Below are 56156 nucleotides of genomic sequence, written 5' to 3'. Positions count from 1 at the left end.
CGGGCAGGTCCGCGAACCGCGACGCGCCGGTGATCAGCGCGTCGAAGGCCGGATCGTCGAGCAGGTCCAGGGCGAGCGCAAGCCGGTCGGAGTAGCTGCGCCGCCCCCGTCGCGCGGGCGCCACCATGCCGACCTGACTGCTGCGTACGGTGAGTCGTCCGGAGTGGAACGACCCGCCCAGCGACACCTGCACCTGGCGGTCGCCGTACCAGCTCAGCTCGATCACCGTGCCCTCGGGCGCGAGCAGGTCCAGTGACTGTTGCAGCCCGGCGGCGGTGGCGCTGGCGTGTACGACGAGGTCCCGGTCGCCTGTCGCGTCGGTGGGCCTGGCGAAGCCGACACCCAACGCCCCGGCGACCCCGGCGCGGCGCACGTCGGTGTCGACCAGCTCGACCTGCACGCCGGGGAACCGGGCGAGCAGCGCCGCCACGCAGCAGCCCACCATGCCGGCGCCGACGACGCTGACCCGGTCGCCGACCAGCGGCGCGGCGTCCCACAGCGCGTTCACTGCGGTCTCCACGGTGCCGGCGAGTACGGCCCGGGCGGGCGGCACGTCGTCCGGCACCGGCACCACGGCGCTTGCCGGCACGACGTACGCGCTCTGGTGCGGGTGCAGGCAGAAGACCGTGCGCCCGAGCAGCTCCGCCGGCCCCTGCTCGACCACGCCGACGCTGAGGTAGCCGTACTTCACCGGCCCGGGAAAGTCGCCCTCCTGGAAGGGCGCGCGCATCGCCGCGTACTGGTCGGGGGGCACCCGACCGGCGAAGACGAGCGTCTCGGTGCCCCTGCTGACGCCTGAGTAGCGCGCCCGTACCAGCACCTCGTCGGGGCCCGGCGTGGGCAGCGACACCTGCCGGATCTCGGCCACGCCGGGTTCGCGCACCCAGCAGGCGTACGCCTCGCGGATCACCGTCGCGCACCTCACCTTTTTGTCCCTGTCGAACCGAACGGACCTGGTTTCCGTGTTCCCTGTCGGGGTCGTCGATCATAAACACGGAGGTACGGTGCCCACAGTTCGAAGTGGTCCGGTGATCGGGCTGAGCGCTCAACTGGCCGTGCTGGCGGCGCTGGCCGCCACGGTGGGGCTGGGTGGTGCCGGCTGGCTGGTCGGGTCGGCCTACGCGGTGGTCACCTGCCTCGCGTTGAGTCGGGGGCTGGGCCGCGCCGGCGCGTCGCGACTCGGCCCCGCCGACCGGGTCACGCTGACCCGGGGCATCCTGGTGGGCGCGGTCACCGCCCTGGTGGCGGACTCGTTCGGTCGACCCACGCCGGTGCCGCTGCTGGTGGCGGTGAGCGCCGTGGCGCTGCTCCTGGACGCGGTCGACGGCCGGGTGGCCAGGCGCACGGGCACGGTGAGCGCGCTCGGCGCCCGCTTCGACATGGAGGTCGACGCGTTCCTCATCCTGGTGCTCAGCGGGTACGTCGCGTCCTCGCAGGGCGGGTGGGTGCTGGCCATCGGCGCGATGCGGTACGCGTTCGTCGCCGCGATGCCTGTGCTGCAGTGGTTGGACGGTCCGCTGCCGCCGCGTTTCTGGCGCAAGGTGGTGGCCGCCGCGCAGGGCGTCCTGCTGACCGTGGCGGCGGCCCGGGTGCTGCCGGAGCCGTGGACGACGCTGGTGCTGGTGGTGGCGTTGGCGCTGCTCGTCGAGTCGTTCGGCCGGGACGTGGCGTGGCGGTGGCGGCACCGTCCGGCGGCCCGGCGGCTTCGCCAGGCGTCGGTCTCCGTCGCGGCCCCCACGACCGTCGTCGCGCCGCTGGCCATTGCTCCGGTGGCGTTGCCGCTGCTGCCCTCGGGTGGGCACACGCCTGTCGTCGTGCCGCCGCTGCTGCCGGTGCGCGCGATGGCGGTCCGCTCGGGCGGTACGGTCCACTCCGACTGGAGGCCGTGATGACCCTTCCCGCCCGGCTGCGCCGGATGGCCGGCCGGCTGCGCTCCGCCGTGGTCGGCGACGCGTCCCCGCGTACCCCAGGGGTGTCGCAGGTGGGGCGCGGCCGTGCGCGGCGCGCGGTGGGCGCGGTGCTGGCGGTGGGGTTGGTGTACGCCGTGCTTGCCGGTCCGGACCGGCTCGGCGAGCTGACGCCCGGCGCGTTGCTGCGCATCCCCCTGGAGGGGTTGCTGGTCGCCGCGCTGCTGCTGGCGCTGCCGGCGCGACCCCGGCGGGTGGTGGTGGCCGTGGTCGGGCCGCTGCTGGGCCTGCTGGCCATCGTCAAGCTCGCCGACCTGGGCTTCCGCACGGCCCTGGACCGGCCGTTCGACCTGGTGCTGGACTGGCTGCTGCTGGACGACGCGTTCGGCTTCGTCAGGGACTCGGCCGGCCGGGCCGGCGCGGTGGGCGCTGCCGTCGGCGCGTTGTTGCTGATCGGCGTGCTGCTGCTGGTGACGACAGTGGCGCTGCGGCGGGTGGCGGCCCTGCTGGTCCAGCACGAGCGGGCCGCGACCCGGGTGGTGGCGGCGCTTACCGTCGGCTGGGTGGTCTGCGCCCTGGTGGGCGTGCGGATCGTTCCGGGCGTGCCGGTGGCCGACACCGGGGTCACCGCGCTTGTCGGCGCGCACGCCGAGCAGGTGGACGCGCGACTGCGGGACCGCGAACGGTTCACCGCCCAGATCGCCGCCGACCCGTTCCAGGACGTCCCCGGTGACCGCCTGCTCACCGGGCTGCGCGGCAAGGACGTCGTCCTGGCGTTCGTGGAGAGCTACGGCCGCGACGCGATCGAGGATCCGGAGCTGGCACCGCAGGTCAACCCGGTGCTCGACGGTGGGACCGAGCGGCTGCGCGCCGCCGGATACCAGGCCCGCAGCGGCTTTCTCACCTCGCCCACCTTCGGCGGCGGCAGTTGGCTGGCGCACGACACGCTGCTGTCGGGGTTGTGGACGGACAACGAGCAACGGCACCGCAGCCTGCTGGCCAGCGACCGGCTCACCCTCAACGGCGCGTTCCGCCGGGCCGGCTGGCAGACCGTCGGGGTGCTGCCGGCCGCCACCCAGCCCTGGCCGGAGCAGGGCTTCTTCTCGTACGACCGCTACTACGACGCCGAGGCGATGGGCTACCGCGGGCCGAAGTTCAGCTACGCGCCGATGCCCGACCAGTACACGTTGTCGTTCTTCCAGCGGACGGTACGCGCCCAGGCGGACCGACCGGTCATGGCGGAGATCCCGCTGATCTCCAGCCACTCGCCGTGGACGGCGGTGCCCCGGATGATCGGCTGGGACCAGGTGGGTGACGGCTCGGTGTACCGCGACCAGGCGGCCCAGGACGGCGGCGACGCCGACGACACCGGCCGGGCACGGGCCGGCTACCGCCAGGCCATCGCGTACTCCCTGGAGACGTTGATCTCCTACGTGCGGACCTACGGGGACGACGACCTGGTGCTCGTCTTCCTCGGTGACCACCAGCCCGCGCCTGTGGTCACCGGCGAGGGGGCCAGCCGGGACGTGCCGATCACCATCGTCGCGCGCGACCCGGCAGTGCTGGACCGGGTGTCGGGCTGGGGCTGGCAGCCCGGGTTGCGCCCGGGACCGGACGCCCCGGTGTGGCCGATGGACACCTTCCGGGACCGGTTCCTGACCACCTTCGGACCGTCGACGCCACCGATCGCCGCCCCTCGCTGACCCCGACAGGCGCCACTACCAGCGGTTGCGGGCCTCCTCGGCCCAGCCGACGAGCCCGTCGAGGCTCACAGTCGTCCCGTCGTCGGTCGTCGCCCAGCCGGAGAAGTGCCCGAAACACTGGTGCGTCTCGTTCGCCACCACACCCAGGTGGGTGCGGGCCACCTTCTCGTGGAACGGCTGGAACTCGACCTGGACCCGTTCCCCGCTGATCCGCCAGGGGCGCAGCCAGTCCGACCGGTCGTAGGTCCAGCGCAGCTCCTCACCGATCTTGTGCAGGCGGCCGTCGACGAACAGGCCGTTCTCGGTGACGCCGGTGCCGTCGGTCCACTTGCCGCCGAGCTGGATCGCCCGTCCCGGCGCCGCGCCGGCGGCCCAGTTCCATGTGATCGTGTACGGCCACCTGCCGCGACCGTGGTCCAGCACGGCGAACGCGTGAGGTCCACCGATCTCGTACGTCTGGCCGTGCAGCTCCAGCGTGCCGAGGACCGGACGGCCGAGGTCCTTCACCGTGTACTGGAATCGCGTGGGGCTCCACGGCACGACCACGCCGAGCGACTCGTGGCCGGCCGGCAGCGGCACGTCCACCTCCAGTCGTACGCCGGGGGCGCTCGCCGAGATGGCGGTGCCGTCCGGCCGTTGGGTGATCCGGATCGCCAGGTCACCGCCCCGCGCGCCCGCCTCGCCCACGCCGCACCGTGGCGGTAGCACCGCTGCGCGTGCCAGCGGCACCACCGCCTCGGCCTTGGTCTCGGTGCCGCTGTCCCGGTCGAGCACGTAGACGCTGTGCACACCTGCGTAGTCGAGCGACGAGGCGACCAGCCCGACGATGTGCCGTGGGGTCACGATGCCCCAGTACTCCCACCGCTTGGTCCGGCCCCAGCCGCGCAGGTTCGCGGTGTGCAGCGGGCGGCGGCTCCAGCCCACCGCTGCCGGGTTGAGCCGCCCGTCCGGTTGGCACAGGTCGACAGGTGAGACCAGCTCACGTTCGTGTGTCACGCCGTGCACGATAGCCGCCGCCGCTCTCGGCGAGCACTTGACGCAGATATTGACGCCCCCTACGGTCATACGACATCAGACATTGGATGTCCGGATAGCTGGCACCTGATCTGGCTGACCTCCCCTGCCACTCCACGATGGACATCCAGGCGAAACGGCACTGTCACGGACACCGGCGTCCCTGACCGCCGACATCCCCCTTGAAGGAACAGGACCCCATGAAGCTGTCTGCCCTCGGCCGCATCGCTCTGGCCACAGGCATCGCCGTGCTGGCCACCGCCACGCTCCCCGGCACCCCGGCGGTCGCCGCACCGGTGACGAGGAAGATCCTCCCCGTCCTGGTGGAGTTCAGCGACGCGTCCTTCCAGTTCCCGGAGAAGGTGAAGGCGTCCACGCCGGACACCTACTTCGGGGCGAAGAGCGACTCGGCCGCGTCGTTCCTGTCGGAGGTGTCGCGCGGGCAGTACACGCTCGTGCCCGCCGTCAAGGAGCAGTTCCTCGGCCCGATCAAGCTGAACCTGAGCGCCGCCGGCTGCCCGCAGAGCAAGATCAACCAGTTGACCAGGGAGGAGCTCACCAAGCGGGGTCTGGTCGCGGGCAAGGACTACGAGAGCCTCTCCATCGTCTTCCCGGCGCAGAAGACGAACTGCCCCTGGGCCGGCCTCGCCACCCTGCCCGGCCCCACCACCTGGATCAACCTGTACGGCACCGCCAGTGGCATCGACGTCGTCGGCCACGAACTGGGGCACAACCTGGGCTTCGGACACCAGGGTCGCCTCCTGTGCACCGGCGGCAACCTGGGCGCCTGCAAGTCGGAAGGCTCCAGCTACAAGAGCATCATGGGCGCCGGCTACCGGGCATCCGGCTTCTCCGCGCCCGAACTGATCCGCGCCGGATGGCTCTCCGGCGGGGCGTCTCTCAAGGTCACCAAGTCAGGCACCTACACGCTGCGCTCCCTGCACGGCAAGGGCAGCGGAACCCGCGCCCTGGACATCGCGCTGGGCGGCGACCGGCTCGTCATCGAGTACCGCCACGCGGCCGGCAACTTCGACGCGAAGATCGAGGGCGTACACGCCTACCGCGTTCCCAAGGGCTCCTACGGCGCCTCGTCGCTCATCGACACCACGGTGGAGAACAAGACAGCCTCGAACAACGCAGCGGCCAACGCGGACGCCATCACGAAACTGACGGACAAGGCGAGCAAGGTGGCCGTCGCCGTCGTCTCCTCCGGCGGCGGCCAGGCCAAGGTCAAGGTCGCGCTCAACGGCGATTCGCTCTCCGCCATCGACGCGGCCCCCTCGAAGTCCGCGACCCCCACCCCCAGCGCCGCCACCCCCACGCCCAGCGCGAGCGCCAGCGCCGACACCGAAGCCGTGACCGACGAATCCACGCCGGTCTCCGCTGTCGACTCCGGGGACCTCGCCGCCGTCGACGGACGCTCGACCACCCTGCCGCTCGCCGCCGGGGGCGGTGCCGCCCTCCTGGCGGCCGGCGTGGGATTCCTCCTGCTGAAGCGTCGCCGCAGGCGCACCTGACCGACCTGTCGGGCCCCGGACGCACCGCCCCCACGGCGGGGCGACCGGGGCCCGGTCATCGTCGTTCGCCACCCCTGTCCGGCGAACCCTCAGTCCGGCGGGTGTCGTGCGCCTAAGGTAGGTCCCGGCGACACCGTGGCGCAGAGCCGAGCGAGCAATCGCGCCACGGACGGCGCCGTACCAGCCTCTCCCGTGCTAGCCGGAAGGCGTGCGATGTCCGGGGTCAGTTGGCCTTGCCGCGTACGGGCGGGCGGCGCCACGCTCGTTCGACAGGTGCCGGCAGGCTCACCTGCACGCGCCTGTCACACGCGGCCGGCCGACGACGCCGACTCCCGCTGAGATGGACTGGGCGGGATGGGCGCTGTTCGGGATCGTCGCCACCGCGGCGCTGACCGCGACGATGATCAGCGCTCAGATGGCCGGGCTCACCCGTCTCGATCTTCCCCTGGTGCTCGGGACCATCATCACCGAGGATCCCGACCGGGCTCGGGTCGTCGGGTTCTTCATCCACCTCACCGCCGGTCAGGGCTTCGCTCTCGGGTACGCCGCCGTGTTCGCCTTGTTGCGTCGCGCCGACTGGTGGATCGGTGGGCTGCTCGGCGCGCTGCACGTGGCGATAGCGCTGACCGTGCTCCTGCCCCTGCTGCCAGGTGTCCATCCGCGCATGGCGTCGCACCGGGCCGGGCCCGCCAGCACGGCCACACTGGAGCCGCCCGGCCTGTTCGCGCTCAACTACGGCGTGCAGACTCCGGCTGTCACGGTTGTCGTCCACGTCATCTACGGGGTGGTCCTCGGGCTGCTTCTCCAGGCTCGTTGACCCGCGGCGGCCGAGGTTCGCGATGACCACCGTCCCGGAGACCCCGCAGCGGCCTCCGACGCCGATCGCCGACTACGGACTGCTGAGTGACACCCGTACCGCTGCCCTCGTCGCCAGTGACGGCGGGATCGACTGGCTCTGCGTACCCCGTTTCGACGGCGACCCCCTGTTCGGCCGGCTGGTCGGGGGCCCGGAGGCGGGGACCTTCCGGGTCGGCCCCGCCGCGCCCACCCCGGTCGTCGAACGGCGCTACCGGCGGCACAGCGCCACGCTGGAGACGACGTGGGCGGTGGGCGGCACCCGCCTCACCCTCACCGAGGGCATGGTGGCCGAACTCGCCGGACGGCTGCTGCCCACGACTGTGCTCGTGCGACGCCTGACGGCCGAGGGAGGCCCGGTCGACGCCGTCGTGGATTTCGATCCCCGGCTCGGCGACCGGCATCGCCGACCCCGGGTCCAGCACCGGGGCCGGGATCTCGTGTGTGAGTGGGGGTCCCTCGCGGTGTCCCTGGGCTGCGCGCCCGACATCACCATCGAGCCGGGTACGCCCACCGGACTCACCGTCACGCCGGGCAACCCGGTCACCCTGGTGCTGGCCATCGCCCATCGGGAACCGCTGGTCCACGTCGAGCCGGCCGCGGCCTGGGAGCTTCTCGTCGCCGACGAGGACAGGTGGCGACGCTGGGCGGCGGGCATCGACGCCTCACTGCCGTTCCGGGAGAGCGTCGTGCGCAGCCTGCTGACCCTGCGGCTGTTGACCTACTCGCCGTCGCAGGCACCTGTGGCCGCGCCGACGACCTCATTGCCGGAGGATCCCGGCGGGGCGCGCAACTGGGACTACCGCTACGTCTGGCCGCGGGACGCCAGCATCGGTGTCAACGCGTTCCTCGGCGTCGGCAAACTCGACGAGGCCAACGGTTTCCTCGCCTGGTTGCTGCATGCCAGCCGGCTACAGCGACCACGCCTGCCGGCGCTGTTCACACTTGACGGCCGCCACGTGCCGCGGGAGCGGGAGCTGCCCGGCTGGCGCGGTTACCTCGACAGCGTGCCGGTGCGCGTCGGCAACGGCGCCGCCGAGCAGCACCAACTCGACGGCTACGGCTGGGTGGTCGATGCCGCGTGGGTGCTCGTGCAGGCGGGACACCGACTGAACTCGGAGACGTGGCGGGCGGTACGCGGCTTCGCCGATCTGGTCGCCCGACGGTGGCCGGAGCCCGATGCCGGCATCTGGGAGGTGCGCGAACCCGTTCAGCATGTGCACTCCAAGCTCATGGGCTGGCTTGCCGTCGACCGTGCCCTGCGCATCGCCGACACCCACCGGCTCTCCGAGCGGCGGCGCCGCCGGTGGCAGCGGGCCCGCGATGCCATCGTCGCCGATGTCCGGCTCCGGGCGTTCGACCCGTCGCAGGCGAGCTACGTGCGCAGCTACGGCTCGCCAGAGCTGGACGCGGCTCTGCTCGTCCTGCCGTTGCTGGGCGTCGACGACATCGGGTCGGATCGGGTACGCGGCACTGTCGACGCCATTCGCGACCGGCTCTCCGCCGGTGGCCCGCTGCTCTACCGCTATCCGCCGGGGCGCGACGGCCTCCCCGGCTCCGAGGGCGCGTTCCTGCCCTGCTCGTTCTGGCTCGTGCAGGCCCTCGCGCACACCGGACGACGCGCCGAGGCTGTCGAGTTGTTCCGGGAACTGCTCGGACGCGCCAACCCGCTCGGCCTCTACGGCGAAGAGGTGAACCCGGAGACCGGGGCGTTCCTCGGCAACTACCCCCAGACGCTTACCCACGCCGCGCTGATCCAGGCCGCGCTCGCGATCCGGGACGCCCCGGCCGCCGAGAAGGGGGCCGGGGAATGACCACGCCCCGAGGCACGGCGGGCGGATCCGGTGCCGCGACCGGGCTGAACGCGCGGCACCGTACGCCCGCCTGTGCGTCAGTCGAACTCCTCGACGTACTCCTCGGTGGGGCCCAACTCGGGCCGGTCGCGCAGCTCCAGGACGGAGCCGAGTCGGTCGGTCTCCAGGACGACCACCGTGTTCTCGCCGCTGCGCAGCAGTGGCGCCGGGCAGTACAGGGTGACCTGCGGACCGATGTCCCAGTAGCGGCCGAGCAGGAACCCGTTGACCCAGACCAGGCCGTGCGCGGAGCCGGGCAGGGCCAGGAAGGTGTCGGCGGGCTCGTCGAGGCGCACCGTCGCGACGGCGAAACCGGCGCCGGTGCTGGCCGGTCCGGCGCCTGTCGCACGGCGCAGGTCGTCAGGTGTCCACTCGGTCAGGGCGATCGGCGAGCTGGTCCAACCGTGCACTATCCGGCGATCGACGAGCACCGGACCGAGCAGGCCCTTGTGCTGTCCGACAAGGGGGCCGTAGTTGATGCGGCCCAGGTTCTCCACCAGGATCTCCAGGCGCACCGTCGCCCCGGTGCCGTGGATCGGTAGCTCCGGATGCGCACCGTCTGCCACTCCGATCGGTACACCGTCGGCGAGGACGACGGCCCGGTCGCGGACGTCGGTCAGGACGATCGTGTGCGCGCCCGGCGGGATCTTCGGGTGGGCGGTGAGCAGCACCATCCCGGCGTCCAGGCCGAGCTGTTCGAAGGTGGCCGGCCGCGGCCCTGTCGACTCCGGTGCCGGTACGGCGCGCAGGCCGGCGATCAGGTCGGCGTGGTGGGTCAACGGCACCCGCGCCGGCGCGAGGACAGGCATCCGCTCGGGCACCCGCAGTGGCCCGGTGGCGCCAAGCGCCCGGCGCATGGCGTGGAACTTCGCGGTGAGTGTCCCGTCCTCGGCGATCGGCGCGTCGGAGTCGTAGCTGGTGATTGTGGGTTGCAGCAGGCCTCCTTCGGCGTTCGCGCCGGCCCACAGCCCGAAGTTGGTGCCGCCGTGCGCCATGTAGAGGCTGACGCTTCCGCTCTCTGCGATGATGGCGTCGAGAGTGCGGACGGCGCTGTCCACGGCGCGGACGTGGTGCCGCTCGCCCCAGTGGTCGAACCAGCCGTTCCAGTACTCGGCGACCACGAACGGTTCGTCGGGCCGGCGCTGGGTGAACAGGGCACGGGCGGCCTCGGGCTTCGAGCCGAGGGTGGCGGCGGCGAGCGTTCCGGGCACCGTACCCGCGTCGTGCATCAGCTCGGTGGGGCCGTCGGCGGTGAACAGCAGCTCGGTGATGCCGCGGTCGAGCAGGGCGGCGCGGTTCCAGCGCAGGTACGCCTCGTCGTCGCCGTAGCTGCCGTACTCGTTCTCGACCTGCACCGCCACGACCGGTCCGCCGGCGTGGGTCTGCTGGCGCGCGATGCGGGGGATGAGGTGGTCGAACCACCGCTCGACCGGCTCGGTGAACGCCGGGTCGGAGGTGCGCAGGGCCACGTCGCGGGCGGTGAGCCAGGCCGGCAGTCCACCATTCGACCATTCCGCGCAGATGTACGGACCGGGCCGCAGGACGACGTCGAGGCCCTCCTCGCCGGCGAGCGCGACGAACGCCTCCAGATCCCGCCACCCGTCGAAGCGGGGTGCGCGGTCCGCGTGCGGCTGGTGGAAGTTCCAGGGCACGTACGTGTCGAGGGTGTTCAGACCCAGGTCGGCCAGCCGCCGGATCCGGTCGCGCCACAACTCGGGGTGGACCCGGAAGTAGTGCAGGGCGCCGGACAGGATGCGGTGCGGAACCCCGTGTCGGTAGAGCTGGCGGTCGTGCCAGCCGAGCGCGGGAGAGGGTCTCGTCGGCGGCGCTGTCGCGCTGCCCCGCCGGGTCGTCTCGATCATGGCGGCAGCTTATGTTACCCGTGCCATTCCTAACAATGCCGATAGGATGCGCCAGTACAGGTTTCCAGGAGGGCGGCACGGATGACCGAGGCGACAATGCGTGGCAAGCAGCCGAGCATGGCTGACGTGGCACGCGCCGCCGGCGTGTCGGCGCAGACGGTGTCCCGCACCCTGCGCGACTCGCCGAACGTCAATGCCGAGACCCGCCGGCGCGTGCTGACCGCCGTCGAGCAGCTCCGGTACCGGTACAACGGCGCCCCCCGACTGCTGTCGTCCGGCCGCAGCTTCACGCTCGGCCTGGTCCTGCTCCAGTCCGGCGGCTACTACTCGCGCTCGGCGGTGACCGCCGGGGTGGAGGCGGCGGCCGGGCAGGCGGGGTACTCGGTGAGCATCGCGACGATCGCCGAGCTGGACACCGCCATGATGGAGAAGTCCCTGCTCAAGCTGTCCGACCAGGGCGTCGACGGCATCATCATCGCGGTCCCGCTGATCTCCGTGACCCAGCGGATGGAGGACATCACCAGGGACATCCCCACGGTCACGGTGGACGGCTCACGCACGACAGGCGCCCGGGTGCTGGGCATCGACCAGCACGAGGCCGGGCGCATGGCCACCCAGCACCTGCTCGACTCCGGGCACCGCCAGGTGTGGCACGTGGCCGGGCCGGACGAGTGGATCGAGGCCCGTCAGCGCCGGCAGGGCTGGCAGGAGTGCCTGACCGCCGCCGGGATCGACGCGCCGCCGCCGCTGGAGGGCGACTGGTCGCCCGAGTCCGGTTACCGTCAGGGGCAGATCCTCGCGATGATTCCCGAGGTCACGGCCATCTTCGTGGCCAGCGACGAGATGGCGTTCGGGCTGATCAGGGCGCTGCGGGAGCGTGGGCGGTCGGTGCCCGCGGACGTGTCGATCGTGAGCGTGGACGACATCGAGCTGGCGGCGTACTGCCACCCGCCGCTCACCACCGTCCGCCAGGACTTCTACAGCTCCGGGGCCGCCGCCGTCGCGCTCCTGCTGGGCACCGAGGACGCCGGGGAATCGGTGGCGCAGCCGAGCCTCATCGTCCGGGAGTCGACCGCCGCGCCGCGGTCCCGCTGACCCCCCGACCCCTCGGCGCTGTCGGCGCTGTCGGCACATCGTTCTTGACGGCTCATGTTACGGGTGCCACAGTAACAACGCATTGGCCCCGCCCGCGATCTTGTGGGCCTATGCCATGCCCCCGTCCAGCCGCTCAATCCCGCACCGCCGTGCGTACCGCCCATGGAGGACCCCCCATGTTGAGAAGACCAATCGTCCTAGCGGTCGCCGCGGCGACAGCGCTGAGCCTGCTCGCCGGCTGTTCCGGAGGCGGCGACGACGCCGACGGCAAGAAGACGCTGAAGATCGCGGCCTTCGAGGGTGGTTACGGCCGAGACATGTACGTCCAGGTCGTCGACGCCTACAAGGCGAAGCACCCCGACGTGGATGTGCAGCTGCAGCTCTCGAAGACCCTCGAGGACGAGATCAGCCCCAACATGAAGGCCGGCAAGTTCCCCGACGTCGTGGTGCTGCCCCAGGGCCGCAAGGCCGCGCTCGCCGAGACGCTGGTCAAGGACAGGGCGCTGGAGGACCTCACAGGCGTCCTGGACATGACCGTCCCGGGCGAACAGTCCACAGTGCGGTCCAAGCTCGCCGACGGGATCGTCGGCAACCTGAGCACCAACCCGTACAACGACGACAAGACCTACCTGATGCCGATGTACTACGCGCCGACCGGCCTGGTCTACAACAAGGGCCTCTTCGCGCAGAAGGGTTGGCAGGTCCCGACCAGCTGGGACGACATGTTCAAGCTCGGCGACACCGCCAAGGCCGAGGGCATCGCGCTGTTCACGTACCCGACCGCGGGCTACCTGGACTCGTTCTTCTTCGCGCTGCTCGCGGACGTCGGCGGTGAGCAGTTCTACAAGGACGCCATGACGTACTCCGAGGGTGTCTGGAAGACCGCCCAGGCGCGCCAGGTCCTGGACATCACCGCCAAGCTGCTGAGCTACGCGGCGAAGACCACAGTCGGGTACGCGAACGAGCAGGACTTCACCAAGAACCAGCAGTCTCTGCTCGACAACAAGACCCTCTTCATGCCGAACGGCACGTGGGTCGTCGGCGAGATGAAGGACGCGCCGCGCGCCACGGGCTTCGAGTGGGCGATGGCCCCGCTGCCGGCGGTCTCCGCCGGTGGCAAGCGCTACCTGACCACAATCGTCGAGTCGGTCTGGGTGCCGAGCGACGCGAAGAACAAGGACGCCGCGAAGGACTTCGTCGCCTACCTCTACTCCGACGAGGCCGCCGGCATCTTCGCCAAGGCCAACGCGATCCAGCCGATCAAGGGCATCGCCGCGACGCTGCCCGCCGAGATCGCCCCGTTCTACCAGCTCTACGAGGACCCGAGCATCACCGCCCTGGTCGGTGGCTTCGCCAGCACCGCGCCGGTCGAGGGCGTGAACATCAAGGGCACGCTCTTCGACACCGCGAACAGCATCATCAGCGGCGACAAGACCGTCGACCAGTGGCAGACCGCGCTGAACGACGCCAGCGAGAAGTTGCGGCAGGCGGGCAAGTGACGCCCGGCGGCAGCCCGGGAACCGGGCTGCCGCCGTTCCCTCCCCCTGCGAGAGCCAAGGACTGGTCACGGTGACGACGACCCTCACTCCACCAACCCCGGGCGCCAGCAAGCGGGCGTCCGGTCGATCCCCGGCGTCGACGCGCGGTACCGCCGCGCGCGGCCGGCGCGGCGACGGCCGGTTCGTCGCCGTCTGTCTGCTACCGGCGCTGGCGCTGTTCGCCCTGTTCATGATCTGGCCGACGGTGAACGTGTTCCGGATGTCGCTCTACACCTGGAGCGGCTTCTCCACGCAGATGCGGTTCGTCGGCCTGGACAACTTCAGCAAGCTGCTCGACGACGAGCAGTTCCTGCGCGCGTTCCAGAACACCGTCGCGCTGCTCGTGGTCGTGACAGTGGTGACGATGGGGATGGGCCTGTTCCTCGCGGCCGTCATGACCCGGCAGAAGCTGCGCGGCCACACCCTCTACCGGTTCGTGCTCTACGTCCCGAACGTGCTCTCGGTAGTGGTCATCGTGGCCATCTTCTCAGCCGTCTACGACCAGGAGAACGGCCTGCTCAACGGCACACTCCGGCTGCTGTCGCTGGACGGCCTGCAACGGGTGTGGCTGGGGGACCAGAAGCTGGTGCTCTACTCGGTCGCGATCGCGATGCTGTGGCAGTCGTTGGGCTACTACATGGTCATCTACATGTCGAGCATGGCGAGCATCCCGGAGGAGCTGTACGAGGCCTCGGCCCTCGACGGCGCGTCGGCCATTCGGCAGTTCTTCGCCGTCACACTGCCGCTGATCTGGCAGAACCTGCGCACGACGCTGACGTTCTTCATCCTCAGCGCGGTCAATCTCAGTTTCGTGCTGGTCCGGGCGATGACAGGTGGCGGTCCGGACGGCGCCTCCGAGGTGCTGCTCAGCTACATGTACAAGCAGGCCTACACGAACTCGGCCTACGGCTACGGCATGGCCATCGGCGTGGTGATCTTCGCTTTCTCGTTCCTCGTGTCGCTCCTGGTGAGCCGCGCGACCCGGCGTGAGCCCCTCCAGTTCTAGAGGACACTCCCATGACCACGATCAACAAATCCGGTCCGCGGCCCGGCCGGGGCCTCACCCACCTGCTCGTCGGCGGGATCACAGTGCTCATCGTGATCCCCGTCGCCTGGGTGCTGGTGGCCTCGCTGAAGCGCAAGAGCGAGTTCTTCGGCAGCCCCTGGACCCTGCCCGACGGCCTGCACCTGCAGAACTACGTCGACGCGTTCGGCGGCGCGAACATGGGCCGCTACTTCGCCACGTCGGTGCTTGTCACAGTCCTCGGCCTGGTCTTCGTGCTGGCCGTCTCGGTGCCGGCGGCGTACGTCGTCGCCAGGTACGAGTTCCGTGGCAAGAGCATCGTCGAGCTGGCGTTGCTTGCCGGGCTCTTCGTCAACGTGAACTACATCGTGGTGCCGATCTTCCTGATGCTCGTCGACTGGGACCGCGCGCTTGTCGACGTGTTCCCGGACGGGTTCTTCCTCGACAACCCGGCGATGCTCTCGCTTGTCTACGCGGCGACCTCGATCCCGTTCACGATCTACCTGTTGAGCGCGTACTTCAGGTCGATCCCGGGGGACTTCGAGGAGGCGGCGCTGCTGGACGGGGCGTCCCGCTTCCGGATCATGACGCGGGTGATGCTGCCGATGGCCCGCCCGGCGGTCACCACGGTGATCCTGTTCAACTTCCTGGCGTACTGGAACGACTTCATCATCGCGCTGACGCTGCTGCCCGGTGAGGGCAAGACGTTGCAGGTCGGCCTGCTCAACCTGATGGCCGCGCAGAAGGCGGCCGCGGACCCCGGGCGGCTCTACGCCGGCATGGTCATCGTCATCGTGCCGGTGCTGCTCCTGTACGCGCTGATCCAGCGCCGCCTGATCCAGGGCATGGCCGCCGGCGGCGTCAAGGGCTGAGGCCCGAGAAAGGGATGTCATGAAGGAACCGACGCGTGTCGTAGTGCTCGTCGTCGCCCGGATTCTGGTCGCGCTCGCCTGCGTCGTCACGGTGGTGGTCGTCCGGCCCACGGTCGGCTGGGGAAGCCTCGCGATCATGCTCGTGGCGCTCGCCGTCCTGATCGGTCTTCTCGCGGACTACAACCGAAAGTTCCGGTGAACCGGGCCGGCGCCGGCCGACGAGCCCGCGGTCCCCCGGGTCCGTCGCTGGCGACACCTCCCGGTCGTACGCGCAGGACAGCTACACGCACGTGAACCGCTCCCCCGACCACCCCCACGGTTAGGACTCTCGATGCGCTTGTTCAGGTCCTCGTTTGTGGCTCTGACCACGCTAGCCACCGCCATACTGGTCGCCGCGCCCCCCGCCGCGGCAGCCGCGACGAACTACTACGTCGACTGCTCCGCGAGCACGTCGGGCAGCGGCACCCAGGCCAGCCCCTGGAACAGCTTCACGCCGGTGAACGCCAGGACGTTCGCCGCCGGAGATCAGATCCTGATCCGGCGGGGTACGACGTGCGCCAACCAGCAGCTCTTCCCCAAGGGCTCGGGCGCTTCCGGCGCACCGATCGTCATCGACGCCTACGGCAGCGGCGCCAAGCCGGCGCTGGCCGGCAACGGCGCGGTCGTCGACGTCGTGAAGCTCTACAACCAGCAGTACTGGGAGATCCGCAACCTGGACATCTCCAACAAGGGGTCGGCGATTGCCACCCGCCGCGGCGTGCACATCATCCGCGAGAACTCCGGCACCGGCACCTACTACCGGGTCACCGGCCTGAGCGTGCACGACGTCAACGGCAACCAGACCAAGAAGGATGACGACGCCAGCGCCGGCATCTTCTTCGAGGTTCTGGGCTACACCACGCAGACGAAGTTCGACGACGTGCTGATCAACAACAACACGATCGCCACCGTCGACCGCTACGGCATCCACTTCTGGACCCGCTGGATGGTCCGGCCCGAGCTGGCCAACCCCAACTGCGGCTCGACCTGCGGCAACTGGCTGCCGCAGACCCGCGTCGTCGTACGCGGCAACACGGTCACCGACATCGGCGGCGACGCCATCGACGTGCACCACACGCAGAGCGCCCTTGCCGAGAACAACCGGGTCGACGGCTTCCGGGTCCGCGAGCCCGCGCAGTGCGCCGCAGGCATCTGGGGCTGGAACATCAACGACGCCCTGTTCCAGTTCAACGAGGTCAGCGGCGGCCGGAGCACCTGCGACGGGCAGGGCTTCGACCTGGACGAGGGCAACATCCGCACCATCTACCAGTACAACTACAGCCACGACAACGAGGGCGGCTTCATCCTGCTGTGCAACGGCGGGGGTTCCACCACCAAAGACAACATCGTGCGCTACAACATCAGCCAGAACGACCGCGGCCAGATCTTCGACCTCGTGTGCGGCAAGCTCACCAACACGAAGATCTACAACAACGTCTTCTACGTCGGCCAGGCAGCCCAGATCATCAACAACAGCAACGGCTCGACCGGCGCCAACGCGGAGTTCTACAACAACATCTTCTACGTGAGCACGACCCAGGCCACCTACAACGCCGGCGGGTTGTTGTTCGACTCCAACGTGTTCTACGGCCAGCACCCGGCCGGTGAGCCCACCGACCCGAACAAGATCACGGCCGATCCGCTGTTCGTCGCGCCGGGCACCGCCACCTCGATCAGTGACGCCGGCGGCTACCGGCTCCGCACCGGCTCCCCGGCACTGGCCAGTGGCCAGGTCATGACCAACCCGGGCAGCCGGGACTACTTCGGCGGCGCCGTCACCCAGGGGTGCCGTCCCGACCGGGGCGCACACCAGCTGAGCACCGTCTGCGTGCCCAGCGCCGGCGTCATTCCGCGTACCGCATGGTCCCTGAAGTACGTGGACAGCCAGGAGACGGCCGCCGAGAACGGGGCCGCGACCAACGCCTTCGACGGCAACCTCAGCACCATCTGGCACACGAAGTACACAGGCGGCAACGCCCCGATGCCCCACGAGATCCAGATCAATCTCGGTGCCAGCTACTCCGTCTCCGGAATTCGCTACCTGCCCCGGCAGGACGGCGGCTCCGGCGCGGCCAACGGACGCATCGGCCAGTACGAGGTCTACGTCAGCACCGACGGCGTCAACTGGGGAACGGCGGTGGCCACCGGCACCTTCGCCAACAACGCCAGCCAGAAGGAGGTCCGGTTCACCGCGAAGGCCGGGCAGTACCTGCGGCTGCGCGCCCTGAGCGAGGTCAACGGCAACCCGTGGACCACCGCCGCGGAGATCTACGCCCTCAACTGACCGGGCACAACGGGGAGCCTCCGGCATCGCGCCGGAGGCTCCCCGCGTACCCGTGGAAGGAGATCACGAGTACATCAGGTGCAGGGTCATCCCGGCTTCGGCGTGCGCAAGGTTGTGGCAGTGGTTGGCCCACACTCCGGGGTTGTCCGCCCGGAACGCCACCTGCCACACGTCGCCGGGCCGTACGTCGAAGGAGTCCCACCACAACGGACTGCCGGTCGCCGGCCTGCCGTTGCGGGACAGCACGAGGACGTGATGGCCGTGCAGGTGCCACGGGTGCACGGTCTGGGACCGGTTGACGATAGTGAACGTCACGGCCTCACCGAGGCGTACGACCTGGGGCGGGATGTCCGGGTCGGCCGCGCCGTTGACGGTGTGGGCGTAGCGCGGAAGCAACCCGTGCAGGTCCAGGCCGCGGTCGAGGACGAGGGTGAACCGTCTGTCGAACCGGGACCACGGCTGCGCGGAAGCGCCGCCGTAGGTGAGCGGGTCCAGCACCGGCCAGGCGGCGGTCGTCGCCGACACCGGCCCGGTCGAGTGGACGGCCCGTCCGTCGACGAACAACGCCACGGGCGTGGCGGGCGCGGTGAACACCAGGTCGTAGCGACCCCCGGCCGGGATCAGCACGGCGGTGTCCACGAGCGGGGTCGGGCCCCGCAGGTCGGATCCGTCGATCGCGGCGACCCGGAACGGGGTCCCGGCCAGGGCGTACTTGTGGGTCCTGCTGTCGGTGTTGACCAGTCGCAGCCGCACGGGCACGCCCGCCTCGACCGGCTCGGTTCTCGGCTCGGGTAGCGCCACACCGGCAAGGGTGTGCACCGGCACCGTGACGTCGACGCCTGTCACAGGCGCCTGGCGTACCACCAGGACACCGTAGAGGCCCATCCGCACGCCGACGTCGGAGGCCGAGTGCGTGTGGTACCAGTACGTGCCGACCTGATCGGCACGGAACCGGTAGACGAACTCCTGCCCGGGCCGGACCGCCGGCTGGGTCACGCCGGGCACCCCGTCCTGGCTGTTCGGCACGTCGTACCCGTGCCAGTGCAGCGTGACGCCCCGGGCGATGTCCCGGTTGCGCAGGGTCACCTCGATGACGTCGCCGACGGTGGCCGTCAGCTCCGGACCGGGGACCTGCGCGTTGAACGCCCACGCCGCGACGTCCCGGCCGTCGGCCCGCACGGTGGCTGTCCCGGCCGTCAGGGTGAACCGCCTGGTCGGTTCGCCGACGGTCCGCGCATCCCCATATCCGTGATCGTGGGGTACGCCTGGCGCGGCGGCCGGGGCGACCACCAGACCGGTTCCGGTGACCAGCGCCGCGACCGCCATCCCGAGGCCCACCCGGGACACCGTCCGGGACGGGCGCGCGCCCAGGGCGAGCCGGGAGAGCGCCGTTGCCGCCAGCACACCGGCGAGGGCCAGCAGTCCCACCCCCGCCGACGCGGGAAAGCCGTGCAGGAGCGTCACGAGCAGGGCGCTGCTCTGGGCGTACCCGGCGAACAGGAGCGGAACCGCGACGGACCTGATGTCGCCGGCGGTGGCCCGCGGCAGCCGCGGCCCGGCGACGGCGACCGCCGCGAGCGTCAGGGGGCCGGCGATGAGCACCTTCTCCGCCGCGAACCACCAACCGGCGCGGGCGAGCGCGGTGATCGTGACCGCCCGGGCGAGTGTGGCGAGCAGCGCGAAGACCGCCAGCCCCAGCGCGAGCGGGCGGCGCCGCGCGGCGGACGCCGCGCCACCGCCCAGGAATCCGGCGGCCGCCAGAACCACGATCACGAGATCTGCCGCGAGCAGCGAACCGGTGGTCATGCCGGCTCTCCCTCGCGCAGGGGCACCGGGGTGGCCTCCACCCGCTCCGGTCGGTCCAGCTGTCGCGCCGCCCTCAGCACGCCGACCACGACGTGCACCGCGACGATTCCGTTGACCGCGTGCAGCCCGCCGATCGTCAGGCCGAGCGGCGTGCTGGCGCCGGCGGCGTCGGTGGACGCGTTCGCGAGCATGGCGATGAGCGCCTGCACGACGACGAGCCCGATCGGCAGGACCGCCAGTCCGATGATCCGGCCCGGTGCCCTCGCCAACGCGGCGAACAGGGCGGTGAACACCGTGAGGACGGGGATCACCGCCATGCCGTTGACGCTGTGCAGGGCGTACGCGCCGTCGCCACCGGGTTTCGTGAACCCGCCGACGGCGGCGAACACGAACTGCAGGGCGAACGAGACGAGCAACAGGATGCTGACGATGACGAATGCCTTGCGCATGCTGACCTCCTAGAGGTGCGCCGAGGTCAGGGTCCGGGCGACATGGTCGGTGGCGGTGATCGCCCCGTACGCGACGAGCCGCACGAGGTCGGCGTCCTGCGGATGGGAGAGCCGCCAGAGCGCGACGTCGCCCACACTGATCGCGCTGGGCGCGAACGCCGCGAGCAACGCGATGCGGGTCCCCACGCGGTCCGTGCCGGGTACGTCCCGGACCAGGTCGACCGCCCAGTCCGACGGCCGGGCCGGGTACCGCCCGTCCTCCCAGCGCACGGTGGCCGCGACGGTCTGGCGCGCCACGTCGCCCAGCAGGTCCCCGCACCCGGTGGCGGCGTTCCGCAGCGCCGCGTACGCGACGCCGACCGGGCTCTCCCCCGCCCAGGCCGCTGGCGCCGTCGTGCCGGTGTCGAGCAGCGGGAGGCTGCGGCCGGGCTCCTTCGACCCCCGGGCCGTGCGGGCGTAGAGCCGGCCCCCCACCGACCGCACCAGCGGGGAGCGTTGCAGCCCGCCGGGCAGCAGATCGGCGTCGAGCAGCGCCGAGACGACCCGGTTGATGAAGTGGAAGGCGAGCAGGGTGCCGGTGACCTCGGGGGCGTACCTGCTGGTCCAGCCGGTGGCTGTCGGGCTGCGGCTGGCCTCGGCCCAGGCCACCAGCTCGGCGTGCCTCGGCTCGGGTGGCGTCCCACCCCGGGCGACGGTCTCGGCCAGTTCGTGCTCGCCCAGCGCGTGCAGCAGCATCACGTGGGCGTCCACGCAGAACGGGCAGCGGTTGGCCCGGGACACCGCCGACGCGACGAGCTCGCGGTCGACCCGGGACACGGCCCCGGCGAGCAGGGCCTCGCGCATCAGCGCCCAGGTGGCCGCCAGCACCTCCGGTACGGCCGCGAGTGCCTGGAACGTCGGCGCCGGCCCGAGGAAGTCGTCAGACAACTGCCGGTAGACATCAGCGGTCAGACCTGTCGCGGCCTTCGCCGGAGCGGGGGTGAAGAAGCGGTATGTCATGGGCTCGATGCTCGCCGCGACGGGCCGGGAAAACGTCGTGCCGCCGCAGACACCTGCGAGGTCGCCGGTACCGCGCCCGCGGTACGTCCTCCTACCACGGGCGGTGGATGCTCCCCGGCGACTGCCCGTTCTACAGTTCGACACATGCGCCGCGACCTGCCGTACGCCCTCAGCGGCCTCGCCCTCGGCGGCCTCCTGCTCGGCAACGCCGCGCTCGCGCCGGACGCGGCGACGATCCGGGCGCTCGACGTCGTCCTGGTCCTGGCCATGGCGGCGGCCCTGGCGGTGTGCCGGCGGCACCCGGTGCTGGCGCTGGGCGTGGTGACCGCGGCCATGCTGGCCCTGCACGTCCGGGTCCACCCGGGAGTGTCCGCCGCGTTCCCCGTCCTCGGCGCGGTCTACATCGCCGCCTGGCGGGGGCACCGGTCGGCCGCCGCGGTCGCCAGCGTCGTCTTCCTCGGCGGTTTCCTGGCCCGCGACATCTCGGTCGCGCCCGCCGACCGGCCCGGTCAGCTGATCGTCGAGCGGACCGCTCTCCTGCTGGGCTGGTTCGTGGCGGCGAACGTCGCAGGGCTCGTCGCGCGGCAGCGCCGGGCGTACCTGGAGCAGGTCGAGCAGCGGGCCGTCGAGGCCGAGCGCACCCGCGAGGAGATGGCGTTGCGTCGCGCCGGCGAGGAGCGCCTGCGCATCGCCCGGGACCTGCACGACTCGCTGACCCACAGCATCTCCGTAATCAAGGTGCAGGCCGGGATCGCCGTGCACCTGGCCCGCAAGCACGGCGAGGAACCGTCGGCCACGCTGCTGGCGATCCAGGAGGCCAGCAGCGCCGCCATGCGGGAGCTGCGTACCACTCTCGACGTCCTGCGCTCCCCCACCGACGGGGACGGCGTGGGACTGGGCCGGGTGGACGAACTCGCCGAGCGGACCCGGGCGGCCGGCGTACCGGTGCGGGTGACAGTCACCGGTCAGCCACGCGAGCTGCCCGCCGAGGTCGACCAGGCCGCGTACCGCGTCGTCCAGGAGGCCCTGACGAACGTCGCCCGCCACGCCGGCCCCGCCACCGCGCAGATCCACGTCGAGTACGCACCGGCGGAGCTGACCGTCTCGGTCACCGACGACGGCCGGGCGTCGCCGGACCGGACCCCCACGCCGGGCGTCGGCCTGCGGGGGATGCGGGAACGGGTGACCGGGCTGGGTGGCACCCTGCGGGCCGCCGTCCGCGACGACAGAGGATTCGCGGTACGGGCGACGTTCCCGGTGGACGGGCCCGCGTGATCCGGGTCCTGCTCGCCGACGACCAGGCGCTGATGCGGGCCGGATTCCGGGCGCTCCTGGACGCCGAGGAAGACCTGGAGGTCGTCGGCGAAGCCACCGACGGCACCTCGGCGGTTCACCTGTCACGACGCCTGCGCCCGGACGTCGTGCTCATGGACGTGCAGATGCCGGGGCTCGACGGCATCGACGCCACCCGGCGCATCGCCGCCGATCCCGACCTCGCCGCGGTCCGCGTCCTCATCCTCACCAACTACGGGCTCGACTCCTACGTGTTCGCCGCGCTGCGCGCGGGCGCCAGCGGGTTCCTGCTCAAGGACGCCGATCCCGCCGACCTGCTGCGGGCCGTCGCCGTCGTGGCCCGCGGCGACGCGCTGCTCGCCCCGGCCGTCACCCGGACGCTCATCAGCGAGTTCGTGACCGGCCCGCCGCCTGCCGAGCCGGCGGCCGGACGCGAGGTGCTGACCGCCCGCGAACAGGAGATCGTCGAACTCGTCGCCCGAGGGCTGACCAATGACGAGATCGCCAAGCGGATGGTGATCAGCCCGTTGACCGCCAAGACACACGTCAACCGGGCGATGGCGAAGCTGCACTGCCGCGACCGCGCCCAGCTGGTCGTGTGGGCGTACGAGTCGGGACTTGTCACACCACGACGCCGGTGACGCCCTCCGGCGCGCCTACCGCTGCTCGGCGTTCGCGGGGCGGGCGCGCACGTGCAGCCGTTCGCCCTGCGGGCCGAAGAGGACGAGGGCCTCGGCGGCGCCGGGTCCGGGATTGAGGATGCGGTGCGGGACGCGGGTGTCGAACTCGGCCACCTCGCCCGGGTCGAGCGTCAGGTCGCGGTCGCCGAGCAGCAGCCGGAGCCGGCCGGAGAGCACGTAGAGCCACTCGTAGCCCTCGTGTGTCTGCTGGGTCCGGTCGCCGGTGGGTGCGTCCGGCGGGAAGATCGCCTTGAACGCCTGGAGGCCGCCCGGTTGGCGGGTCAGCGGCAGGAACGTGATGCCGTGCCGGACGATCGGTTTGGGGCGTACGCGGGGGTCGCCGGTGGCCGGGGCGTCCACCAACTCGTCGAGCGCCACCTGGTAGGCCCGGGCCAGCGGGAGCAGCAGCTCCAGGGTGGGTCGACGGCTGCCGGACTCCAGCCGGGACAGGGTGCTCACCGAGATGCCGGTCAGCTCGGCGAGCTGGGTAAGCGTGGTCCCGCGCCGGTGGCGCAGGGCCCGCAGCCGGGGGCCGACGGCGGCCAGCGCGGCGGAGTCGTCGTTTGCCATAACGGCAAGGATAGTTGCCATGCGGTCGGCGGCGACGGATGGTGGGGCGGAACCGACCGACAGAGGGAGAAACCCGTGGACGAGACATATGACGTGGTGGTGGTGGGCGGCGGCGCCGCCGGGCTCAGCGGGGCGCTGGCCCTGAGCCGGGCCCGCAGATCGGTGCTGGTGATCGACTCCGGCGAGCCGCGCAACGCGCCGGCCGGCCACGTGCACAACTACCTCGGACGCGAGGGCACCCCACCGGGCGAGCTGCTCGCCGTCGGGCGGGGCGAGGTGGCCGGGTACGGCGGACGGTTCCGCACCGGCGAGGTGCGGACCGCCACCCGCGACGACGACGGGTTCCTGCTCACCCTCGACGACGGGAGCGGCGTACGGGCCCGCCGGCTGCTTGTGGCGACCGGACTGACCGACGAACTGCCCGACGTCCCCGGACTGGCCCAGCGGTGGGGCCGCGACGTGCTGCACTGCCCGTACTGCCACGGCTGGGAGGTGCAGGACCGGCGGATCGGCGTGCTGGCGACCGGGCCCATGGGTGTGCACCAGGCCGAGATGTGGCGACAGTGGAGCTCACACGTGCTGCTCCTGCTGCACGACGCCCCCACACCGGACGAGGAGACCGCCGAGCGGCTCGCCGCGCGGAGCATCGCCGTGGTGCCGGGACCGGTCGCCGGGCTTGAGGTGACCGGGGACGCGCTGTCCGGCGTACGCCTCGCGGACGGCCGGGTGGTGGCGCTCGACGCGGTAGTGGTCGCGAGCCGGACGGTTCCCCGCGCCGACCTGCTGGTCCCTCTGGGCCTGGCGCCGGAGGAGGTGACGATGGGCGGGCACGTCGTCGGCACCCAGATCCCGGCCGACGCCACAGGCGCGACGACCGTCGCGGGAGTCTGGGTGGCGGGCAACGTGGCCGACATCCGTGGCCAGGTCATCGCGTCCGCCGCGGCCGGCCTCACCGCCGGGGCGGCGATCAACGCGGACCTGATCGCCGAGGACACCCGCGCGGCGGTGACCGCCTACCGGCAGATGGTGGCCACGGCGTTCGAGGAGCCGGCCTGGGAGGAGCGCTACCTGTCCAAGCCGGCGGTGTGGAGCGGCCGGCCGAACCCGCAACTGGTCGCCGAGGCCGCCGACCTGAGCCCCGGACGCGCGCTCGACGTCGGCAGCGGCGAGGGCGCCGACGCGGTGTGGCTGGCCGAGCGGGGCTGGCGGGTCACCGCCGTGGATATCTCGACCACGGCGCTGGCCCGCGCGGCCGAGCACGCCGACACCGTCGGGGTCGGCGACCGGATCGAGTTCACGCACGCCGACCTGCGCGACAAGCCGCCGGCCGAAGACGCGTACGACCTGGTGTCGGCGCAGTTCATGCACCTGCCTCCGGAGCAGCGGCGGGAGCTGTTCGATCGGCTGGCCGCCGCGGTGGCCCCGGGAGGCACCCTGCTCATCGTCGGGCACCACCCGTCGGACCTGTGGACGTCGGCGCGGCGGATGCACCTGCCGGACATGATGTACACCGCGGAGGACGTCGCCGCCTCCCTGTCCCCGTCCCGTTGGGAGATCGTGACCGCCGAGGCCCGCCCGCGCGCCGCCACCGACCCGGACGGCAACCCGGTCACCCTGCACGACGCGGTTCTGGTGGCCCGACGCCGCTGATTCCCACCGCCACGTGCGTCGACCGTCAGGTGGGGTCGGGTGACAAAGCCGGCGGACCGCGATCTTCCGGGCACCACCCGTCCACGATCGACGAAGGCGGGGGCCCGGGTCGCGCGGGAGTCGGGGGCGGGGCTTCGCACGGGGGTGGGCGCGGCGGTAGCGTTGCGCCACACTCACGGACCGCCGGCCCCCTGGCGCCCGATCGTACGGAGGATGGTGCATGTCCATCGGCGCTGAGCCGCTCGCAGTACGCGACGATGCGGCCTCTCGGCCAACCTTCGAGCTCGCCCTGCGCGGCTACGACAAACGCCAGGTGGACAGGCACCTGGAGCAGCTCGACGGCCAGCTCACCATGCTCAGCAAGGAACACGGGCGCTCGGCCGTGCGGGTCCGCGAACTGACCGCCGAGGTGCAGCGCCTGCGCGCCGAGCTGGCCGAGCTCCAGGAGCAGCCGGTGCAGGTGGACCGGGCCTCGTTCCAGGATCTGGGCCCGATGGTCGGCGAGATAATGGCTCTCGCCGAGAAGCAGGCCGCGATGATCATCGAAACGGCCACCGACCGGGCCAACGAGCTGCGTACCGAGTCGGAGCGGATCCTGGTCGACACCCGCGAACGCGCCGCCCAGGCGCGCCAGGACCTCGCCGAGGAACTGGCGAACCGACGCGCCGAGCAGGAGCAGGCCCACGAGGAGCGGCGCACCCTGGCCGAGGCCGAGTTGACAGCGATCCGCGAGCACGCGGAGCAGCTGCGCGTCGACGGTGAGACCGCGCACGAGCGCGCGCAGCACGAGGCGAAGCGGATCACCGAGCAGAGCGCGCAGCAGCTCAACCAGACCCGGGTGGCCGCCGACGCGTTGATGAAGTCGGCCCGTACGCAGATCCAGCAGGAGCTCCAGGCGGCCCGGGCCAAGAACCAGCAGGAGATGGCGCAGTGGCAGGCCGGCGTGGAGCGGGAGGTCAACGAACGGCGGACCGCCGCCGAGCAGGAGATCGCCGAGCAGCGGGCCGCCGCCGAGCAGGAGCTGGCCGAGCAGCGCAGCGCCACCGAGCAGCAGATCGCCGAGTTGCTTGCTGAGGCGCAGCAGCACGTGACCGAGCTACGCAACCGGGCCGACGAGCAGGCCGCCAGCCACCAGGAGCAGCTCGCCGCGTTGCAGCAGGAGATCGCGGAGCGTCGGCAGGAGGCCGCGGCGCTGAACGCCGAACTGGACACCGCCGGTCAGCAGCTCGCCGAGATCCGCGAGGAGGGCGAGACGCTGGAGAACGAGCTGTCCCGGATGCAGCAGCGGCTCAACGAGGTCCGCCGGGACCTCACCGCCGAGAGCGCCCGGCTGGAGGAGGCCCGACGTGCCGGCGACTCCGCCGAGCGGCACGCCAAGGAGGTACGCGCCCGCGTGCAGCGGGAGGCCAAGCGGGTGGCCGACCTGGCCGCCGCCGCGGTGATGGCCGCGGCGGCCGGCGGGACGGAGACCGCCGAGTACCCGATGGTGGGCACGCGTTCCCACGCCGACCGTGCCACCTCCGACCGGTCCGCGCCGGACCGGCAGGGCGCCAACCTGATCAGCCTCGACCGCCCCGCCGTCGAGCAGCCCCCGGCCGACCAGGCCCGCGCCGAGCAACCCACGCCCGACCAGGCTCGCGCCGAGCAGTCCATGCCCGACCAGGCCCGCGCCGAGCAGCAGGTCGACGAGCACGAGCGCGCCGCGCAACCCGTGGCCGAGCGGGCGCCCGTCGAGCATCCGGTCGAGGGTCACGTCACTGCCGAGCCCGGTGGTTCGGACGCCGCCGACGAGCCGGAGGCCTCCGCGCCACCCGCCGACGCCCGGCCGACCTACCCGCGGCACATCGGCGCCGACGTACCGACGCCGGTGCCGTTCCTGGCGTTCGGCCAGCCGGTCAGCGAGAACGGCACGGCCCGGCACTGACTGCCTGCCGCGTCGGCGGTGAGCAGGGCGGATTCCGTGCGGAACCGGCTCGACGGGTCGGCGGAGCTGGCAGGCTGGGCGGGTCGTCGCGCGCCGGCGGCGACCCGCCGGCCCGGTGCGGTGACGGACGCCTGCCTCACGTACCGGCGATCTCGTCGCGGACCCGCCGCTGGAAGGCGCGAGCCTGACCTCCGGTCGGCGGTGGTCCACCGTGTCGCGCCGCGATCGCCTGGCGGACCACCTCGGACGTGTCGCCGCCGTCGATGAGTCGCTGCCCCGCCGCCACCTTCGCCAGCCAGACACCGTCGCGGTGGCGCACCAGCGATCGGCAGGCGCCGAGCACGGCGTCCTCGGCGCCCGGCGCGGGCCTGTCGTCCGGCGGGGTCGGCAACGCGAGCCACCAGGACAGCGCCTCGATGAGCAGTCGACGCAGGTCGGCCGGAGCCGGGTCGGCGAAGACCTCCCCCGCCGGTGGCCCGAGCAGCGGCAGGCCGCTCTGGTGCAGGATGCTGCGGTCCAGTCCGTACCAGAAGCGGCCGTCGGCGGCGGGCCGGTCGGCGGGGTCCAGCGTGCACCGGAACGGCATCGTCGCCCCGGTGTTCAGTTCGACCTCGAAGCCCGGCTCCGGGGTGCCCGACGCAGCCACCGCGCGGCGGTAGACGACAAGTTCCAGCCCGCGCGCCGGGCAGGGCAGCGACTCGTGCCGCAGCCGCGCCACCAGCGCACGCTTCGCCACCTCGGTCAGCGGACCGGCGCTGACAAGCGCCACGTCGACGTCGCTGCGCCCGGCCTGGTACGCGCCGAGCCCCACCGAACCGGCCGCGTACGCGCCGACCAGGTCGGCGCCGAGCACGTCCCGGGCGGCGGCGACCAGGTCGTCGAGATACTGCTGAAGATCGGAGTCCACGAACCATCCTGACGCACGGCTCGGGACCGGGTCGGGTCACCCCGCGTAGAGCAGCAGCAGTCCGGCGACGGTGTAGGCGACCATCAACGCCAGCAGCGGCAGCTGGCCGGCGACCGCCCGGGCCCTGGGGAACAGGTACAGGGCGCGATCGTGGGCGAGCAGGGTGCCGAGCAGGTGCCCAAGGATGATCACGGTGATCTGGAGGGTGGCGACCCCGGAGGGCGTGACCAGTCCGGTGTGCGGCTGCCAACCGGCCGTGCCGAGCCAGTTCGCGCCAGTGCCGAGGGGATCGGACAGCAGCGCGACTGTGCGCTGGCCCTCCAGGATCAGCAGCGAGTAGTAGTGCGCCACCACGTACCCGACCGCGATCGGCACGATGGAGTGGGCGATCTCGCCGGGTACGGCACGGGCCTCGGCGGGTCCGGCGCGGCCGATCCGGGCCGCGGCCCCGGTGGCGGCGAGGTACGCGACGGCGACGGCACCGATGACCAGGACCAGCCCGGTGCTGCCGGTGACCACCGGGGGCAGCCCGTTCTCCTGACTGAAGCGCAGCCAACCGGGCGCGTTGGAGAGGCTGTCGTACATCGTGGAGCCGAGCAGCACGACCACCACGGCGACCAGCCCGGGACGGGGTCGCATCCCGGCGATGCCGTCGAGGGGGTTGCGCCATACCAGCACGCCGTCGTCGGCGCGGCCGATCGGCGCGAGCTGACCGATGAGCGTGCTGTACGTCTCGAACGGGTCGGCCCGGTCGAACCATCCGGCGCCGTACAGCGTGGCCCCGACCAGCATGACCGTCGCGTACGCGGCCAGCCAGACGGTGATGACCGGCAGGGTGGCCCTGTCGGGCGCGACAAGCTCCAGCCAGACGAACCCGAACAGGGTGCCGGCGGCCGGCCAGATCCCGACGCCGGCCGGCAGCTCCCGGATGCCGCGCCGTGCATCGCGTCGTGCCGCGAGTGTGGCGAGTAGGTGCAGGGTCCGCAGCGGGTTGACGGCCCGCCAGACCGGGCCGAGCAGCAGCGACACGGGTGCCAGCCCGACCCAGAGCAGCACGTAGAGCGCCCCGGCCGTCGGGTTTTCGGCGGTGTCCGGTCCGGCCAGCAGACCCACGCAGAACCAGGCGGCGGCGAGCAGGCCGAGGCCGCGCAGCACCCACCGGAAGGCGGGCGCGTCGACGAGGCCGGCCAGCCACCGGGGCACCGGGCGGCCACCTGTCGCGTCCCGGTCCAGTCGCGGCTCACGCCAGAGCAGACCGAGCGCGAGGAACGTGACGACGAGGGTGAGCGCGGCGGCGACGACGAGTTGCGGCAGCGTGATCGGCAGGTCCTGCCGGCCGCCGACGCCGTGCGCCAGCAGCGCGGGATCGGCGGTCATTCCGCTCAGCGGACGACGAGCTGGACCAGCACCAGCTCGGTCTCGTGCGTCTCCACCTCGAACAGCCCGGTCTTGTCGGCGCGGAACTCGACCGAGCCGGGGGTGCCGGCCGGCAGTCGGGCGCCCAGGTCGTACCCGTGCACGTGCAGCTCGTCAGGCACGTCGGAGGTGACGGTGATCCGGACCAGCTCGCCCTTGGCGACGGTGACCCGGCCGGTCGGCGGATCGACCCGCCGCTTGGTGATCCGCAAGATGATCTCAACGTCCGCGCTCGGGGTGCTGACGCTGGCGGCTGGCGTCGGGCTCGGCGACCCCGTGCTGGCGCTCGGCGACGCGGAGGCCGTCGTCGGCGTCGAGGAGGTCGCCACCGACGGGTCGTCGCTCTCCCCGCAACCGGCGGCGAGCAGGGTGGCGAGCAGGCCGGCGGCGAGGGCGGCGGAGGTGCGGAGAGCGGGGGTACGGACGGGCACGGGCGGACTCCGAACGACGCGAGGGGACGGGGGTGGAACCGATCGTCGGGGATGAGAACTCTACGTCTTGTTCGGCGACTGGGAAATGACCATGATGAACGAATGCGATCGAGGCTGGCCACTGTGCGTAGGGTCCTGAGCCGGGTCGCGGCCGCGGTGGCCGCGACGGCCGTGGTGTCGTTGGCACTGCCCGCCGCTCCGGCGTCCGCGCACGGCCAGCTGGCGACGTCCACCCCGCTGACCGGCACCGTGGTACGCGAGCCGCTGACCCAGCTGGCGTTGTATTTCACCGAGAAGCCGGCCCCGAACGCGCACTTCACCATCACCGGCCCGAACGGGTCGCGTGTGGACAGCGGCTGGTCGTTCGGTGAGCCGAAGCGGCTGGACAAGCCGGTCACCGAGTACTTCATGGTCAACGGCGTGTTCGAGCCGAGGCTGTACCACACAGGCTTCCCGGCCATGGTGACCGTGGCGCACTGGCCGGCGAAGGGCCGCTACACCGCCAGCTACCTCTCCGTCGCCTCCGACGGTGAGGCCGTGCGGGGCGAGGTCACGTTCGACTACCAGGGCCCGGGCACGGCCGCGCCGGCCGGTTGGTCGGCGCCCACGAACGGGCCGGAGCCGGCTCTGCTGGCGCTGGCCGAGGGCGACCATTCGGCCGCGACAGCCGCACCGGCGACGAGCGGCGCGCCGGTGGCCGGGCCTACCGCTCCCCCGGCGGACGGTGGCCTGCCGCCCTGGCTGCTCCCCGCCGGCGTCGTGCTCGTCGTCGGCGCGATCGTCGTGGTGGCCGCCCGGCGCAAGCCCGCCTCCGCCCGGTCGACCGGCGCCGCCCGCCGGCCCGCCGGCACCGCCCGCCGGCCCGCCGGCACCGCCCGCCGGCCCGGAGACGCCGCCCGCCGGCCCGGCGACGCCGCAATTCGCAAGGGCGGCGCGAGCCGTAAGTCGGTTCGCCGGGGCCGGCGCTAGGACCGCCCGACAGCCCACGCGACACACCTGACGGTTCGGCGCGTCCGGCCCCGACTTTCGTACGAACATGTGGAACTTTTGATGCATCGACGCGAAGCCATGGACAGCGCAATCGAAACCCCTTAATGTCTCGACCCATCAACCCCGGTGTTTCCGGATCGTCACTCGTCGGCGTCGAGGACGTTTCGGAGCCGGGCCGGCGGCCACCGCCTCACACCACTGCTTCGCACGCCGGCCGTCGGACACTCCGATCCCTCCTGGAGGAACGATGGGCACACGGCTGCTACGCCGACTCCGCAGTCCCCTCCTGGGTGCGCTGGCACTCGTCCTCGCCGGCGGCCTCTGGGCCGCCCCGGCCAGCGCCGCCCCCGAACAGGAACCGGGCGTCACCCTGCGCGTCTTCGACGTACAGGTGCCGCTCTCCGAGATCTGCACGCTCAAGCCCGCGCAGACCCCGAACGTGGACAAGCTGATGTCCACGATCAACTGGACGTCGACCGCCGACTTCGGCTTCGACAACTACTTCGTCTCGCAGGTGCTCGGCAACATCACCATCACCCAGACCGGCAGCTACACGTTCCGCCTCAGCAGCGACGACGGGTCCAAGCTGGCGATCGACAACAGCGTGGTGATCAACCACGACGGCCTGCACGGCGCCACCCCGCCCAGGGAGGGCACCGTCACCCTCGCCGCCGGTCTGCACCCGCTGCGCATCGACCACTTCGAGCGCGACGGTGGGCAGCAGATCACCCTGGAGTGGCGCACGCCCGGCTCGTCGTCCTTCGTGGTCGTACCGAACTCGGTGCTGAGCACCGACGCGGGCGTGGTGCGGGTGACCGCGCCGGGTCGCAAGGAGTGCGAGGGCGTCACCGACTCCCCCGGCGACGGCCTGCCGCTGACCGGCGTGCACCCCGGCTACACGCTGACCAACCTGCGGCCCAGCGGCTTCCAGCCGAAGGTCACCGGCATGGACTGGCTGCCCGACGGCCGGCTGGTCATCTCGACCTGGGGCGGCAGCGACCAGTCCGGCACATCCCAGGACGGCGAGGTGTGGATCCTCGGCAACACCGGCGGGGCGACGACCCCGGGCGCGGTGACCACCAAGAAGATCGCCGGTGGCCTCAAGGAGCCGATGGGGCTCAAGGTCGTCGACGGGGTGGTCTACGTCTCGGAGAAGCAGCGGTTGACCCGGCTGGTGAGCACCACAGGTGACGAGGTGGCCGAACGTCTGGACACGGTGGCCACCTGGCCGTACGGCGGGAACTTCCACGAGTTCGCGTTCGGCCTGCTCTACCAGGACGGGTTCTTCTACCTGAACCTGTCGGTGTCGATCAACTCCGGTGGCGCGACCACCAACCCGCAGCCCGCCGTCAACCGGGGCACCACCCTCAAGGTCAACAAGGACACCGGCGCGGTCAGCTACGTCGCCGGCGGCCTGCGCACCCCGCACGGCATCGGATGGGGTCCCGAGGGTGGCCTCTTCGTCACCGACAACCAGGGCGGCTGGCTGCCGTCGTCGAAGCTGCTGCACGTCAAGCAGGGCCGCTTCTTCAACCACTACACCAACCCGGCGGGCCCGTTCGACGCCAACCCGGTCACCGCGCCGGTGCTCTGGATGCCGCAGAACGAGATCGCCAACTCGCCGAGCACTCCGATGTACCTGACCAGCGGCCGCTACGCCGGCCAGTTCGTCATCGGCGACGTGACCTACGGCGGTCTCCAGCGGGCGTACGTGGAGAAGGTCAACGGCGAGTACCAGGGCGCCCTGTTCCGGCTCACCCAGGGTCTGGAGGCGGGCGTCTCCGAGGTCAACGTCGGTCCGGACGGCGCGATCTACGTCGGCGGGCTCGGCGCGGGCGGCAACTGGGGCCAGACCGGCAAACTGTCGTACGGCCTGCAGAAGCTCACCCCGAACAGCACCACGGCGTTCGAGATGCTCGCCATGCGGGCCACCACCGCCGGGTTCGAGGTGGAGTACACCCAGCCCGTGTCGGCGGAGACGGCAGCCGACCTGGCCGCGCACTACAAGATCAAGCAATGGCGGTACGTGGCGACGTCGAGCTACGGCGGCCCGAAGATCGACGAGGAGACGTTGACCGTCACGTCGGCCACGCTCTCGGCCGACGGCAGGAAGGTCACCCTCGCGGTCGACGGCCGCAAGGCCGGCCGGGTGGTCCACCTGCGCTCGCCGCGCCCGTTCACCTCCACCAGCGGCCAGTCACTGTGGAGCACCGAGGCGTGGTACACGCTCAACGCCATCCCGGGTGTCACCCCGCCGCCCGGTGGCGGGACCAACCTGGCGCTCAACAAGGCGGCCACCGCGGACAGCTCCTGCTCGACGACGGAGAGCCCGGCCAAGGCCGTCAACGGCAGCGTCTCCGGCGGCAACGGCGACAAGTGGTGCTCCAAGGGCACCGCGAAGTACCTCCAGGTCGACCTGGGCGCCCCGTACGCGGTGAACCGGGTGGTGGTCAAACACGCCGGCGCGGGCGGTGAGAACACCGCCTGGAACACCCGGGACTTCACGATCGCGTCCAGCCCCGACGGCACGACCTGGACCACCCGGGCCACGGTGACCGGCAACACGGCGAGCACCACAACGCACGACGTCGTCGCTGCGGGCACCCGCCACGTCCGGCTGGCCATCACCGCGCCGACCAGCACCACCGACCCGGCGGCCCGGATCTACGAACTGGAGGTGTACGCGAGCGCCAGCGGCGCCGCGGGCAGCATCACGGGTATCGGTGGCAAGTGCCTGGACGTCGACAACGCCGGCACCGCCGACGGTACGAAGATCCAGCTCTGGACGTGCAACGGCACCGGCGCCCAGTCGTGGAGCCGCGTCGGGGACACCTACCGGGTCCTCGGCAAGTGCCTGGACATCGACAACGCGGGCACCGCCGACGGCACCAAGGTGCAGTTGTGGACGTGCAACGGCACCGGCGCGCAGGTGTGGCAACCGCAGGCCGACGGGTCGATCCGCAACCCGCAGTCGGGCAAGGTCCTGGAGGCCGCTGGCGCGGGCACCGCCGACGGCACCCAGATCCAGATCGGCACCAACTCCGGTGGCGCGCACCAGAAGTGGGTGGTCAACGCCAGCTAGAGCCGACGGTGGGGTCCGGCCGGTCGACGGCCGGGCCCCGCCCACGGCGGTCGACCCGACGCGTGGTCAGGGGCCGTGCGGCAGCGGCTGGGCCAACGCCCGCAGGTCCGCCGGGAGTTGGGACAACGCGTCCTCGAACTCCCGGTGCCCGACCACCCGGTGCATGGTCTGGAGCACGGCCCGGGTGCCGCGCTCGGCGGCGGACCGGTCGACGTCGGCGCGGTCGGCCACCCGGCGCAGGAACTCGTCGAACCCGAACGCCTCGGGCGCCTCGGCGGCCTTGACCAGCAGCGGGCTCAGCTCGGGGGCCAGGTGGGGGGCGAGCGCGGCGGCCTCTCCGCCGCTGAGCCGCTCGGTGAGGGTGCGAAGGATCGCCTCGGTCAGCGGGCGCGCCTGCTGCGGCGACACACCCGCCCGTGCGGCAACCTTGTCGACGAACGTCAGCTCGGCCATGCCCCCGCCTCTCGTTCCGGAAACGCGTGGCTACCCGGGTCGACCAGCGGCAAACCAGGCGCGTTCTGTTCGTTGCTCCGCACCGCTCCGACCGGTCTCGTACGGTGGGGAGGACCGGGAAACAGCGGCCGCCCGAGAGTGGCCCGCGGCGCAGGAGGAGCAGATGGCGGTCGACCTGCCCGAGGTGCTCGACAGGTACTTCCGAGCCGTCGACGACGCCGACCTGGACGCCTTCGTGGCGTGCTTTGCCGACACGGCGAGCGTGGCCGACGAGGACCGGCTGTACGAGGGGCGGGCCTCGATCCGCGCGTGGCGGCAGAAGTCGATGGACGCGTACTCGTACACGGCCGAGCCGTTGCGGGTGACGCCGCAGGCGGGCGACTCGTACCAGGTCCTCGTCCGGGTGAGCGGCACCTTTCCCGGCAGCCCGGTCGAGCTGCGGTACCGGTTCACGCTGCGCGACGGTCTGATCGGCGCGCTGGACATCCGCCCGTAGGTTCGTGCACCCCACCAGAGGAGACGGCGTTGTCGCGGGTCTGGATGGTCACCGGCTGTTCCAGGTGGCCGCGACCTGAGCGAGTCGATCGCCTTTGAGGCCGCGCCCCGACCCGCCGCCGGCCGGCCGGACGGTCAGGAACGGACCGTTGTTGATCACCGCCGAACGGACGACACGGTCCGGCGGGTGGGGGGTGGCATGATGTGCCGACAACGGCCGTCGCAACCAGGAAGGGTGTTGCTGCCCGATGCCCCACTTCGAGGCCCGGACGTCCACCGCACCCGGGCGGATCGTGGTCACCCTGACCGGCGAGTGCGACCTGGCCGCCCGGGACGAGCTGACCGCCGTGCTGGCCTCGGCGGTGCGCGGCGCGCCGGTCGTCGTGGTCGACGTGGGCGGGTTGCGGTTCCTGGACTCCACAGGCCTGCACACCCTGGTGACCGCCCACCAGTCCGCGCGCGGCGACGGTAGGCGGCTCTACGTGGTCAACGCCGACGGCGCGGTCGCCGAGGTGCTGGACATCACAGGCGTGGGCGAGCTGCTGAGCCCACCCGCCGACGAGCAGGTGGCCGACTGATGCCGGCCGACCGGCGGGAGATCGTGACCGAGCAGGACGCGTCCGCCCCTGCAACGGAAACCATGTCGTACCAGGTGGCGACGGATCTGCGGGCGTTGCGCGCGTTCGTCTGCGCCGGCGCCTCGGCCCGGGGTCTGGCACCGCACCGAACGGAGCTGCTGGCGCTGGCCGTGAGTGAGCTGGCGACCAACACGTTGCAGCACACGACCGGCGGCGGCCAGGTCCGGCTCTGGACCGAGGCGGGCCACCTGGTCTGCGACGTCATCGACCAGGGACCGGCGCGCGCGCTCGGTCGGCCCATGCCGGCCGCCGAGGCGGTACGGGGCCGCGGCCTCGCCATCGTGGAGCAGGTCTGCGACGAGGTGGCGTTGTTCGGCGCGCCGGAGGGCACTGTCGTACGGATCCGCTTGGAGCTGTGACCCGGCCCGGCTGGTCGGGTCAGGGCAGCACGCGCACGGCCAGGGTGCAGGTGTCGTCGTCCGGGTTGGGGTGGTGCAGCAGCTCCCGCAGGCGGCCGAGGGCCGGCTCCCCCGGCCCGGCGGTGAACGCGGACAGCGTCACCACCACCTGCTCCAGCGGGGCGTCGGCGGGCACCCGCCGCTCCACCAGCCCGTCGGTGTAGAACAGCACCAGGTCACCGGGGCGCAGGCGTGCCGCACGCACCCCGTACGCGGAGGCGGCGCCGGCGTCGGCGCCCAGCAGCAGACCCGGCGGGAGGTCGAGCGGGCCGGTTTCGCCGGCGCGGGACAGCAGCGGCGCCAGGTGCCCGGCGCGTGCCCAGCACAGCTCCCGGGTCGCCGGGTCGTAGACGGCGACGACCGCGGTCGCGGTGATCGCGAGCTGCCCGCACAGACGGTCGAGGTGACCGACCAGCTCCGCCGGGTCGTGGATGCCGATGGACAGCCAGGCCACCAGGGCGAAGCGCAGGTGCGCCATCCCGCTTGCCGCGTCGAGCCCGTGACCGGCGACGTCGCCGACGGCGAGCACGACGGTGCCGTCCGGCAGGGTCTGGGCGTGGTACCAGTCCCCGCCCACGCGGGCCGCGCTCTCCGCCGGCAGGTAGGTGACCATCGCCTCCAGGCCGGCCAGCCCGAACACGTCGCGGGGCACCGGCTGGATCAGGTTCTGCAACTGTCCGGCCAGCCGGTGCTCGGCAAGCGCAGTGGTCTCCCGGGTCCGGAGCTGGTCGCTGAGCTGCTCGATGGCGGTCCGTGAATCCACCCGCGCGGTCACGTCCTGCACCACGGCGTGGATCTTCAACGGTGCGCCGGACGCGTCCCGGGAGGCGTCGGAGAGGATCCGCAGGTACTTCACCGAACTCGGCGCCTGGAACCGGACAGTGACATCGGAGGACGCCCCGCTGTCCAGCGTCTGCCAGGCCACCTCGCCCAACATCTGGTCGTCGGGGAGCATGGCCGCCGCCTGCTCGGCCCGGGACAGCGGACCGAGCGACGGGTCCCGCTCGAAGATCCGGTACATCCCCGGTGACCACTCGCTGACCCCGCTGGCCAGGTCGTACTCGGCCCAGCCGAGGCTGCCCAACAGCTCGGTACGCGCCACCCGCCGCTGGTCCTCGTCCAGCCGGCGCCAGGCGACCAGCAGCCCAGCGAGCACCCGGTCCACCCGCACGTCGAACAGCGACTCGGCGACGACGCCCGCGCTCTCCTCCGCGTACCGGAAGTCGGCAAGCCGGCCGGGCGTTCCGGTGGCGAGCACCTCCTGGTACAGCTGCCAGAGTGGACCGTCGACCATGCTCGGGTACAGCTCGCTGAGCAGATGGCCGACCCGGCCGACCCCGCGGCCGTAGATGTCCTGCCCGCTGGTGGCCTCGATCCGGAAGTCGGCGACGACCCCGGCGTCACGCACCGGCCGCAGCCAGGTGCACCCGGCCGGGACGACCGCGAGGACCTCCCGGACGACGTCCTCGACGCGGGGCGCCGGGTCGGCGGCTCGCGCGCCTCGGTCAGTCACGCCAGCAGCCTAGTGCTCCGACCGGGAACGTCCACCGGTTCGGTGAGGGCGGGCGTCCGGCGGCGACGCGCCCGCGATCCGCACGTGGGCGGGCCGTCCTGCTGCCACAATGCGGACAGCCCGGTCGGACGATGGCGCCGGGTGGACCCGATCGGGAGGACGGCCCATGCCGGACAGTGAACGCGAGGCGGAGCTGCTCGATGCCGAGCGCACCCTTCAGGCCGCCCAACGGGCCGGTGACGTCGCAGCCCTCGACCAGTTGCTCGTCGACCAGTTGATCGCCATCGGTCCGGACGGCCGCGTGTACCGCAAGGAGGACGACCTGGCCGCGTACCGGAACCGCACCTCGGTGATCGAGGAGTTGGTGGAGGAGGAGTTGGACCTGCTCGTGGTCGGCTCGACCGGGGCGACGTTCTTCCAGGGCCGGGTGGCAGGCGTGTTCGACGGGGTGCGGATGTCGGCACGCCTGCGCTACACCCGGACCTGGGTCCACGACGACCCGCACGGCTGGCGGGTCCTCGCCGCGCACATCAGTCCGGTCTGACCGCCGTCACGGGGTCTCGTCCTCCTCGTCGTCGAGCAGGCCCTGCTCGTCGAGGAACGCGAACCACCTGTCGTCGGCCGGGGTCAGCTCGGCGTAGCCCGGGCCGAGCACGTGATAATCCACGAAGGAGCCGAGGTCGGGGGCCAGTTCCTCGAACGCGTCCGACATGAACCACTCGGTGCCGGTCGGCGGGAAGTACCAGACGGCGCCGGTGCCGCGGTCCAGGAAAATCGGGTCGTCACCGCAGGTGCCGATCACCAACCAACCCGCCCGGTCGTCGGGGATGGCCGAGAAGTCCGGCGCGTAGTCGAGGTGGTACTGGATGCCGGCGAGGGCCGACGTTGACGCCAGCTCGACCCGGCCGGCCCGCAGGCCGTCGGCCACCAGCAGCAGGTCCCGCAGGTCGGCCGGGAGGCCCGCGGGCACCGAGTCGATAGCGGCACCCTCGCCGAAGTGGGCGTACTCCAGGCTCGCCGGCTCGTCCTCGACCAGGTCGGCCCGCAGTTCCCCGATGAGCTGACGCAGCTCGGGAGTCATTCCACCACCTCCGAATGATCCTGCGCTGTCCCCGGTCGGCTCACGCGCGCACCGGCCCGACGGTGATGTCGACCGGGCCGAGGCGCAGGGTGCCGTCGTCCAGGGGCGTACATCTGATGCCGCCTGTGGTGCGTAGCGCCTTCCACGCCCCCGGGCCGACCGTGACGTCCATCCAGGCGCACGGCCGCGCGGCGCGGTTGACCCGCAGGCTGACCGGGCCGTCTCCGGAATCCAGCACCAGCACCCTGCCGATCAGCTCGTCCACCGCGATGCCGCTGGTCAGGATGTTGCGGCGGACCTCCGCGAGACCGACACCCGCCGGCAGGGACTCCTGGGCGATGACTGTCACGCTCGCGTCGCGGTGCGCCGGCTGGCCGAAGTAGCGGTCGCCGACGATGCCGAGGCCGGACCGGATGCGGACCACGTCGACCAGTTCGCCGGGCGGGGCCGGGGCCGGGCCGTCGGCGGGCCGGCCCAGGAAGCGGTGCACGGGCGAGGCCAGTAACTCGACGATCTCCGGCATGGCAGGGATTCTACGAACCGGACCGGTTCTTCCGGGGCCGGTCGGCGGACACCGGCGCCGGGCACGGTCGAGACGTCCACCGGGTCGCGGCTCAGACCGCCAGGGCCGCCCGGACCTCGCGTTCGGCCGTGACACCGCCGTCGCCGCGCGAGGTGACCCGACCGGACTCCAGCACGTGGTAGCGACCGGCCACCCGCAACGCGAAACCCAGGTGCTGCTCGACGAGCAGGACGCTGAAGCCGGGCTGCCGGGTCAGCTCGACGATCCGCTCCTGGATCTCGGTGACCACCGACGGCTGGATGCCCTCGGTCGGCTCGTCGAGCATCAGCAGCCGCGGGCGGGTGATCAGGGCGCGGGCGATGGCCAACTGCTGGCGCTGACCGCCGGAGAGCAGACCGGCCCGGCGCCGCAGCAGCGGGCGCAGCGCCGGGAACAGATCAAGCGCCTCCGCCGTGGCCACCGCGCCGTCGCGCCTGCCGTCGGCGACCAGCCGCAGGTTCTCTGCGGCGGTCAGGTGCGGGAAGCACTGCTGCCCCTGCGGGACGTACGCCATCCCGCGCGCCACCCGTTCGTGCGGCCCGAGGCGGGTGACGTCCTCGCCGTCCAGCTCGACGACGCCGGCGCTCGGGCGCAGCAGCCCGGCGGCGACCCGCAACAGGGTGCTCTTGCCGGCGCCGTTGTGCCCCAGCACCGCGGCCACCCCGTCGGGCGGGACGGCGAGGTCGACCTCGTGCAGCACCCGGGAGCGCCCGTACCCGGCGTGCACCCCGCGCAGCGTCAGCATCATGCCTCCAGAGCCGTGGGGGCCGACCCGGCGTCGACCGGGTGGCCAAGGTAGACCTCCTGCACGCGCGGGTCCGCCTGGACCTGCGCCACGGTGCCCTCGCTGAGCACCCGACCGGCGTGCAGCACAGTCACGCTGCGCGCGAACCGGCGCAGGAAGTCCATGTCGTGCTCGATCACCACCACCGTGCGGTCCCGGCTCACCGTCTCCAGCAGGGCGCCTGTCGCGTCGCGCTCCTCGTGGCTCATCCCGGCGACCGGCTCGTCGAGCAGCAGCAGCCGCGCGTCCTGCACCAGCAGCATGCCGATCTCGAGCCACTGCTTCTGGCCGTGCGCGAGCGTGCCGGCGAGCTGCTCGGCGCGCGCGGTCAGCCCGATGGTCTCCAGCGCGGCGGCCACCTCGGCGGGCACACCCCGTCGGCGACGGGCCAGGGTCGCCCAGCCGCGCCGGGCGCCCGCCGCGATGTCGAGGTTCTGCACCACCGACAGCTCCTCGAAGACCGACGACGTCTGGAACGTGCGTCCGACGCCGAGCCTGCTGATCCGGTGCACCGGGCGACCCAGCAGCTCGTGGTCCCCGAAGCGGACCGAACCGGTGGCCCGGACCAGCCCGGTGATCGCGTCGACGAGTGTCGTCTTGCCGGCGCCGTTCGGCCCGATCAGGAACCGGATGTCACCGGCGGGCACCTCCAACGAGACGCCGTCGACGGCGGTGAAGCCGTCGAAGCTGACCCGCACGTCGCGGACGGACAACCCGTCCAGCCGCCCGTCGCTCATGCCGTGCTGGCTGGGCATGCGCTCACGGCCCTCGCTGCGCTCGGTGCGTTCGCTCATGCCGTGCTGGCTGGGCATGCGCTCACGGCCCTCGCTGCGCTCGGTGCGTTCGCTCATGCCGCCGGCACCTCCGTCCGCCCGGCGCGTCGCCGGGCCAGCGCCCACAGCGACGCCAGGCCGCCGGGCAGGAACGCGACGACCACCACGAAGAGCAACCCCTGAAGGTACGTCCAGGTGCCCGGGAAACGCTCCGACAGAGCGGTACGCGCCCAGGCCACCGCGACCGCGCCGAGTACCGGCCCGAGCAGTGTCGCCCGGCCACCCACCGCGACGCCGATGACGAACTCGATCGACGGGACGATGCCGATCAGCGCGGGCGAGATGATGCCCACCGCCGGCACGAACAGCGCCCCTGCCAACCCCGCCATACCTGCCGCCACGACGTACGCGACGAGCTTGACCGACGCCGGGTCGTAGCCGAGGAACCGGACCCGCTCCTCGCCGTCGCGGACCGCCACCAGCAGTTCGCCGTAGCGGCTGTGGATGAGTTGGCGGGCCAACGCGAGCAGGGCCAGCAGTGTGCCGGCGATGATGAGGTAGACCATCCGCTTGTTGACCGGGTCGTCCAGGTCGTACCCGAAGAAGCCCTTGATGTCGGTGAGCCCGTTGGTGCCGCCCGTGGTGCCCTGCTGCCCGATCAGCAGGATCACCATCGCGGCGGCGAGGGCCTGGCTGAGAATGGCGAAGTACGCCCCCCGGACCCGGCGACGGAACACCAGCGAGCCGAGCCCGAAGGCGACCGCCATCGGCAGCAGCACCGTGGCGGGCAGCGCGAACCACGGGCTGGCGAACGGCCGCCACCACAGCGGCAGTTCGTCGAGTTGCCCGTACAGCTGCATGAAGTCGGGCATCCCACCGGGACCCGCGTCGGCGAGCTTGAGGTGCATGGCCATCGCGTAGCCACCGAGGCCGAAGAAGACGCCCTGGCCGAGGGTGAGCATGCCGCCCCGACCCCAGGCGATCCCGATGCCGACCGCCACCATGGCGACGCAGAGGTACTTGGCGAGCAGGGCCAGCCGGAAGTCCGACAGCACCAGCGGGGCGACGGCGAACAGCAGCGCCGCGCCGAACGCGAACCCGGCCGCCGTCCGCAGCCGCGAACGGGCCGCGGGCCGACCCGGGGGTGGGTCGCCGGGTGACGCGGCACGGGCGGTGGTGCCGGGCGGCGCGGGTGTCACGGCGGTCATGCGAGGCTCCTGGTCCGCAGGGTGAACAGGCCCTGAGGTCGCCACTGGAGGAACGCGACGATCGCCACGAAGACGATCACCTTGGCGACGCTGAGGGTGGTGAGGTACTCCCCGGTGGCCTGGAGCACCCCGAGGGCGAAGGCGACGAGCACGCTGCCCTTGAGTTGCCCAATCCCACCGACCACGACGACCAGGAAGGCGTCGATGATCAGGTTGGTGCCCATGGTCGGGCCGATCGGGCCGAGCAGGGTGAGCGCCACCCCGGCGAGCCCGGCCAGGCCGGAGCCGACGAAGAAGGTCGTCCGGTCGATCCGGGAGGTGGCGATGCCGGACACGGCGGCGAGGTCACGGTTCTGCACCACCGCGCGGATGCGCCGCCCGAGTGGGGTGAGCCGCAGCGCCAGGGTGAGCGCCGCGACGGCGGCCAGCGCCAGGGCCAGGATGAACAGCCGGTTGGTGGCGATGGTCAGCCCGCCGGGCAGCTCCACGTTGCCGGTGAGCACCTCCGGTGCGCGGGTCTGCACGTTCGGGCTGCCGAACACGTCCCGGGCCAGTTGTTGCAGCATCAGCGACACACCCCAGGTGACCAGCAGGGTGTCCAGTGGTCGGGCGTAGAGCCGGCGGATGAGCAGGACCTCCAACAGCACGCCCATCGCGCCGGCGACCACGAACGCCACCGGCAGCGCCACCAGCAGCGACAACCCGGCCCCGGTGATGCTCTGTTGCAGGACGTAGGTGGTGTACGCCCCGGCCATGATGAACTCACCGTGCGCCATGTTGATCACGTTCATCTGGCCGAACGTCAGCGCCAGCCCGAGCGCGATGAGCAGCAGCACCGCGCCGATGCTGATGCCTGTGAAGAGTTGACCGAAGAGGACTGTCACGGTGGGTACTCCGTACTGCTGGTCGGGTGGCCCGGGCGGGCCGTGCGGCAACACGCCCCGCCCGGGCCGGCGTCGTCAGCTCAGGCCGCTCGCCCACGGATAGGTCTTCAGGTACGGGTCGGGCTGGACCGGCTTGCCGGAGTTCCACACCTCGGTGATCAGCCCGTCCGCGCCGATCCTGCCAATCCGGGCGGTCTTGGCGATGTGCTGCGTCTCCCCGTCGACGGTGACCAGGCCCTCCGGCGCGTCGAACGTGATCCCGTCCGAGGCGGCGCGGACCTTCTCCACGTCGAAGGCGCCGGCCTTCTCCACCATCGCCTTCCACAGGTACACACCGACGTAGGCGGCCTCCATCGGGTCGCTCGTCGGCTTGTCGGCGCCGTACTTCGCCTTGTATGCGGCCACGAACTTCGAGTTCGCCGCGCCCGGCGTGGTCTGGTAGTAGTTCCAGGCGGTCAACTGGCCCTGGAGGTACTGGGTGCCGATGCTCTTGACCTCCTCCTCGGCGATCGACACGGACACCACAGGCATCGCGGTGGCGCTCAGCCCGGCCGACTTGTACTCCTTGAAGAACGCCACGTTGCTGTCCCCGTTGAGGGTGTTGAAGACGGCGTCCGCGCCTGATGATTTGACCTTGTTGACGATCGTGCCGAACTCGGTCGACCCGAGCGGCGCGTAATCCTCGCCCCGCACGGTCATCCCGTTCGCCGTCGCGTACGCCTTGATGATTTTGTTGGCCGTACGGGGAAAGACGTAGTCACTGCCGACCAGATAGACCGACTTCACCCCCTGCGACTTGAGGTAGTCGAGCCCGGGAACGATCTGCTGGTTCGTCGTCGCTCCGGTGTAGAAGATGTAGGGCGACTGTTCCAGACCCTCGTACTGCACCGGATAGAACAGCAGCGCCTTGTTCTTCTCGAACACCGGCTTGACGGCCTTGCGGCTGGCCGAGGTCCAGCAGCCGAAGACGGCGGCGACCCGGTCCTCGGAGATGAGCTTCTCGGCCTTCTCGGCGAAGGTGGGCCAGTCCGAGGCCCCGTCCTCACCTACCGGCTGGATCTTCCTGCCGAGGACGCCACCCGCCGCGTTGATCTCCTCGACGGCCAGCATGATGGAGTCGCGGACGGTGACCTCGCTGATCGCCATGGTCCCCGAGAGCGAGTTGAGCAGGCCCACCTTGACGGTGTCGCTGGAGACGTCCGCGCTGACGCCCGCCGCGCCGCCCTCGTCGGTGGTCTTGCTGCCGCACGCGGTCATCGCGGCCGCGGCGATGAGGGTCATGGCACCCGCCAGGATGCGGCGGCCCCGGAACAGTGACATCTATTCTCCCTGCGGTGCGCTCAAGTGGCGAATGGACGGTCGGTGCGGTCCGTTGGAACTGTCGGCGATGCCGAGGTCGACGGGTGGACGCCACCACGGCACCGCATCGGGTACGGGCAGGCAAAGCGTCGACCGGCATCGTTGCGTTCGTGTTTCCCGGCCCTTAATTGACTGTTTCCCACCGCGTCCCCGCACACCCACGAGGAAACGGTCGGCACCGTCGAGGAAAGACGGTGCCGACCGTTGTGGAATCGTCGGAGAGAATTGCCGTCGCAATGGTCGGCGCGCGATTCGCCGACCACGGACGCGGATTGATGAGCATCCGCCCCCGGGGCAGATACTTCACGCAGGAAGCATCTTAGGGTCGCCGCCGGTGCGACTGTCAAGGGTCGGCCGGGCGGGCCGCCGGTCAGAGCTGCGCGAGCACCCGGAAGTCGAGACCGTCCGCCTCGGCGAGATAGATGCGCTGACGCACGTGCCGGCGTCGCAGCCGCAACCGCCCCCGCGGCCCGTGGTACGCCACCGTGTCCGCAGCCGTCTCGATGGCCCGTACGTCGAGCGTGCGAGCCTGCCCGATCAGCGCCGCGAGCAGCATGACGCCCTCGTAACAGGACTCCCCCAGGCTGCCCAGCGGCGGCGCCTCCACCCCGAACCGACTGGCGAACTCGCCGTGGAAGTCCAGGTTCTCCTGTGTCACCAGGCCGGCGAAGAAGCCCGCCGTGCTGTACAGCCGGCGGGTCGCGCCGGCGCCGCTGGCCAGCAGCATGTTCTCGTCCATGAGCGTGCTCAACCGCAGACAGCGCTGGTCCAGACCGGCCCGGGAGAACGCCCTGTTGAACCGCACCGCGTCCGCGCCCACCAGCAGCATCACCACCGCGTCCGCCTCGCTGCGCTCGATGCGCCGCAGCACCTCGTCGAAGTCGTGCGCCTCCAACGACAGGAACGCCTGACCCACCACCCGCCCGCCCGCGCGCAACGCGTACCTGTGGGCTGCCCGGGCGGTGCGGCGGGGCCACACGTAGTCGTTGCCGACCAGGAACCAGCGGCGCACCCCCTGCTCCCCGGCGAGCAGCCGCATGGCCGGCCACAACTGGGCGTCCGGCGTCTCGCTCGTCAGGTACACCCCCTCGGTCCGCTCACCGCCCTCGTACAGGGCCGTGTAGACGTACGGCACGCGGTGCGCGACCCGGGGCGCCAACGCCTGCCGTACCGAGGAGATGTGCCAGCCGGTCACCCCCTGCACGGCCCCGAGCGAGACAAGCGCCTCGACCTCGGCGGCCACCTCGGCGGGCGGGGCACCGCCGTCGACCGGCACCAGCCGCACCTCCCGGCCGAGCACCCCGCCGCACCTGTTGATCTCCTCGGTCGCGAGCTGGGCGCACAGCTCACAGGTGGGACCGAACATCCCCGCCGGGCCGCGCATCGGATAGACGAGCGCGATGCTGACCACGCCCCGGTCGACGGTGAGCCACGCAGGCGCCGGCTCGGACATGAGCACATGATTGCCCGGCCCACCACGGAAGACCAGAGCTCACCACGGACCGGGACGACTCGCTACGATGGCAGCGCCACCGGACCAGGGAGTTCCATGTCAGACGTGCCCGGGGCGCCAGCGGACCTGCTGCGCTCGCTCACCCGCGCCGAACGGCTGCTCTCCCGCCGGCTGGGCGTCGTACTGGCCGAGGCCGGGTTGACCGTCGAGGCGTGGCGGGTGCTCTGCCTGCTCGCCGACGGCCAGGGCCATCCGATGAGCGAGGTGTCCGCCGAGGCGTCGTTGCCGCCGGGCACGCTCACCAAACTGGTCGACCAGCTCGTGGACAGCAACCTCGTCTTCCGTCGGGTCGACCCGTTCGACCGCCGTCGGATCCGCGCGTACCTCACGATCCGGGGCCGCAGCGAGCACCAGCGGGTCGACGCGCGGGTCCGGGAAAGCCTCGCCGAGCTGGGCGTCCCGCCCGACCTGGTCGACCAGCTCGACGACCTGGTGGCCCGCCTCGCCCCGGCCCGCCACCGCGACAGTGCCGGCGCGACAGGTCCACGCCGCTGACCAGCGTTCCCCGAGCTGGTTCACTCCACCTTGGTGAGCAGCGGCTTACCCTTCTCCACGACGTACGTGGCCAACTCGACGGCGATGCCGCTGCCGACGTTGCGTGCCTGGTGGTGGACGCCGTACGGCACGGTCAGCGCGTCACCGGCGTTGCACACCACGGGCGGCTGACCTTCGAGCGTGTACTCCAGGGAGCCCTGCAGGACGCAGATGATCTCTTCGCCGGGGTGGAAGTGCTTGAACGGCGGCGAGTCCGGAGTGAACTCCACCCGACTCTGGACGACCTCGCGTCCCGGGATGCTGAGGTCGTGTCGCTGGAGGTCGACACGCCACAGCCCCGGTGCGCCCTGCACCGCTGTCGGGCTGATGCCCTCAGGCCGGTCGTCGCCACTCATCACGGCCTCCTGTGAGCCGTCATGCGAACGGCGAATCGCTGCGGTGGGCGGGTGTCTCTCGAGAATAGGGGCCCGCCGGCCCGTCAGGGACGAAGACCGCCAACAACGGCTGCGGCACCTCCAGGCACGGTGAGGTGGGCGCGCAGGGTGTGCGCGTCGGGGGCGGTGGCGGTCCACAGCGTCGCCGGACCGCCGGCCAGCGGCAGCCGGGCGACGCTGCCGTCGGCAATCGCGGGTTCGGCCGGTCGTGACGGGTCCACCAGCAGCAGCGAGCCGGTGGCCGGCGCGCCGCCGAGCACGGCGGGGCCGGCCCAGCCGGGCGCGTGCGGCCCGACGGCAAGGGACTGGCGCAGCAGTGGTCGGCCCGCGTAGTCGACGTGGGTGTGCATGACGGCCCCGCCGGGCGTCTCGCCGTACCTGCCGCAGATCAGCTCGTCGCGCCAGCGCAGGCGCGCGCCGGCGGCCAGCTCGACGCGCGACTCGGCGAGGTGCGCGCAGCCGGCCGCCGCGACCACCTGTTCCGGAAGCCAGTGCAGCGTGGCGGCCTCGTGCACCACCGCCCGCACCGCCATCCGGGACACGGCGCCCACGCGACCCGGCAGGGCTATCGACGCGGCGACGCTGTGCACCCGGACCGCCGCGCCCGGACCCACCTCGATCTCCAGACGCAGATCGTCCCCGGCGATCGGGCCGGCCGCCCCGCCGACGATGTGCACAGTGGCGACACCACCGTCGGCCGGGGTCTGGCGCAGCAGCAAGGGCGTCTCGCCGCGCAGCTCGACAAGGGTGGTGCCGCCCCGACCGTCGGCCCGGGCGACGAGCCGGGCGAGCGCCCGCATCAGGTTGGGCCGACCGGGGCGGCCAGAGGGTGCAGGGTGGCGTGGTGAGCCAGCTCGTGCCGGATCCAGTCCGCGACCGACGTCGCCGTGGGGTCTCCCACGATGGACAGGAAGATGGTCGGGAGGTCACCACGCCGGGCCCGCGCGTCCCGGTCCATCACCCCCAGATCCGCGCCGACCATGGGTGCCAGGTCCGTCTTGTTGATCACCAGGAGGTCGGCGGCGGTGACTCCCGGCCCGCCCTTGCGCGGCACCTTGTCCCCGCCAGCCACGTCGACCACGAAGATCTGCCTGTCGACCAGTCCGCGACTGAAGGTGGCGGTCAGGTTGTCCCCGCCGCTCTCCACAAGCACCAGGTCCAGCGGACCGACCGCCTCGGCCAGCTCGTCCACGGCGTCCAGGTTCGCGCCGATGTCGTCCCGGATCGCCGTGTGTGGGCAGCAGCCGGTCTCCACCGCGCGGATCCGGGCGGGGTCCAGCACGCCGGCCCGCCTCAGGAAGTCGGCGTCCTCGGTCGTGTAGATGTCGTTGGTCACCACCCCGAGCCGCAGCTCGTCGGCGAAGGCCCGGCACAGCGCCGCCACCAGGGCGGTCTTGCCCGACCCGACCGGCCCGCCGATGCCGACCCGCAGGGCCCGGCCGGCGCGAGCCAACGGCGGATGCGGGTCCACCCCCGGCTCGGGATGGGTGTGGGGGACGGTCTCGTCGTGCGGCGCGGCGGGCGATGGCGGTGGGGTCGGGTCGGTCGTGGGCACGACGGTGTCAGGACGCAAAGAGACGCACCTCCCAGGTGGCATGGACTTCGGCGTGGATGTCGGCGAGCGGGGCGGCGGCGGCAGGCAGCCGCTCCGGTGGGTCGTCGGCGGCGCGGGCCGCGTCGGCGGCGGTGCCGTCGCAGGCGTCGGCCAGGCCGACAAGCAGGGCCTGGACCCGGTACGGGTCGAGGCCGAGCAGGCGTACGCCGGCACTGGCGGCCCCGGTCAGCGTGGCGTACGCGGCGACCGTGGCGGTGTCGGAGCGGCTCAGTCCGGCGGCGGCGCAGAGCAGCCCGAGCACCAGCGGCTGGTGCGCTCCCCCGGGTTCGGTGGGCAGGTCGTCGAACGGCGTGTCCGGCCAGATCTCCCGTCCCGCGCGCAGCAGGGCACGACCCTGCCGGCGGGAGACCGCCCGCAGCGCGGGCGCGGCGGTCCGGGCGTCCAGCTCGGCGTCGAGCCGGGCCAGCGCGGCCGGTCGGGACGGGCCCGGTCCGGCCGCGTCGACGGCCACCGCCGCCCGGTGCGCCGCCGCCGCGAACGCCGCACCGACCAGACCGGCGGTGGCCAGCCGTCCGGCCAGGAACGCCTCCAGCGAGGCCAGATCGGTGACCCGGCCGGCCGCGACTGCCGCCTCCAGACCGCCGGAGTGCGCGTGCGCCCCGGCCGGGAAGCGCCCGTCGGCCAGCAGCAGCATCAGGCTGGACGTCGTCATCAGAACAGGAAGTACCGCTGGGCCATCGGCAGCCTGGTCACCGGGTCCGGCTCCACCACCTGGCCGTCGATCCGGACGGTGAACGTGTCCGGGTCCACCTCGATCCGCGGCATGGCGTTGTTCTCCGGCAGGTCGGCCTTGCCCCGCGACCGCACGTCCGTCACCGGCACCACGCGACGTTGCACGTCCAGGCGCAGCCCGGCGTCCAGGGCAGCCGGCGCCACGAAGGCCAGGCTGGTGGCCGCCGCCGCGACGCCGTACGCGCCGAACATCGGCCGCGGCAGCGTCGGCTGCGGGGTCGGGATCGAGGCGTTCGCGTCACCCATCTGGGCGTAGGCGATCATGCCGCCCTTGAGCACCAGGTGCGGTCGTACGCCGAAGAACGCCGGGTCCCAGAGCACCAGGTCGGCGAGCTTGCCCGGTTCGACCGAGCCGATCTCCCGTTCCAGCCCGTTGGCCATCGCCGCGCAGATCGTGTACTTGGCCACGTACCGCCGGGCCCGGTGGTTGTCGGCGGGGCCGTCGCCCGGCAGGGCGCCCACCCGGTCCTTCATCACGTGCGCGCTCTGCCAGGTCCGCAGGATCACCTCGCCGACCCGGCCCATCGCCTGCGCGTCGGAGCCGATGATGGAGATGGCGCCGAGGTCGTGCAGCAGGTCCTCGGCGGCCATCGTGGACGGTCGGATCCGGCTCTCGGCGAACGCCAGGTCCTCCGGCACGGACGGGTTGAGATGGTGGCAGACCATCAGCATGTCCAGGTGCTCGGCGAGGGTGTTGGCGGTGTACGGCCGGGTCGGGTTCGTCGACGACGGCAGCACGTTCGGCTCACCGGCCACGGTGATGATGTCCGGCGCGTGCCCGCCTCCCGCGCCCTCGGTGTGGTACGAGTGGATGGCCCGCCCGCCGATCGCGCGCAGGGTGTCGGCCACGAAACCGGCCTCGTTGAGCGTGTCGGTGTGGATGGAGACCTGCACCCCTGACGCGTCGGCCACCCGCAGGCAGGCGTCGATCGCCGCAGGTGTGGTGCCCCAGTCCTCGTGCAGCTTGAAGCCGCCCGCACCGGCGCGCAGCTGCTCCCACAGCGCCTCGCTGGACACCGTGTTGCCCTTGCCGAGCAGCAGCACGTTCACCGGCAGCGTGTCCAGGGCCTCGTGCATGCGGGCCAAATGCCAGGCGTTCGGGGTGACGGTGGTGGCCCGCGTCCCCTCGGCCGGCCCGGTGCCGCCGCCGACGAGGGTGGTGATGCCACTGGCCAGCGCCTCGGTGACGATCTGCGGGCAGATGAAGTGCACGTGGGTGTCGACAGCCCCGGCGGTGAGGATCCGGCCGTTGCCGGCGATCACCTCGGTGGCCGGGCCGATGACCAGGTCGGGATGGACGCCGGGCATGGTGTCCGGGTTGCCCGCGCGGCCCAGCGCGACGACGCGTCCGTCGCGCAGCCCCACGTCGGCCTTGACCACGCCCCAGTGGTCGAGCACCACGGCGCCGGTGATGACGGTGTCCAACGCGCCCTCGGCGCGGGTGACGCGGGACTGCCCCATCGACTCGCGGATCACCTTCCCGCCGCCGAAGACCACCTCGTCGCCGCCCACGCAGTGGTCGGTCTCCACCTCGATCAGCAGGTTCGTGTCGGCCAGCCGGATCCGGTCACCGACGGTGGGTCCGTACAGGTCGATGTAGCGGTCGCGCCGCACGGCGCTCACCGCGCCGGCCCGTCGGTCGTCGGGGTGTCCAGTGGCCCGGCGCACTCCGCGCGCAGGCCCGGCACGACGCGCGCGCCACCGAGCGGGACGAGGTCGACGGTGCGGCTGACTCCCGGCTCGAACCGGACCGAGGTGCCGGCCGGTACCGCGAGACGCTGTCCCCACGCGGCGTCCCGATCGAACGACAGGCCCGGATTGGTCTCGGCGAAGTGATAGTGCGAGCCCACCTGCACCGGCCGGTCGGCGGTGTTGACCACGACGAGCGTCGTCACCGGCCGGCCCGCGTTGATCTCGACCGGGCCGGCGGCCGGCAGGATCTCCCCCGGGATCACGGGATGGGGTGGTGCACAGTCACCAACTTGGTGCCGTCCGGGAAGGTCGCCTCCACCTGCACCTCCCTCAGCAGCTCGGGGATGCCGTCCTGGACGTCGTCACGGCCGAGCACGGTCCGACCGGCCGACATCAGGTCGACGACCGACCGGCCGTCGCGGGCCCCTTCGAGCAGGAACGCGGTGATCACCGCGACGGCTTCGGGATAGTTGAGGCGCAGGCCGCGTTCGCGGCGGGCGCGGGCGACATCTGCCGCGACGTGGACGAGCAGGCGGTCCTGCTCGTGCGGGCTGAGGAACACGGGCTCTCCCGGTGGGGATCGGCGTGCCCGGCTCGCCGTCGGCTCCGCACGGAGCGCGCCGGGCGGCAACACCCGGAAGACGAGCTGGAGTCACACGACCGCCGGGCTCGCCGCTGGCGGGGCGTTCCGGGACTCCACCATCCCGGCCCGCGCGACGGGCATCCGGCGGTGTCCGGTCGGATGCGGACCGCACCGCCCACCGCTTGAGCCGACCGTAGAGGATCGTCACCGGCCGGGCAACAGGCCGGCCCCCATTCCGGTACGCCGCAACGCGAGGCATGATCGCCGGATGACGGCGACGAGGGGTACGCGGGCACTGCTCGGTGTTCTGTTCCTGGCGGCGGCCACGGTCGGGGTGTGGCTGCTCTGGCTGAGCTGGGACACCGGGTACACGGCCGACGCGCAGGCCGACGCGACAAGTGGCCCGTACGCGCCGTGGCAGGTGGTCGGCTGTGTGCTGACGCTCGTGCTGCTGGCCGCGCTCGCCGGTACCCGGCTCAGCCCGTGGCTGGTGGCGCCGGTGATGACTGTGGCCTTCACGGCGGCCTGGTCGTGGCAGGCCGCGTCGACCGACGACAGTGGGCTGTGGCCGGTCGGCGCGGGTCTGGTGCTTGTCGCGATGGCGGCCGGCAGCACGCTTGTCAGCGTCGCCACCCGCCGGGTGAGCCGGCGGAGGTTGGCCGGCCGGCCCGGCTGAGTCGTGGCGGGCGGCCCGGTCAGCGGGCCGCTGCGGGCTCCCGCGTCGGCACCCCGGCGAAGGGGATGTCGACCTGCCCCGTGGACCCCGACCGGCCGTCGGGGTGCCGCCACAGGCCACGGTCACGCAGGATCGGCAGCACACCCTCGCCGAACCAGTACGCCTCCTCCAAATGGGGATAGCCGGAGAGGATGAACTCGTCGATCCCGAGCGCGTGGTACTCGGCGATCCGGTCGGCGATCTCGCTGTGGCTGCCGACCAGGGCGGTGCCGGCCCCACCGCGGACCAGCCCGACGCCGGCCCACAGGTTGGGCGCGACCTCCAGACGGTCGCGGGAGCCGCCGTGCAGGTCGAGCATCCGGCGCTGCCCCTCGGACTCGCTGCGGCGCAGCCCGTCCTGCACGGCCTGGATGTCGGCCTCGGCGATGCCGTCGAGCAGGCGGCGGGCCTGCGTCCACGCCTGCTCGGCGGTGTCCCGGGCGATGACGTGCAGGCGGATGCCGAAGCGCAGCTCGCGTCCGGCGTCGGCCGCCAACGCGCGGACCCGGTTGACCTTGTCGGCGACCTGGGCCGGCGGCTCGCCCCAGGTGAGGTAGACGTCGCTGTGGCGCACCGCCACCGGCAGGGCGGCGGTGGACGAGCCACCGAAGTAGACGGGCGGCACCGGCTCGGGTAGCCGGTGCAGTCGCGCCTGCTCGACGCGCACGTGGGCGCCCGCGTGGTCGACCGTCTCGCCCCGCCACAGCGCGCGCACCACGTGCAGGAACTCGTCGGCCCGCGCGTACCGGGCGTCCTTGTCCAGGAAGTCGCCGTACGCCCGCTGCTCCTGCGACTCGCCGCCGGTGACCACGTTGAGCAGCAGTCGGCCCCGGGACAGCCGCTGGAAGGTGGAGGCCATCTGGGCGGCGAGGGTGGGCGCCAGCAGGCCGGGCCGGAACGCGACCAGGAACTTGAGGCGCTCGGTGACCTCGGTGAGCATCGCCGTGCTCAGCCAGGCGTCCTCGCACCAGGCGCCGGTCGGGGTGAGCGCGCCGACGAAGCCGAGCTGCTCGGCGGTGCGGGCGATCTGCCCGAGGTACGCCACGCTGGCCGGGCGGGCGCCTCCGGCGGCCCCGGTGGGTACGCCGTGGCCGCCGCTGACGATGTCCCGGCTGTCGCCGTTGGTGGGCAGGAACCAGTGGAAGGTGAGGGTCATCGGGGGCTCTTTCCGTCGGCGGGGCGGTCGGCGCGCGGCGAGGCGGGCGCCTCCTGAGGGGTGGGACGATGCCGCCGACAGCCTACCCATAAAACCTATCGGGTTAGTAGGCTACCGCCCACGCAGTCACGCCGGTCAACGCGGCCCGGCCCACCGTTCGACCAAGGAGCCGCCATGCGCACCCCCTCGATCAGCCCTCCCCCGTACCGCAGTCGACTGGCCACTGCCGCGCTGACGGCAGTCGCTCTGCTCGCCACGGCCGCCGTGAGCGCCTGCGGCGGGTCCGCCGACGCCGCCGGCGACACGGGAAAGCTCCGGATCGGGTACCAGCGCTTCGGCGGGCTGAGCCTGGTCAAGGCGCGCGGCGCCACGCCGGACGTCGAGTGGTCGCTGTTCGAGAGCGGCCCGGCGCTCACCGAGGCGCTCAAGGCCGGCTCCATCGACATCGGGCAGGTCGGTGAGGCGCCACCGGTCTTCGCCGCCGCCGGGAAGATCCCGTTCTCCGTCATCGGCACCTCGGCGCCGATCCCGCAGGGCGAGGCCGTGCTGGTCAAGTCCGACCGGGGCTTTCGCAGCTTCGCCGACCTCAAGGGCCGGACGGTCGCCCTGAACAAGGGCTCCAATGTGCACTGGCTGCTGGTCCGGCTGCTGGAGGCGAACCACATGACCCTCAAGGACATCCAGGTCAAGTACCTCAAGCCCGCCGAGGGCCGGCCCGCCTTCGACAGCGGCCAGGTCGACGCCTGGGTCATCTGGGACCCGTACTTCGCCCTCGCCGAGCAGCCGGGGGTCCAGGTGCTCGCCGACGCCACGGGCCTGGCCAGCAACCGCGAGTACGTGCTGGCCAGCCCCGACGCCGTCGCGAAGCGCTCGGACGAGATCCGGTCCTTCCTCAAGAGCTACCGCGAGGTGGCCGACTGGGGCATCGCCCACCCCGAGGAGCGGGCCGCCACCCTCGCGCCGGAGTTGAAGATCGCGCAGGACGTCACCGCTCGCGCCCTGGACCGCAGTGCCAGGCCGCTGGCCCCGGTCACCCCGGCCATCGGCGACGAACTCCAGGCGATCACCGACAGCTTCATCGCACTGGGGCTCATCCCCGGCCCGGTCGACCTCCGGTCCCGGGTGGACAGCCGGTTCAGCGAGGTCTTCCAGTGACCCGTACGACGCTCGCCGAGCCGCCCGGCGAGGTCGCCCCGGTCCTCCCGGTGGTCTCCGTCCGCCAGCGCCCGACCCGCAGGTGGTGGCGGCTCGTCAGCCCGGTGGCGCTGATCCTGGGCTGGGAGGTGGCCGCGCGGACCGGGCTGCTGGCGCCCGAGAAGCTGCCGGCGCCCAGCGCCGTCCTGACCACCGGCTGGCGGCTGACCCGCGACGGCACCCTCGCCGTGCATCTGCTGGACTCCCTCACCCGCGCCGGCGCGGGACTGCTTGTCGGCGGTGTCCTGGCGCTGATCCTGGGCACCGTGGCGGGGCTGCTGCGGCTCGGCGACGACCTGGTCGACCCGCCTGTGCAGATGGCCCGGATGCTGCCGCACCTCGGCCTCGTCCCGCTGCTGATCATCTGGGTCGGCATCGGCGAATCACTCAAGATCAGCCTGGTGGCCCTTGGCGCGTTCTTCCCCATCTACTTCAACACGTACGCCGGCATCCGGGACATCGACGAGCGGCTGGTGGAGGCGGCCCGCACCTGCGGCCTCGGGCAGGCCGCCCGTCTGCGCCACGTGGTGCTGCCCGGCGCGCTGCCGTCCCTCTTCCTCGGGCTGCGGCTGGCGATCGGGGCGGCCTGGCTCAGCCTCGTCGTCGGCGAGCAGGTGAACGCCCAGACGGGGATCGGCTTTCTGATGATGGAGGCACGGGAGTTCAGCCAGACCGATGTGGTGGTGCTCGGCCTGCTCGTCTACGCGCTGCTCGGGCTGATATCCGACAGTGCGCTGCGTGTCCTGGAGAGGAGGATGTTGACATGGCGTCGCGGACTGCGGGCCACCTGAACGGCACCGCGCCGGTGCTCACCGCCCACGCGGTGCGCCGGGCGTTCGGGCCGACGGTCGTGCTCGCCGGTGTCGACCTGAGCATCGCCCGCGGCGAGGTCGTCGCCCTGCTGGGCGGCAGCGGGTCGGGCAAGAGCACCCTCCTGCGGATCCTCGCCGGGCTGGATGGCGAGGCCAGCGGGACGGTCGTGGTGCACGGCACCGCCGCAGTGGTCTTCCAGGAACACCGGCTGCTGCCGTGGAAACGGGTGGCGGACAACGTCGGGCTGGGGCTGTCCGGTGCGGACGCCACCGGGCGGATCCACCGGGCGCTGGCCGAGGTCGGGCTCGCCGACCGGCACCGCGCCCGGCCTGCCGAACTGTCCGGCGGGCAGGCGCAACGCGTGGCCGTGGCGCGGGCGCTGGTCCGCGAACCGGACCTGCTGCTGCTCGACGAACCGTTCGGCGCCCTCGACGCGCTCACCAGGCTGCGGATGCAGATCCTGCTGCGCCGCCTGCGCGCCGAGCACGGCTTCGCCGCGCTGCTGGTCACCCACGACGTGGAGGAGGCACTGCTGCTCGCCGACCGGATCCTGCTGCTGGACGACTGCCGCATCGCCGCCGACCTGCCCGTCGAACTGGCCCCCACCCGCACTCCTGACGACCCGGCCTTCGGCGCGCTGCGCCGCCACCTGCTCGACCGGCTCGGCGTTCCCACCACCTGACGAGCGGAGACGCGATGACCCGCTGGACCCCCGACCCCACCTTCTACCCGTCCGCCCGCGAGGCGGTGGCCGCCCCGGCGGAGAAGCTCGCCTACGTGGCGGCCTTCGACCGCACCGCCAGCCGCCCGGACGCCATCGTGGTGCTGGACACCGACCCCGACTCCCCCGACTACGGCCGTGTCGTCGGCTGGACCGACCTGCCGTACGTCGGTGACGAGCTGCACCACTTCGGTTGGAACGCGTGCAGCAGCGCGCTGTGCCCGACCGCCCCGCACCCGCACGTCGAGCGGCGCTACCTGATCGTGCCAGGCCTGCGGTCGTCGCGGATCCACGTGCTCGACACCCAGCCCGACCCGCGCCAGCCGCAGGTCGTCAAGGTGATCGGCCCGGAGGAACTGGCGAAGCGGGCCGGTTACTCCCGGCCGCACACCGTGCACTGTGGCCCGGACGGCATCTACCTCTCCGCCCTCGGCGGCGCCGACGGCGAGGAGGGGCCCGGCGGCATCGCGATCCTCGACCACACCACATTCGAGGTACGCGGGGCGTGGGAGGCCGACCGGGGCCCGCAGTTCCTGGCGTACGACGTGTGGTGGCATCTCACCCAGGACGTGCTTGTCACAAGCG

General features: G+C 72.1%; 53 protein-coding genes and 1 pseudogene (2 of these 54 running past the window's edge). 26 read left to right on the top strand and 28 right to left on the bottom strand.

Annotated features, from left to right (window positions below; translation table 11 throughout):
• A protein-coding gene (locus ACFY1S_RS16545; protein WP_387118265.1) for a dehydrogenase crosses the window boundary here: on the bottom strand, positions 1-910 show its 5' portion. It extends 74 nt beyond the left edge of the window; 910 of the gene's 984 nt are visible here — the first part of the coding sequence; it begins with the start codon at positions 908-910; its stop codon lies beyond the left edge, outside the window.
• Between the two features lie 94 nt (positions 911-1004).
• On the opposite strand from ACFY1S_RS16545, the pseudogene ACFY1S_RS16540 reads away from it, so the two are divergent.
• Positions 1005-3610 (top strand): annotated as a pseudogene (locus ACFY1S_RS16540) (CDP-alcohol phosphatidyltransferase family protein).
• 15 nt (positions 3611-3625) lie between these two features.
• On the opposite strand, the gene ACFY1S_RS16535 reads toward ACFY1S_RS16540, so the two are convergent.
• Positions 3626-4606 (bottom strand): DUF2804 domain-containing protein, encoded by a 981-nt coding sequence (locus ACFY1S_RS16535; RefSeq protein ID WP_387118262.1) that lies wholly within the window; start codon positions 4604-4606, stop codon positions 3626-3628.
• Positions 4607-4824: 218 nt separating this feature from the next.
• On the opposite strand from ACFY1S_RS16535, the gene ACFY1S_RS16530 reads away from it, so the two are divergent.
• The 3 genes from ACFY1S_RS16530 (at position 4825) to ACFY1S_RS16520 (ending at position 8810) form a co-directional block, all read left to right on the top strand.
• Positions 4825-6141, top strand: a complete 1317-nt coding sequence (locus tag ACFY1S_RS16530; RefSeq protein ID WP_387118259.1) for a hypothetical protein — start codon at positions 4825-4827, stop codon at positions 6139-6141.
• A gap of 340 nt (positions 6142-6481) precedes the next feature.
• The gene (locus ACFY1S_RS16525) at positions 6482-6958 is read left to right on the top strand and encodes a hypothetical protein (protein WP_387118256.1); all 477 of its coding nucleotides are present in this window, start codon (positions 6482-6484) and stop codon (positions 6956-6958) included.
• Positions 6959-6980: 22 nt separating this feature from the next.
• Positions 6981-8810: a glycoside hydrolase family 15 protein gene (locus ACFY1S_RS16520; protein WP_387118253.1), complete on the top strand. Its 1830-nt coding sequence runs from the start codon at positions 6981-6983 to the stop codon at positions 8808-8810.
• A gap of 77 nt (positions 8811-8887) precedes the next feature.
• Here ACFY1S_RS16520 and ACFY1S_RS16515 read toward each other — a convergent pair whose 3' ends face one another.
• On the bottom strand, positions 8888-10711 hold the full coding sequence (locus ACFY1S_RS16515) for a glycoside hydrolase family 35 protein (protein ID WP_387118250.1): 1824 nt from the start codon (positions 10709-10711) through the stop codon (positions 8888-8890).
• 117 nt (positions 10712-10828) lie between these two features.
• Here ACFY1S_RS16515 and ACFY1S_RS16510 point away from each other — a divergent pair, with 117 nt between their 5' ends.
• The 6 genes from ACFY1S_RS16510 to ACFY1S_RS16485 all read left to right on the top strand — a co-directional run bounded on the left by ACFY1S_RS16510 (position 10829) and on the right by ACFY1S_RS16485 (position 17563).
• The gene (locus tag ACFY1S_RS16510) at positions 10829-11806 is read left to right on the top strand and encodes a LacI family DNA-binding transcriptional regulator (protein ID WP_387118247.1); all 978 of its coding nucleotides are present in this window, start codon (positions 10829-10831) and stop codon (positions 11804-11806) included.
• A gap of 176 nt (positions 11807-11982) precedes the next feature.
• On the top strand, positions 11983-13305 hold the full coding sequence (locus ACFY1S_RS16505; protein WP_387118243.1) for a carbohydrate ABC transporter substrate-binding protein: 1323 nt from the start codon (positions 11983-11985) through the stop codon (positions 13303-13305).
• Between the two features lie 70 nt (positions 13306-13375).
• Positions 13376-14350 (top strand): carbohydrate ABC transporter permease, encoded by a 975-nt coding sequence (locus tag ACFY1S_RS16500; RefSeq protein WP_387118240.1) that lies wholly within the window; start codon positions 13376-13378, stop codon positions 14348-14350.
• A gap of 11 nt (positions 14351-14361) precedes the next feature.
• Positions 14362-15240, top strand: a complete 879-nt coding sequence (locus tag ACFY1S_RS16495; RefSeq protein ID WP_387118237.1) for a carbohydrate ABC transporter permease — start codon at positions 14362-14364, stop codon at positions 15238-15240.
• 19 nt (positions 15241-15259) lie between these two features.
• Complete coding sequence (locus ACFY1S_RS16490) at positions 15260-15439, top strand: DUF6903 family protein (RefSeq protein WP_364364121.1); 180 nt, start codon at positions 15260-15262, stop codon at positions 15437-15439.
• 156 nt (positions 15440-15595) lie between these two features.
• Positions 15596-17563, top strand: a complete 1968-nt coding sequence (locus ACFY1S_RS16485) for a discoidin domain-containing protein (RefSeq protein ID WP_387118233.1) — start codon at positions 15596-15598, stop codon at positions 17561-17563.
• 63 nt (positions 17564-17626) lie between these two features.
• Here the strand turns inward: ACFY1S_RS16485 and ACFY1S_RS16480 are convergent, their stop codons facing one another.
• Genes ACFY1S_RS16480 through ACFY1S_RS16470 form a run of 3 tightly spaced genes read right to left on the bottom strand, consistent with a single transcriptional unit; the run spans position 17627 to position 20817 of the window.
• The gene (locus tag ACFY1S_RS16480; RefSeq protein ID WP_387118230.1) at positions 17627-19369 is read right to left on the bottom strand and encodes a multicopper oxidase family protein; all 1743 of its coding nucleotides are present in this window, start codon (positions 19367-19369) and stop codon (positions 17627-17629) included.
• The gene (locus ACFY1S_RS16475) at positions 19366-19818 is read right to left on the bottom strand and encodes a DUF6220 domain-containing protein (RefSeq protein WP_387118227.1); all 453 of its coding nucleotides are present in this window, start codon (positions 19816-19818) and stop codon (positions 19366-19368) included. The genes ACFY1S_RS16480 and ACFY1S_RS16475 overlap by 4 nt, the downstream gene beginning before the upstream one ends.
• A gap of 9 nt (positions 19819-19827) precedes the next feature.
• Entirely contained in the window at positions 19828-20817 is a 990-nt protein-coding gene (locus tag ACFY1S_RS16470; RefSeq protein WP_387118224.1) for a carboxymuconolactone decarboxylase family protein, read from the bottom strand.
• A 144-nt stretch (positions 20818-20961) separates the two neighbouring features.
• Between ACFY1S_RS16470 and ACFY1S_RS16465 the strand changes: the two genes are divergently transcribed.
• Entirely contained in the window at positions 20962-22092 is a 1131-nt protein-coding gene (locus ACFY1S_RS16465; RefSeq protein ID WP_387118221.1) for a sensor histidine kinase, read from the top strand.
• Positions 22089-22751, top strand: a complete 663-nt coding sequence (locus ACFY1S_RS16460) for a response regulator (RefSeq protein WP_387118218.1) — start codon at positions 22089-22091, stop codon at positions 22749-22751. Before ACFY1S_RS16465 ends, ACFY1S_RS16460 begins: the two co-directional genes overlap by 4 nt.
• A 15-nt stretch (positions 22752-22766) precedes the next feature.
• Here the strand turns inward: ACFY1S_RS16460 and ACFY1S_RS16455 are convergent, their stop codons facing one another.
• On the bottom strand, positions 22767-23360 hold the full coding sequence (locus tag ACFY1S_RS16455) for a helix-turn-helix domain-containing protein (RefSeq protein ID WP_387118215.1): 594 nt from the start codon (positions 23358-23360) through the stop codon (positions 22767-22769).
• Between the two features lie 75 nt (positions 23361-23435).
• Between ACFY1S_RS16455 and ACFY1S_RS16450 the strand changes: the two genes are divergently transcribed.
• Together ACFY1S_RS16450 and ACFY1S_RS16445 are read left to right on the top strand one after the other, a co-directional pair.
• Entirely contained in the window at positions 23436-25010 is a 1575-nt protein-coding gene (locus ACFY1S_RS16450; RefSeq protein ID WP_387118212.1) for an FAD-dependent oxidoreductase, read from the top strand.
• Positions 25011-25230: 220 nt separating this feature from the next.
• Positions 25231-26934, top strand: a complete 1704-nt coding sequence (locus ACFY1S_RS16445) for a hypothetical protein (protein ID WP_387118210.1) — start codon at positions 25231-25233, stop codon at positions 26932-26934.
• Between the two features lie 136 nt (positions 26935-27070).
• Here ACFY1S_RS16445 and ACFY1S_RS16440 read toward each other — a convergent pair whose 3' ends face one another.
• From ACFY1S_RS16440 to ACFY1S_RS16430, 3 genes are read right to left on the bottom strand one after another with little or no spacing between them, the layout of a single operon-like run.
• A complete protein-coding gene (locus tag ACFY1S_RS16440; RefSeq protein WP_387118208.1) occupies positions 27071-27841 on the bottom strand; it encodes a nucleotidyltransferase domain-containing protein in 771 nt (256 codons plus the stop codon).
• Positions 27842-27877: 36 nt separating this feature from the next.
• Positions 27878-29218 (bottom strand): hypothetical protein, encoded by a 1341-nt coding sequence (locus ACFY1S_RS16435; RefSeq protein WP_387118205.1) that lies wholly within the window; start codon positions 29216-29218, stop codon positions 27878-27880.
• Positions 29219-29223: 5 nt separating this feature from the next.
• Positions 29224-29688, bottom strand: coding sequence for a hypothetical protein (locus tag ACFY1S_RS16430; protein WP_387118202.1), 465 nt, complete (start codon positions 29686-29688; stop codon positions 29224-29226).
• Positions 29689-29811: 123 nt separating this feature from the next.
• On the opposite strand from ACFY1S_RS16430, the gene ACFY1S_RS16425 reads away from it, so the two are divergent.
• Positions 29812-30657 (top strand): copper resistance protein CopC, encoded by an 846-nt coding sequence (locus ACFY1S_RS16425; RefSeq protein WP_387118200.1) that lies wholly within the window; start codon positions 29812-29814, stop codon positions 30655-30657.
• Positions 30658-30925: 268 nt separating this feature from the next.
• Positions 30926-33760 (top strand): RICIN domain-containing protein, encoded by a 2835-nt coding sequence (locus ACFY1S_RS16420; protein WP_387118197.1) that lies wholly within the window; start codon positions 30926-30928, stop codon positions 33758-33760.
• A 66-nt stretch (positions 33761-33826) separates the two neighbouring features.
• Here ACFY1S_RS16420 and ACFY1S_RS16415 read toward each other — a convergent pair whose 3' ends face one another.
• Positions 33827-34213 carry a DUF2267 domain-containing protein gene (locus tag ACFY1S_RS16415; protein ID WP_387118194.1) on the bottom strand — a complete coding sequence of 129 codons (387 nt, stop codon included), beginning with the start codon at positions 34211-34213 and terminating at the stop codon, positions 33827-33829.
• A gap of 163 nt (positions 34214-34376) precedes the next feature.
• Between ACFY1S_RS16415 and ACFY1S_RS16410 the strand changes: the two genes are divergently transcribed.
• The 3 genes from ACFY1S_RS16410 to ACFY1S_RS16400 all read left to right on the top strand — a co-directional run bounded on the left by ACFY1S_RS16410 (position 34377) and on the right by ACFY1S_RS16400 (position 35705).
• The gene (locus ACFY1S_RS16410) at positions 34377-34709 is read left to right on the top strand and encodes a nuclear transport factor 2 family protein (protein ID WP_364364076.1); all 333 of its coding nucleotides are present in this window, start codon (positions 34377-34379) and stop codon (positions 34707-34709) included.
• A gap of 247 nt (positions 34710-34956) precedes the next feature.
• Positions 34957-35286 (top strand): STAS domain-containing protein, encoded by a 330-nt coding sequence (locus ACFY1S_RS16405; RefSeq protein ID WP_387118190.1) that lies wholly within the window; start codon positions 34957-34959, stop codon positions 35284-35286.
• Positions 35286-35705 (top strand): ATP-binding protein, encoded by a 420-nt coding sequence (locus tag ACFY1S_RS16400; RefSeq protein ID WP_387118187.1) that lies wholly within the window; start codon positions 35286-35288, stop codon positions 35703-35705. Before ACFY1S_RS16405 ends, ACFY1S_RS16400 begins: the two co-directional genes overlap by 1 nt.
• A gap of 19 nt (positions 35706-35724) precedes the next feature.
• Here ACFY1S_RS16400 and ACFY1S_RS16395 read toward each other — a convergent pair whose 3' ends face one another.
• Positions 35725-37257 carry a PP2C family protein-serine/threonine phosphatase gene (locus ACFY1S_RS16395; RefSeq protein ID WP_387118184.1) on the bottom strand — a complete coding sequence of 511 codons (1533 nt, stop codon included), beginning with the start codon at positions 37255-37257 and terminating at the stop codon, positions 35725-35727.
• A 166-nt stretch (positions 37258-37423) separates the two neighbouring features.
• Here ACFY1S_RS16395 and ACFY1S_RS16390 point away from each other — a divergent pair, with 166 nt between their 5' ends.
• The gene (locus ACFY1S_RS16390; RefSeq protein ID WP_387118181.1) at positions 37424-37801 is read left to right on the top strand and encodes a nuclear transport factor 2 family protein; all 378 of its coding nucleotides are present in this window, start codon (positions 37424-37426) and stop codon (positions 37799-37801) included.
• Between the two features lie 6 nt (positions 37802-37807).
• Here ACFY1S_RS16390 and ACFY1S_RS16385 read toward each other — a convergent pair whose 3' ends face one another.
• From ACFY1S_RS16385 to ACFY1S_RS16350, 8 genes are all read right to left on the bottom strand, one after another.
• Entirely contained in the window at positions 37808-38338 is a 531-nt protein-coding gene (locus ACFY1S_RS16385) for an SUKH-4 family immunity protein (RefSeq protein WP_387118178.1), read from the bottom strand.
• Positions 38339-38378: 40 nt separating this feature from the next.
• Positions 38379-38861, bottom strand: a complete 483-nt coding sequence (locus ACFY1S_RS16380) for a molybdenum cofactor biosysynthesis protein (RefSeq protein ID WP_387118175.1) — start codon at positions 38859-38861, stop codon at positions 38379-38381.
• 91 nt (positions 38862-38952) lie between these two features.
• Positions 38953-39645 (bottom strand): urea ABC transporter ATP-binding subunit UrtE, encoded by a 693-nt coding sequence (gene urtE / locus ACFY1S_RS16375; RefSeq protein ID WP_364364056.1) that lies wholly within the window; start codon positions 39643-39645, stop codon positions 38953-38955.
• Positions 39645-40535: an urea ABC transporter ATP-binding protein UrtD gene (gene urtD / locus ACFY1S_RS16370; protein WP_387118170.1), complete on the bottom strand. Its 891-nt coding sequence runs from the start codon at positions 40533-40535 to the stop codon at positions 39645-39647. The genes urtE and urtD overlap by 1 nt, the downstream gene beginning before the upstream one ends.
• On the bottom strand, positions 40532-41665 hold the full coding sequence (gene urtC / locus ACFY1S_RS16365; RefSeq protein WP_387118167.1) for an urea ABC transporter permease subunit UrtC: 1134 nt from the start codon (positions 41663-41665) through the stop codon (positions 40532-40534). Before urtC ends, urtD begins: the two co-directional genes overlap by 4 nt.
• Positions 41662-42549: an urea ABC transporter permease subunit UrtB gene (gene urtB, locus ACFY1S_RS16360; RefSeq protein ID WP_364364048.1), complete on the bottom strand. Its 888-nt coding sequence runs from the start codon at positions 42547-42549 to the stop codon at positions 41662-41664. Before urtB ends, urtC begins: the two co-directional genes overlap by 4 nt.
• 75 nt (positions 42550-42624) lie before the next feature.
• A complete protein-coding gene (gene urtA / locus ACFY1S_RS16355; protein WP_387118164.1) occupies positions 42625-43869 on the bottom strand; it encodes an urea ABC transporter substrate-binding protein in 1245 nt (414 codons plus the stop codon).
• A gap of 409 nt (positions 43870-44278) precedes the next feature.
• Positions 44279-45361 (bottom strand): substrate-binding domain-containing protein, encoded by a 1083-nt coding sequence (locus ACFY1S_RS16350; RefSeq protein WP_387118161.1) that lies wholly within the window; start codon positions 45359-45361, stop codon positions 44279-44281.
• A 96-nt stretch (positions 45362-45457) separates the two neighbouring features.
• Between ACFY1S_RS16350 and ACFY1S_RS16345 the strand changes: the two genes are divergently transcribed.
• Positions 45458-45916, top strand: a complete 459-nt coding sequence (locus tag ACFY1S_RS16345) for a MarR family winged helix-turn-helix transcriptional regulator (RefSeq protein ID WP_387118158.1) — start codon at positions 45458-45460, stop codon at positions 45914-45916.
• Positions 45917-45936: 20 nt separating this feature from the next.
• Here the strand turns inward: ACFY1S_RS16345 and ACFY1S_RS16340 are convergent, their stop codons facing one another.
• The 7 genes from ACFY1S_RS16340 to ACFY1S_RS16310 form a co-directional block, all read right to left on the bottom strand.
• Positions 45937-46311 carry a cupin domain-containing protein gene (locus ACFY1S_RS16340; protein ID WP_364364037.1) on the bottom strand — a complete coding sequence of 125 codons (375 nt, stop codon included), beginning with the start codon at positions 46309-46311 and terminating at the stop codon, positions 45937-45939.
• 83 nt (positions 46312-46394) lie between these two features.
• The gene (locus tag ACFY1S_RS16335; protein ID WP_387118154.1) at positions 46395-47150 is read right to left on the bottom strand and encodes an urease accessory protein UreD; all 756 of its coding nucleotides are present in this window, start codon (positions 47148-47150) and stop codon (positions 46395-46397) included.
• Complete coding sequence (gene ureG / locus ACFY1S_RS16330; RefSeq protein WP_387118151.1) at positions 47150-47923, bottom strand: urease accessory protein UreG; 774 nt, start codon at positions 47921-47923, stop codon at positions 47150-47152. Before ureG ends, ACFY1S_RS16335 begins: the two co-directional genes overlap by 1 nt.
• The gene (locus ACFY1S_RS16325) at positions 47913-48617 is read right to left on the bottom strand and encodes an urease accessory protein UreF (RefSeq protein WP_387118148.1); all 705 of its coding nucleotides are present in this window, start codon (positions 48615-48617) and stop codon (positions 47913-47915) included. Before ACFY1S_RS16325 ends, ureG begins: the two co-directional genes overlap by 11 nt.
• Positions 48617-50320 carry an urease subunit alpha gene (locus ACFY1S_RS16320; RefSeq protein WP_387118145.1) on the bottom strand — a complete coding sequence of 568 codons (1704 nt, stop codon included), beginning with the start codon at positions 50318-50320 and terminating at the stop codon, positions 48617-48619. Before ACFY1S_RS16320 ends, ACFY1S_RS16325 begins: the two co-directional genes overlap by 1 nt.
• Positions 50317-50652 carry an urease subunit beta gene (locus ACFY1S_RS16315; protein ID WP_364364023.1) on the bottom strand — a complete coding sequence of 112 codons (336 nt, stop codon included), beginning with the start codon at positions 50650-50652 and terminating at the stop codon, positions 50317-50319. Before ACFY1S_RS16315 ends, ACFY1S_RS16320 begins: the two co-directional genes overlap by 4 nt.
• Positions 50649-50951, bottom strand: coding sequence for an urease subunit gamma (locus tag ACFY1S_RS16310; RefSeq protein WP_091398934.1), 303 nt, complete (start codon positions 50949-50951; stop codon positions 50649-50651). The genes ACFY1S_RS16315 and ACFY1S_RS16310 overlap by 4 nt, the downstream gene beginning before the upstream one ends.
• A 289-nt stretch (positions 50952-51240) precedes the next feature.
• Between ACFY1S_RS16310 and ACFY1S_RS16305 the strand changes: the two genes are divergently transcribed.
• A complete protein-coding gene (locus ACFY1S_RS16305) occupies positions 51241-51648 on the top strand; it encodes a hypothetical protein (RefSeq protein WP_387118141.1) in 408 nt (135 codons plus the stop codon).
• 19 nt (positions 51649-51667) lie between these two features.
• Here ACFY1S_RS16305 and ACFY1S_RS16300 read toward each other — a convergent pair whose 3' ends face one another.
• On the bottom strand, positions 51668-52843 hold the full coding sequence (locus ACFY1S_RS16300) for an LLM class flavin-dependent oxidoreductase (RefSeq protein WP_387118138.1): 1176 nt from the start codon (positions 52841-52843) through the stop codon (positions 51668-51670).
• 174 nt (positions 52844-53017) lie between these two features.
• On the opposite strand from ACFY1S_RS16300, the gene ACFY1S_RS16295 reads away from it, so the two are divergent.
• The 4 genes in view from ACFY1S_RS16295 to ACFY1S_RS16280 are tightly spaced (at most 14 nt apart) and all read left to right on the top strand, a layout consistent with a single transcriptional unit that may run on beyond the window.
• Positions 53018-53998 (top strand): aliphatic sulfonate ABC transporter substrate-binding protein, encoded by a 981-nt coding sequence (locus ACFY1S_RS16295; RefSeq protein ID WP_387118135.1) that lies wholly within the window; start codon positions 53018-53020, stop codon positions 53996-53998.
• The gene (locus ACFY1S_RS16290; protein ID WP_387118132.1) at positions 53995-54828 is read left to right on the top strand and encodes an ABC transporter permease; all 834 of its coding nucleotides are present in this window, start codon (positions 53995-53997) and stop codon (positions 54826-54828) included. Before ACFY1S_RS16295 ends, ACFY1S_RS16290 begins: the two co-directional genes overlap by 4 nt.
• Positions 54801-55532 (top strand): ABC transporter ATP-binding protein, encoded by a 732-nt coding sequence (locus ACFY1S_RS16285; protein WP_387118129.1) that lies wholly within the window; start codon positions 54801-54803, stop codon positions 55530-55532. Before ACFY1S_RS16290 ends, ACFY1S_RS16285 begins: the two co-directional genes overlap by 28 nt.
• Before the next feature lie 14 nt (positions 55533-55546).
• Positions 55547-56156, top strand: the beginning of a protein-coding gene (locus tag ACFY1S_RS16280; RefSeq protein WP_387118126.1) for a selenium-binding family protein. The gene runs 797 nt beyond the window's last position; 610 of the gene's 1407 nt are visible here — the first part of the coding sequence; the start codon lies at positions 55547-55549; its stop codon lies beyond the right edge, outside the window.

The organism is Micromonospora sp. NPDC000663 (genome assembly GCF_042898105.1).
In the GTDB taxonomy this organism is placed as follows: Bacteria; Actinomycetota; Actinomycetes; order Mycobacteriales; family Micromonosporaceae; genus Micromonospora.
This window is presented reverse-complemented; position numbering and strand designations above follow the sequence as displayed.

Bases quoted from the DNA above. Each gene is read 5' to 3' on its own strand.
- ACFY1S_RS16415 (WP_387118194.1), bottom strand. From the start codon at position 34,213: ATGGCCGAGCTGACGTTCGTCGACAAGGTTGCCGCACGGGCGGGTGTG.
- ACFY1S_RS16435 (WP_387118205.1), bottom strand. From the start codon at position 29,218: ATGACCGCCGATCCCGCGCTGCTGGCGCACGGCGTCGGCGGCCGGCAG.
- ACFY1S_RS16400 (WP_387118187.1), top strand. From the start codon at position 35,286: ATGCCGGCCGACCGGCGGGAGATCGTGACCGAGCAGGACGCGTCCGCC.
- ACFY1S_RS16475 (WP_387118227.1), bottom strand. From the start codon at position 19,818: ATGCGCAAGGCATTCGTCATCGTCAGCATCCTGTTGCTCGTCTCGTTC.
- urtE (WP_364364056.1), bottom strand. From the start codon at position 39,645: ATGCTGACGCTGCGCGGGGTGCACGCCGGGTACGGGCGCTCCCGGGTG.
- ACFY1S_RS16495 (WP_387118237.1), top strand. From the start codon at position 14,362: ATGACCACGATCAACAAATCCGGTCCGCGGCCCGGCCGGGGCCTCACC.
- ACFY1S_RS16480 (WP_387118230.1), bottom strand. From the start codon at position 19,369: ATGACCACCGGTTCGCTGCTCGCGGCAGATCTCGTGATCGTGGTTCTG.
- ACFY1S_RS16335 (WP_387118154.1), bottom strand. From the start codon at position 47,150: ATGCGGGCGCTCGCCCGGCTCGTCGCCCGGGCCGACGGTCGGGGCGGC.
- ACFY1S_RS16520 (WP_387118253.1), top strand. From the start codon at position 6,981: ATGACCACCGTCCCGGAGACCCCGCAGCGGCCTCCGACGCCGATCGCC.
- urtD (WP_387118170.1), bottom strand. From the start codon at position 40,535: ATGAGCGAACGCACCGAGCGCAGCGAGGGCCGTGAGCGCATGCCCAGC.
- ACFY1S_RS16385 (WP_387118178.1), bottom strand. From the start codon at position 38,338: ATGACTCCCGAGCTGCGTCAGCTCATCGGGGAACTGCGGGCCGACCTG.
- ACFY1S_RS16510 (WP_387118247.1), top strand. From the start codon at position 10,829: ATGGCTGACGTGGCACGCGCCGCCGGCGTGTCGGCGCAGACGGTGTCC.
- ACFY1S_RS16445 (WP_387118210.1), top strand. From the start codon at position 25,231: ATGTCCATCGGCGCTGAGCCGCTCGCAGTACGCGACGATGCGGCCTCT.
- urtC (WP_387118167.1), bottom strand. From the start codon at position 41,665: ATGACCGCCGTGACACCCGCGCCGCCCGGCACCACCGCCCGTGCCGCG.
- urtA (WP_387118164.1), bottom strand. From the start codon at position 43,869: ATGTCACTGTTCCGGGGCCGCCGCATCCTGGCGGGTGCCATGACCCTC.
- ACFY1S_RS16340 (WP_364364037.1), bottom strand. From the start codon at position 46,311: ATGAGTGGCGACGACCGGCCTGAGGGCATCAGCCCGACAGCGGTGCAG.
- ACFY1S_RS16465 (WP_387118221.1), top strand. From the start codon at position 20,962: ATGCGCCGCGACCTGCCGTACGCCCTCAGCGGCCTCGCCCTCGGCGGC.
- ACFY1S_RS16295 (WP_387118135.1), top strand. From the start codon at position 53,018: ATGCGCACCCCCTCGATCAGCCCTCCCCCGTACCGCAGTCGACTGGCC.
- ACFY1S_RS16390 (WP_387118181.1), top strand. From the start codon at position 37,424: ATGCCGGACAGTGAACGCGAGGCGGAGCTGCTCGATGCCGAGCGCACC.
- ACFY1S_RS16305 (WP_387118141.1), top strand. From the start codon at position 51,241: ATGACGGCGACGAGGGGTACGCGGGCACTGCTCGGTGTTCTGTTCCTG.
- ACFY1S_RS16455 (WP_387118215.1), bottom strand. From the start codon at position 23,360: ATGGCAAACGACGACTCCGCCGCGCTGGCCGCCGTCGGCCCCCGGCTG.
- ACFY1S_RS16345 (WP_387118158.1), top strand. From the start codon at position 45,458: ATGTCAGACGTGCCCGGGGCGCCAGCGGACCTGCTGCGCTCGCTCACC.
- ACFY1S_RS16405 (WP_387118190.1), top strand. From the start codon at position 34,957: ATGCCCCACTTCGAGGCCCGGACGTCCACCGCACCCGGGCGGATCGTG.
- ACFY1S_RS16380 (WP_387118175.1), bottom strand. From the start codon at position 38,861: ATGCCGGAGATCGTCGAGTTACTGGCCTCGCCCGTGCACCGCTTCCTG.
- ACFY1S_RS16530 (WP_387118259.1), top strand. From the start codon at position 4,825: ATGAAGCTGTCTGCCCTCGGCCGCATCGCTCTGGCCACAGGCATCGCC.
- ACFY1S_RS16470 (WP_387118224.1), bottom strand. From the start codon at position 20,817: ATGACATACCGCTTCTTCACCCCCGCTCCGGCGAAGGCCGCGACAGGT.
- ACFY1S_RS16525 (WP_387118256.1), top strand. From the start codon at position 6,482: ATGGACTGGGCGGGATGGGCGCTGTTCGGGATCGTCGCCACCGCGGCG.
- ACFY1S_RS16410 (WP_364364076.1), top strand. From the start codon at position 34,377: ATGGCGGTCGACCTGCCCGAGGTGCTCGACAGGTACTTCCGAGCCGTC.
- ACFY1S_RS16515 (WP_387118250.1), bottom strand. From the start codon at position 10,711: ATGATCGAGACGACCCGGCGGGGCAGCGCGACAGCGCCGCCGACGAGA.
- ACFY1S_RS16300 (WP_387118138.1), bottom strand. From the start codon at position 52,843: ATGACCCTCACCTTCCACTGGTTCCTGCCCACCAACGGCGACAGCCGG.
- ACFY1S_RS16420 (WP_387118197.1), top strand. From the start codon at position 30,926: ATGGGCACACGGCTGCTACGCCGACTCCGCAGTCCCCTCCTGGGTGCG.
- ACFY1S_RS16285 (WP_387118129.1), top strand. From the start codon at position 54,801: ATGGCGTCGCGGACTGCGGGCCACCTGAACGGCACCGCGCCGGTGCTC.
- ACFY1S_RS16350 (WP_387118161.1), bottom strand. From the start codon at position 45,361: ATGTCCGAGCCGGCGCCTGCGTGGCTCACCGTCGACCGGGGCGTGGTC.
- ACFY1S_RS16490 (WP_364364121.1), top strand. From the start codon at position 15,260: ATGAAGGAACCGACGCGTGTCGTAGTGCTCGTCGTCGCCCGGATTCTG.
- ACFY1S_RS16505 (WP_387118243.1), top strand. From the start codon at position 11,983: ATGTTGAGAAGACCAATCGTCCTAGCGGTCGCCGCGGCGACAGCGCTG.
- ACFY1S_RS16325 (WP_387118148.1), bottom strand. From the start codon at position 48,617: ATGACGACGTCCAGCCTGATGCTGCTGCTGGCCGACGGGCGCTTCCCG.